Origin of the sequence: Chryseobacterium sp. MDT2-18, assembly GCF_030815285.1 — a bacterium.
Classification (GTDB): Bacteria; Bacteroidota; Bacteroidia; order Flavobacteriales; family Weeksellaceae; genus Kaistella; species Kaistella salivictor.
In genome coordinates this window covers 57,672-115,342 of sequence record NZ_JAUSWQ010000011.1, presented here as the reverse complement: position 1 = coordinate 115,342, position 57,671 = coordinate 57,672, and the positions used below count along the sequence as shown (strand labels likewise).

General features: G+C 38.1%; 60 protein-coding genes (2 of these 60 cut by a window edge). 39 read left to right on the top strand and 21 right to left on the bottom strand.

The genetic code is table 11. The features are described 5' to 3' along the window. The 15 genes from QF004_RS11730 to QF004_RS11660 form a co-directional block, all read left to right on the top strand. On the top strand, window positions 1–127 hold the 3' portion of the coding sequence (locus tag QF004_RS11730; RefSeq protein WP_133438586.1) for a class I fructose-bisphosphate aldolase. The gene continues 896 nt to the left of window position 1, outside the view; 127 of the gene's 1,023 nt are visible here — the last part of the coding sequence; the start codon falls outside the window, past its left edge; the stop codon is at window positions 125–127. A 392-nt stretch (window positions 128–519) separates the two neighbouring features. Beyond that, a complete protein-coding gene (locus QF004_RS11725) occupies window positions 520–1,197 on the top strand; it encodes a PRC-barrel domain-containing protein (RefSeq protein ID WP_307426532.1) in 678 nt (225 codons plus the stop codon). A gap of 75 nt (window positions 1,198–1,272) precedes the next feature. After that, a complete protein-coding gene (locus QF004_RS11720) occupies window positions 1,273–1,749 on the top strand; it encodes a Dps family protein (protein ID WP_307426529.1) in 477 nt (158 codons plus the stop codon). A gap of 912 nt (window positions 1,750–2,661) precedes the next feature. Further along, entirely contained in the window at window positions 2,662–3,963 is a 1,302-nt protein-coding gene (locus tag QF004_RS11715) for an NAD(P)/FAD-dependent oxidoreductase (protein ID WP_307426527.1), read from the top strand. A 3-nt stretch (window positions 3,964–3,966) separates the two neighbouring features. Further along, entirely contained in the window at window positions 3,967–5,976 is a 2,010-nt protein-coding gene (gene tkt, locus QF004_RS11710) for a transketolase (RefSeq protein WP_307426524.1), read from the top strand. Between the two features lie 232 nt (window positions 5,977–6,208). Next, on the top strand, window positions 6,209–6,673 hold the full coding sequence (locus tag QF004_RS11705; RefSeq protein WP_133438581.1) for an RpiB/LacA/LacB family sugar-phosphate isomerase: 465 nt from the start codon (window positions 6,209–6,211) through the stop codon (window positions 6,671–6,673). A 58-nt stretch (window positions 6,674–6,731) separates the two neighbouring features. Continuing rightward, window positions 6,732–7,823: a transaldolase gene (gene tal / locus QF004_RS11700; protein WP_307426522.1), complete on the top strand. Its 1,092-nt coding sequence runs from the start codon at window positions 6,732–6,734 to the stop codon at window positions 7,821–7,823. A 4-nt stretch (window positions 7,824–7,827) separates the two neighbouring features. Next, window positions 7,828–8,451 (top strand): HAD family hydrolase, encoded by a 624-nt coding sequence (locus QF004_RS11695; RefSeq protein ID WP_307426519.1) that lies wholly within the window; start codon window positions 7,828–7,830, stop codon window positions 8,449–8,451. Between the two features lies 1 nt (window position 8,452). Further along, complete coding sequence (gene gndA, locus QF004_RS11690; RefSeq protein ID WP_307426517.1) at window positions 8,453–9,880, top strand: NADP-dependent phosphogluconate dehydrogenase; 1,428 nt, start codon at window positions 8,453–8,455, stop codon at window positions 9,878–9,880. A 42-nt stretch (window positions 9,881–9,922) separates the two neighbouring features. Then, a complete protein-coding gene (zwf, locus tag QF004_RS11685) occupies window positions 9,923–11,437 on the top strand; it encodes a glucose-6-phosphate dehydrogenase (protein ID WP_307426514.1) in 1,515 nt (504 codons plus the stop codon). 11 nt (window positions 11,438–11,448) lie between these two features. Continuing rightward, window positions 11,449–12,171: a 6-phosphogluconolactonase gene (pgl, locus tag QF004_RS11680; protein ID WP_307426510.1), complete on the top strand. Its 723-nt coding sequence runs from the start codon at window positions 11,449–11,451 to the stop codon at window positions 12,169–12,171. 218 nt (window positions 12,172–12,389) lie between these two features. Beyond that, window positions 12,390–12,542 carry a hypothetical protein gene (locus QF004_RS11675; RefSeq protein WP_307426508.1) on the top strand — a complete coding sequence of 51 codons (153 nt, stop codon included), beginning with the start codon at window positions 12,390–12,392 and terminating at the stop codon, window positions 12,540–12,542. Between the two features lie 199 nt (window positions 12,543–12,741). After that, window positions 12,742–13,890, top strand: coding sequence for a DUF6600 domain-containing protein (locus tag QF004_RS11670; protein ID WP_307426504.1), 1,149 nt, complete (start codon window positions 12,742–12,744; stop codon window positions 13,888–13,890). A 244-nt stretch (window positions 13,891–14,134) separates the two neighbouring features. Continuing rightward, window positions 14,135–14,656: a hypothetical protein gene (locus QF004_RS11665; protein ID WP_133438574.1), complete on the top strand. Its 522-nt coding sequence runs from the start codon at window positions 14,135–14,137 to the stop codon at window positions 14,654–14,656. Window positions 14,657–14,747: 91 nt separating this feature from the next. Further along, the gene (locus tag QF004_RS11660) at window positions 14,748–15,323 is read left to right on the top strand and encodes a hypothetical protein (protein ID WP_133438573.1); all 576 of its coding nucleotides are present in this window, start codon (window positions 14,748–14,750) and stop codon (window positions 15,321–15,323) included. Between the two features lie 262 nt (window positions 15,324–15,585). Here QF004_RS11660 and glk read toward each other — a convergent pair whose 3' ends face one another. Genes glk through QF004_RS11635 form a run of 5 tightly spaced genes read right to left on the bottom strand, consistent with a single transcriptional unit; the run spans window position 15,586 to window position 19,564 of the window. After that, window positions 15,586–16,668, bottom strand: coding sequence for a glucokinase (gene glk / locus QF004_RS11655; RefSeq protein WP_307426500.1), 1,083 nt, complete (start codon window positions 16,666–16,668; stop codon window positions 15,586–15,588). 56 nt (window positions 16,669–16,724) lie between these two features. Continuing rightward, complete coding sequence (locus tag QF004_RS11650) at window positions 16,725–17,804, bottom strand: glycosidase (protein WP_133438571.1); 1,080 nt, start codon at window positions 17,802–17,804, stop codon at window positions 16,725–16,727. 6 nt (window positions 17,805–17,810) lie between these two features. Then, window positions 17,811–18,368, bottom strand: a complete 558-nt coding sequence (locus QF004_RS11645; RefSeq protein ID WP_307426497.1) for an HAD-IIB family hydrolase — start codon at window positions 18,366–18,368, stop codon at window positions 17,811–17,813. Then, window positions 18,369–18,563, bottom strand: a complete 195-nt coding sequence (locus QF004_RS11640) for a hypothetical protein (protein WP_307426494.1) — start codon at window positions 18,561–18,563, stop codon at window positions 18,369–18,371. It lies immediately after the preceding gene. Window positions 18,564–18,574: 11 nt separating this feature from the next. Continuing rightward, window positions 18,575–19,564: a type I phosphomannose isomerase catalytic subunit gene (locus tag QF004_RS11635; protein WP_307426491.1), complete on the bottom strand. Its 990-nt coding sequence runs from the start codon at window positions 19,562–19,564 to the stop codon at window positions 18,575–18,577. Window positions 19,565–20,054: 490 nt separating this feature from the next. On the opposite strand from QF004_RS11635, the gene QF004_RS11630 reads away from it, so the two are divergent. After that, complete coding sequence (locus QF004_RS11630) at window positions 20,055–20,198, top strand: hypothetical protein (protein WP_307426488.1); 144 nt, start codon at window positions 20,055–20,057, stop codon at window positions 20,196–20,198. 241 nt (window positions 20,199–20,439) lie between these two features. On the opposite strand, the gene QF004_RS11625 is transcribed toward QF004_RS11630, so the two are convergent. The 8 genes from QF004_RS11625 to QF004_RS11590 all read right to left on the bottom strand — a co-directional run bounded on the left by QF004_RS11625 (window position 20,440) and on the right by QF004_RS11590 (window position 28,659). Next, the gene (locus QF004_RS11625) at window positions 20,440–20,643 is read right to left on the bottom strand and encodes a DUF2892 domain-containing protein (protein ID WP_133438568.1); all 204 of its coding nucleotides are present in this window, start codon (window positions 20,641–20,643) and stop codon (window positions 20,440–20,442) included. Window positions 20,644–20,660: 17 nt separating this feature from the next. Beyond that, a complete protein-coding gene (locus tag QF004_RS11620; protein WP_133438567.1) occupies window positions 20,661–20,966 on the bottom strand; it encodes a hypothetical protein in 306 nt (101 codons plus the stop codon). Window positions 20,967–21,022: 56 nt separating this feature from the next. Continuing rightward, window positions 21,023–24,268, bottom strand: a complete 3,246-nt coding sequence (locus QF004_RS11615) for an efflux RND transporter permease subunit (protein ID WP_307426485.1) — start codon at window positions 24,266–24,268, stop codon at window positions 21,023–21,025. A gap of 80 nt (window positions 24,269–24,348) precedes the next feature. After that, entirely contained in the window at window positions 24,349–25,425 is a 1,077-nt protein-coding gene (locus tag QF004_RS11610; RefSeq protein WP_307426482.1) for an efflux RND transporter periplasmic adaptor subunit, read from the bottom strand. A 172-nt stretch (window positions 25,426–25,597) separates the two neighbouring features. Further along, complete coding sequence (locus tag QF004_RS11605; protein WP_307426478.1) at window positions 25,598–26,893, bottom strand: TolC family protein; 1,296 nt, start codon at window positions 26,891–26,893, stop codon at window positions 25,598–25,600. A gap of 161 nt (window positions 26,894–27,054) precedes the next feature. Further along, window positions 27,055–27,489 (bottom strand): OsmC family protein, encoded by a 435-nt coding sequence (locus tag QF004_RS11600; protein WP_307426475.1) that lies wholly within the window; start codon window positions 27,487–27,489, stop codon window positions 27,055–27,057. 4 nt (window positions 27,490–27,493) lie between these two features. Next, window positions 27,494–27,805 (bottom strand): rhodanese-like domain-containing protein, encoded by a 312-nt coding sequence (locus tag QF004_RS11595; RefSeq protein WP_133438563.1) that lies wholly within the window; start codon window positions 27,803–27,805, stop codon window positions 27,494–27,496. A gap of 245 nt (window positions 27,806–28,050) precedes the next feature. Further along, the gene (locus QF004_RS11590; protein ID WP_307426472.1) at window positions 28,051–28,659 is read right to left on the bottom strand and encodes a Crp/Fnr family transcriptional regulator; all 609 of its coding nucleotides are present in this window, start codon (window positions 28,657–28,659) and stop codon (window positions 28,051–28,053) included. Between the two features lie 236 nt (window positions 28,660–28,895). Between QF004_RS11590 and QF004_RS11585 the strand changes: the two genes are divergently transcribed. From QF004_RS11585 to gcvP, 19 genes are all read left to right on the top strand, one after another. Further along, window positions 28,896–30,581, top strand: a complete 1,686-nt coding sequence (locus QF004_RS11585; protein ID WP_133438561.1) for an amino acid permease — start codon at window positions 28,896–28,898, stop codon at window positions 30,579–30,581. Between the two features lie 230 nt (window positions 30,582–30,811). Beyond that, window positions 30,812–31,840 carry a glycosyl hydrolase gene (locus QF004_RS11580; RefSeq protein ID WP_307426467.1) on the top strand — a complete coding sequence of 343 codons (1,029 nt, stop codon included), beginning with the start codon at window positions 30,812–30,814 and terminating at the stop codon, window positions 31,838–31,840. Between the two features lie 151 nt (window positions 31,841–31,991). After that, the gene (hemN, locus tag QF004_RS11575; RefSeq protein WP_307426464.1) at window positions 31,992–33,350 is read left to right on the top strand and encodes an oxygen-independent coproporphyrinogen III oxidase; all 1,359 of its coding nucleotides are present in this window, start codon (window positions 31,992–31,994) and stop codon (window positions 33,348–33,350) included. A 170-nt stretch (window positions 33,351–33,520) separates the two neighbouring features. Further along, window positions 33,521–34,030, top strand: coding sequence for a GNAT family N-acetyltransferase (locus tag QF004_RS11570; RefSeq protein ID WP_307426461.1), 510 nt, complete (start codon window positions 33,521–33,523; stop codon window positions 34,028–34,030). A 142-nt stretch (window positions 34,031–34,172) separates the two neighbouring features. Beyond that, window positions 34,173–34,610 (top strand): carboxymuconolactone decarboxylase family protein, encoded by a 438-nt coding sequence (locus QF004_RS11565; protein ID WP_307426459.1) that lies wholly within the window; start codon window positions 34,173–34,175, stop codon window positions 34,608–34,610. A 219-nt stretch (window positions 34,611–34,829) separates the two neighbouring features. Beyond that, a complete protein-coding gene (gene rlmF, locus QF004_RS11560; protein ID WP_307426456.1) occupies window positions 34,830–35,804 on the top strand; it encodes a 23S rRNA (adenine(1618)-N(6))-methyltransferase RlmF in 975 nt (324 codons plus the stop codon). Window positions 35,805–35,872: 68 nt separating this feature from the next. Continuing rightward, a complete protein-coding gene (locus tag QF004_RS11555; RefSeq protein ID WP_307426453.1) occupies window positions 35,873–36,445 on the top strand; it encodes a pentapeptide repeat-containing protein in 573 nt (190 codons plus the stop codon). Window positions 36,446–36,642: 197 nt separating this feature from the next. Then, entirely contained in the window at window positions 36,643–37,080 is a 438-nt protein-coding gene (locus QF004_RS11550; RefSeq protein ID WP_307426450.1) for an META domain-containing protein, read from the top strand. A gap of 152 nt (window positions 37,081–37,232) precedes the next feature. After that, complete coding sequence (locus tag QF004_RS11545) at window positions 37,233–39,518, top strand: TonB-dependent receptor (protein WP_307426447.1); 2,286 nt, start codon at window positions 37,233–37,235, stop codon at window positions 39,516–39,518. A 4-nt stretch (window positions 39,519–39,522) separates the two neighbouring features. Next, window positions 39,523–40,008, top strand: coding sequence for a thioredoxin family protein (locus tag QF004_RS11540; protein ID WP_307426445.1), 486 nt, complete (start codon window positions 39,523–39,525; stop codon window positions 40,006–40,008). Between the two features lie 103 nt (window positions 40,009–40,111). Next, window positions 40,112–40,609, top strand: a complete 498-nt coding sequence (tpx, locus tag QF004_RS11535; protein WP_307426442.1) for a thiol peroxidase — start codon at window positions 40,112–40,114, stop codon at window positions 40,607–40,609. Between the two features lie 90 nt (window positions 40,610–40,699). After that, the gene (locus QF004_RS11530) at window positions 40,700–41,113 is read left to right on the top strand and encodes an SRPBCC domain-containing protein (protein WP_307426439.1); all 414 of its coding nucleotides are present in this window, start codon (window positions 40,700–40,702) and stop codon (window positions 41,111–41,113) included. A gap of 62 nt (window positions 41,114–41,175) precedes the next feature. Next, window positions 41,176–41,589: an SRPBCC domain-containing protein gene (locus tag QF004_RS11525; protein ID WP_307426436.1), complete on the top strand. Its 414-nt coding sequence runs from the start codon at window positions 41,176–41,178 to the stop codon at window positions 41,587–41,589. 32 nt (window positions 41,590–41,621) lie between these two features. Continuing rightward, entirely contained in the window at window positions 41,622–42,488 is an 867-nt protein-coding gene (locus QF004_RS11520) for a VOC family protein (protein WP_307426434.1), read from the top strand. A 17-nt stretch (window positions 42,489–42,505) separates the two neighbouring features. Beyond that, on the top strand, window positions 42,506–42,931 hold the full coding sequence (locus tag QF004_RS11515; protein ID WP_133438547.1) for an SRPBCC domain-containing protein: 426 nt from the start codon (window positions 42,506–42,508) through the stop codon (window positions 42,929–42,931). 17 nt (window positions 42,932–42,948) lie between these two features. Next, window positions 42,949–43,392 (top strand): SRPBCC domain-containing protein, encoded by a 444-nt coding sequence (locus QF004_RS11510; protein WP_133438546.1) that lies wholly within the window; start codon window positions 42,949–42,951, stop codon window positions 43,390–43,392. Window positions 43,393–43,616: 224 nt separating this feature from the next. Next, window positions 43,617–43,856, top strand: coding sequence for a hypothetical protein (locus tag QF004_RS11505; RefSeq protein ID WP_133438545.1), 240 nt, complete (start codon window positions 43,617–43,619; stop codon window positions 43,854–43,856). 208 nt (window positions 43,857–44,064) lie between these two features. After that, window positions 44,065–44,715 (top strand): DnaJ domain-containing protein, encoded by a 651-nt coding sequence (locus QF004_RS11500; protein WP_133438544.1) that lies wholly within the window; start codon window positions 44,065–44,067, stop codon window positions 44,713–44,715. 400 nt (window positions 44,716–45,115) lie between these two features. Beyond that, the gene (gcvP, locus tag QF004_RS11495; RefSeq protein WP_307426431.1) at window positions 45,116–47,974 is read left to right on the top strand and encodes an aminomethyl-transferring glycine dehydrogenase; all 2,859 of its coding nucleotides are present in this window, start codon (window positions 45,116–45,118) and stop codon (window positions 47,972–47,974) included. Window positions 47,975–48,105: 131 nt separating this feature from the next. On the opposite strand, the gene QF004_RS11490 is transcribed toward gcvP, so the two are convergent. Together QF004_RS11490 and QF004_RS11485 are read right to left on the bottom strand one after the other, a co-directional pair. Beyond that, window positions 48,106–48,582, bottom strand: a complete 477-nt coding sequence (locus QF004_RS11490; protein WP_133438542.1) for a histidine phosphatase family protein — start codon at window positions 48,580–48,582, stop codon at window positions 48,106–48,108. A gap of 95 nt (window positions 48,583–48,677) precedes the next feature. Then, window positions 48,678–49,718 carry a zinc-dependent alcohol dehydrogenase family protein gene (locus tag QF004_RS11485; RefSeq protein ID WP_133438541.1) on the bottom strand — a complete coding sequence of 347 codons (1,041 nt, stop codon included), beginning with the start codon at window positions 49,716–49,718 and terminating at the stop codon, window positions 48,678–48,680. A 144-nt stretch (window positions 49,719–49,862) separates the two neighbouring features. Between QF004_RS11485 and ruvX the strand changes: the two genes are divergently transcribed. From ruvX to mazG, 4 genes are all read left to right on the top strand, one after another. Next, window positions 49,863–50,279, top strand: coding sequence for a Holliday junction resolvase RuvX (gene ruvX, locus QF004_RS11480; RefSeq protein WP_133438540.1), 417 nt, complete (start codon window positions 49,863–49,865; stop codon window positions 50,277–50,279). Further along, window positions 50,276–50,848, top strand: a complete 573-nt coding sequence (gene def / locus QF004_RS11475; protein WP_133438539.1) for a peptide deformylase — start codon at window positions 50,276–50,278, stop codon at window positions 50,846–50,848. The genes ruvX and def overlap by 4 nt, the downstream gene beginning before the upstream one ends. Before the next feature lie 58 nt (window positions 50,849–50,906). Next, window positions 50,907–51,458 carry a DUF5606 domain-containing protein gene (locus QF004_RS11470; protein WP_133438538.1) on the top strand — a complete coding sequence of 184 codons (552 nt, stop codon included), beginning with the start codon at window positions 50,907–50,909 and terminating at the stop codon, window positions 51,456–51,458. Window positions 51,459–51,631: 173 nt separating this feature from the next. Then, on the top strand, window positions 51,632–52,402 hold the full coding sequence (gene mazG, locus QF004_RS11465) for a nucleoside triphosphate pyrophosphohydrolase (RefSeq protein WP_307426425.1): 771 nt from the start codon (window positions 51,632–51,634) through the stop codon (window positions 52,400–52,402). Between the two features lie 72 nt (window positions 52,403–52,474). Here the strand turns inward: mazG and QF004_RS11460 are convergent, their stop codons facing one another. The 6 genes from QF004_RS11460 to QF004_RS11435 all read right to left on the bottom strand — a co-directional run. Continuing rightward, window positions 52,475–52,966 (bottom strand): hypothetical protein, encoded by a 492-nt coding sequence (locus QF004_RS11460; protein WP_307426421.1) that lies wholly within the window; start codon window positions 52,964–52,966, stop codon window positions 52,475–52,477. Continuing rightward, window positions 52,963–53,334, bottom strand: a complete 372-nt coding sequence (locus QF004_RS11455; RefSeq protein WP_133438533.1) for a hypothetical protein — start codon at window positions 53,332–53,334, stop codon at window positions 52,963–52,965. The genes QF004_RS11460 and QF004_RS11455 overlap by 4 nt, the downstream gene beginning before the upstream one ends. Window positions 53,335–53,543: 209 nt before the next feature. Next, window positions 53,544–54,668, bottom strand: a complete 1,125-nt coding sequence (locus QF004_RS11450) for an ABC transporter permease (RefSeq protein WP_307426418.1) — start codon at window positions 54,666–54,668, stop codon at window positions 53,544–53,546. A 218-nt stretch (window positions 54,669–54,886) separates the two neighbouring features. Continuing rightward, window positions 54,887–55,987 carry an ABC transporter permease gene (locus QF004_RS11445; protein WP_307426415.1) on the bottom strand — a complete coding sequence of 367 codons (1,101 nt, stop codon included), beginning with the start codon at window positions 55,985–55,987 and terminating at the stop codon, window positions 54,887–54,889. Window positions 55,988–56,002: 15 nt separating this feature from the next. Beyond that, entirely contained in the window at window positions 56,003–56,755 is a 753-nt protein-coding gene (locus tag QF004_RS11440) for an ABC transporter ATP-binding protein (protein ID WP_307426412.1), read from the bottom strand. Between the two features lies 1 nt (window position 56,756). After that, on the bottom strand, window positions 56,757–57,671 hold the 3' portion of the coding sequence (locus tag QF004_RS11435) for an ABC transporter ATP-binding protein (RefSeq protein ID WP_307426409.1). 18 nt of this gene lie beyond the right edge of the window; the window shows 915 of its 933 coding nt (coding positions 19–933); its start codon lies off the right edge, out of view — the gene reads right to left on this strand; the stop codon is at window positions 56,757–56,759.

Sequence of the window (57,671 nt, the reverse complement as noted above, 5' to 3'; positions counted from 1 at the left end):
CGTATTGGATGCCTGGAAAGGAGAACAGTCCAATGTCGGAGAAGCACAGAAATTATTGAGTCACCGTGCGAAAATTGCTGCTGCAGCGCGCCGTGGTGAATATAGTTGCTCAATGGAAAGCCGATAAATGAGTAAATGATTAACTCTTTACTTTAAAAAAAGCCCGATAAGAAAAGCAGGCGAACGCACATCTTCAGGCCTATTCTTGCGGAACAGATAGAATGTATTGTAAAGGTGGGAATGGTATAATTTCTTTACGAAATTGTGTAATGGTTGATCTGTTTGATTATTAGAACTTTAATGTTATGAAATAAATGAACCTGAATAATAGCGACAAAAATTTATTAAAATGAAAAAAAACCGCGCACCAACTTTTTTTACAGAGTTGGCGAAGTTGCAAAAGGACATTTAAAAGAAACATCGTTCACTACTTTATATTTTTTTTAAAAAACCTTTTGCCTGGAGAAATAACCGAAGAACCAAGCAGTTTCACAATCAGAAATTTTAAAAAAAATAGCGATGCAGCACAATATTAAAAGTTTAATTGGCTTCCGGATGGAAGCTGCAGATGGCGATATTGGAAGAGTAGAAGAGTTTTACTTTGAGGAAACTTCTTGGCTGATCCGGTATCTTATCATAGAAACAGGAAACTGGCTGCTTAACCGGAAGGTGCTTATTGTTCCGCAAGCCATTAAACAGTGCGATGCAAAGGCAGAAGTGTTTCGGACAAATCTTACGACGGAACAAATAAGAACCAGCCCGGATGTCGGTACGGATCAGCTTGTTTCCCGGCAGCAAACGGTGCCGCTATATGGGCATTACGACTGGGAATGGTATGGCAGTGGATTTTATGCCGGCGGTTTGGAAGCGGTAATGGATAATGATCCTGTCATCGATGCTCAGGATGAAAAAGGTGATCTTCATTTAAGAAGTACCGAGGAAATAAAAGGTTATCAGATTCATACGGCTGATGGCGATTTTGGACACGTGAGCGATTTTATTCTCGATGATACAACATGGCAAATTATTTACCTCGTTGTAGATACTCACAAGTGGTTTGGCGGAACAAAACTTTTGATTAAAACCAGCGCCATTAATGAGATTCAGTGGGGAAATGCCAAGGTTATGGTTAATATTATAACTGAAACAATAAAAGACTGTCCCGTTTTTGATGAGTCTGAATTTAATCATTCTTAATCCAATGATAAGCCTGTATCTACTTTAATTAAAATAAAAACACCTACAAATAATATTAATTTAAAAACCAATAAAATGAAAAATGCAAACATCGGAATTTCCGAAGAAAACAAGCAGATAATTACCGATCAGTTATCAAAAATACTGGCAGATGAATTTCTACTTTATTCCAAAACACTGAATGCGCACTGGAATATCGAAGGTCCTGATTTTCATACCGTGCATGTGTATCTTGAAAAATTATATAATGACCAGCAGGGAATCGTGGATACGGTGGCCGAAAAAATCCGCGGTATGGGACATTATGTGCCGGCACAACTTCATAAATATCTTCAGCTCACCCATCTTTCGGAGCAGCCTCTCGACAAGAATGACAGCCAGTCGCTTTTTGCTGAATTATTGCGGGATCACGAAAGTATCATCATCTTTTTAAGAGAAAATATAAAACCGATGGCAGATAAACTGAAAGCAGAAGGAATCAGCGACTACGTTACCGGCTTGATGGAGTATCACGAAAAAACCGCCTGGATGCTTCGGGCTCATCTAAATTAAGAACGGGTTAATTATAACTTCAGACAGATTTTCTTTTCAACAGAAATTGCTTTTAAAAGTTTTTATCTGTTTTTAAAAGATAACTGTTTTGTTGTTAGTTTTTTGTGGGTTTTAAGAGGGGTCTGGGTCCATTCAATTAACCTCAGGAAAAAGAGCCAGCAGGAAGGATTTTAAAATCAAATGGAATAAACGCTACCAGAACTGTAGAACGTTTAACAGCCTTATGGGCTTTAAATGGATGCGGATTGGGAGGGGTAATACATGCTTTTAAACTGCCGTTCACCGGAATTTGGGGGGTGGATTATCGGTATTGATCATTGCATTAATTGCATTGTCTGCAAATGAGATCAATATTATTAAAAGCATTAACAGTTGTTTTAATGATTAAAGTTGGTGTTAGTCCGTACCCCTCTTTTAGCGTATTTTACCCGTTCATTTCAGGCTTTTGTAGTCATCCTTTTTAGGGGTTTTTTCTGTAAACAGAGCAACCGTTATTTTTTTGTTCGCTGTTACTTTCCTGAATCTGCACCTTAAAAACTCCTCACTTTAACGATTCCAGTAGCAAGAAAAATAAATTCAGAAAGCTATAAAAACAAGTAAACTGCTTTAAAAATAAATAGCATAACTGCTCTTAGGTTGTAATTAATTACTAATTAATATTCATTATTTTTTGTAGAAAAACACCTAAAATAGCATTTACGTGTGAATGTTGTAAATCAGGTATTGGGTTTTGTAAATCGATCTGTAAATAAAATACTACCTTTATTATGCTCAATTTTATTTTAAAAAACCGATAATGTTCTAAATAAAAGACCGTAAATAAGTCGGCGCACCTCTTTACCAATACTTCTGTTTTTTGAAAATACGAAAACGAATTGATATTTAATTTAAAAATAATATTTAAAATTTCCAATGTCAAAAAAAGCGAACATAGTAATTGTCGGTGCAGGCTTTGGTGGTATAGAATTCGTGAAAGCATTGCACAGAAAACCTGTTGAAGTACTTTTGATTGATCGCAACAACTACCATAATTTTCAGCCTTTAATGTATCAGGTGGCTACAGGTGGGCTCGAGCCCAGCAGTATTGCTTATCCGGTAAGACGTATTTTTATCGATTACAAAAATTTCAGTTTTCGAATGGCTGAAGTAACCGAAGTCGATATTGCTAAAAATAAAGTATTGACTTCCATTGGAACAATTGATTATGATTTTCTTGTAATCGCTTCAGGAAGTGAAAATAATTTTTTCAATTTTGAATCGGTTAAAGACGAATTATTGCCTTTGAAATCGGTCCCAGACTCTTTGAAGTTACGAAATCATATTTTCCGGAATTTAGAAAGGGCGATGGCCAGCGATCAAAAAGATTCTGTAGAAAAATACATGAATATCGCTATTGTAGGTGGCGGACCAGCTGGTCTCGAACTGGCAGGAGCTTTGGCAGAAATGAAAAAATACATCATTCCCAGAGAATTTCCTGGGTTGGATCTTTCAAAAATGAGTATCAATATTTACGAATCAGGTTCTGAATTACTCGGAAATATGTCCGAAGAAGCTTCTGTGAAGAGTCTGGAATATCTAAAAGCACTCGGGGTAAATGTATTTCTTAATACAAGGGTAAAAAGTTATGACGGCAGTACAATCGAGCTTAATGATGGTACTCATTTCATAACCGATTCTGTAATCTGGTCAGCAGGCGTTCGGGGTTCGCCTATAAAAGGATTTCCGGAAAGTACAATCGTTGATGGAAACCGTATCGCCGTCAATGAATTCAATCAGGTCTTAGAAACTGAAAATGTTTTTGCTATTGGCGATGTTGCCGCATGTATTACATCCGAATATCCGAAGGGGTTGCCTATGTTGGCGCCTGTAGCACAAAGGCAGGGAGCGTTTTTGGCGAAAAACATTGTAAGGAAAATAGAAAACAAACCGATGGAACCATTCCAATATCATAACAAAGGAGTGATGGCGACCATTGGAAGAAATAAAGCCGTGGTCGATTTGCCGCATTACAAATTTCAGGGCGTATTTGCATGGTTTATATGGATGTTTGTTCATATACTGTCCCTGGCAGGATACCGCAATAAAATCATCACATTTATCGATTGGGTCATCAACTATTTTAGTTACGCGAGACCTCTGGGAGTCATCTTAATTTCTACAAAAGCCAAAGAAACGAAACAACACCAGGAAAAAAAGGAAGAAGTAAAAGTATAAAAAATGGAAAAGGAAAATTTAATTCAGAAAAGTATTGATACCGTTAGGGTTTTATCAGCTGACGCCGTTCAGAAAGCAGATTCCGGGCATCCCGGAACACCCATGGCGCTCGCGCCGCTAGGGCATGTTTTGTGGTCGGAAGCCATGCGTTATAATCCCAAAAATCCGGAGTGGGCAAACCGCGACCGGTTTGTGCTTTCCTGTGGCCATGCCTGCATGTTGCAGTACAGTTATTTGTACCTGACCGGATATCAAATTACGATTCAGGATATCAAAAAATTCAGACAATTACACAGCATTACTGCTGGTCATCCCGAATATGGACTCACTCCCGGAATCGAAGTCACAACCGGTCCTTTGGGACAGGGATTTGCCAATGGCGTCGGAATGGCAATTGCGCAACAGTATATGGCAGACCGCTACAATCAGCCGGATTTTAATATTTTCGATTATAAAATTTATGCGATTTGCAGTGATGGTGATTTAATGGAAGGGGTCTCCGCGGAAGCAGCCTCTCTTGCCGGTCATCTCGGCCTTGGGAATTTAATTTATTTCTATGACAGCAACCACATTACCATAGAAGGGGATACCGATTTGGCTTTTGATGAAGATGTTTCCAAACGGTTTGAAGCCTACGGATGGCATGTTCAACATATACCTGATATCAATGATCTAGAGGCAATTTCGAAAGCGGTTAAAAATGCAAAAGCAGAAACCGGCCGTCCTTCATTAATAAAAGTAAGAAGTATTATTGGATATGGAAGTCCCAACAAACACAATACTGCAGCGGCTCACGGTTCTCCTTTAGGAAAAGATGAAGTCCGTTTGGTAAAAGAAAATTTCGGATTTGATCCCGATCAAAGTTTTGTTGTTCCCGACGAGGTTTTAGATTTTTACCGGAAAGCCGGCAAGAAATCAGCGAAAAAAGAAGAAGATTGGAACCTCTTGTACAAAGGTTACAAAAAAAGACATCCAAAACTTGCCAAAGAATATGAAAACATTACTTCAGGAAAATTACCTGAAGAATGGGAGAAAAAACTTCCGGTATTCCAGGCAGGTGAGGAACTGGCCACGAGAAAAGCTTCCGGCAAGACTTTGAACGCAATCGCAGAATTTTTTCCACAGATGATTGGAGGTTCCGCAGATCTTGCGCCTTCTACCGATACCAATCTTGATGCATATCAGTCGTTTTCAGTAAAGCACCGGGATGGCCGTAATTTCCATTTTGGAATCCGCGAACATGCGATGGGAGCAGTGTTAAATGGTATGGCACTCAGTAATTATCTGATTCCGTATGGCGCTACATTTTTGATATTTTCCGATTATATGCGACCGCCACTTCGATTGGCGGCAATTATGAAAATCCGGCCCATTATGGTTTTTACCCACGACAGTATCGGTTTGGGCGAAGACGGTACAACGCATCAACCGGTGGAACAATTAATAGGATTGCGGACAGTTCCCAATATGACGGTAATTCGTCCTGCAGATGCCAATGAAACTGCTCAGGCCTGGCGCGTCGCCATCGAACATACAGACGGTCCGGTTTGTCTTGTTTTAACCCGTCAGGGAATTCCGGTCATCGATCAGAGAAAATATGGCAAAGCTAAAAATCTTGAAAAAGGAGCTTATATTCTCTCTGATTCAGAAGGCGAAGCGGATTTAATTCTAATGGCAAGTGGATCAGAAGTCCAACTGATTTTGGCCGCTCAGGAAGAATTAAAAAAAGAAAATATTCAGGCGAGAGTAGTCAGCATGCCTTGTTGGAATTTATTTGACAGGCAAAGTGCAGCCTATAAAGAAAAGGTTTTTCCAAAAAATATCCGAAAAAGATTAGCGGTAGAAGCCGGTTCTCCTGTTGGATGGATGAAATATACAACCGATGACGGCGACGTTATCGGCATCGAAAAGTTTGGTGAATCGGCACCGGGAGATGAAGTGATGACGGAATACGGTTTTACCGTCGAAAACGTATTGAAAAGAGCACGGAATTTGCTTTTGAAAAAAGACTGAGAGGCCGGTAATAGTTAAACCATTAAGCCGCAAAAAATAATTAAAAAAGAGAAATATCAGCAGTGCAAAAAAAACTTTTTGCAGAAGTTCCTTTTCCTGATCTATCGAAAAACTTAAAAAAAGGTATTGCTTTTGTGAATGTTGTGGTTTTAAATAAATTAAAAAAGGCTCTGAGATTTTTCTAATCCTATTATGCACTTTTTATTGACCACACCAAATTAAATGAAAAACGATGTCCAACGAATCATTAAAAATAGGAATTTGCGCCGATCACGGAGGTTTTGAACTCAAAGAAAGTTTAAAAGCTTTTTTAATAAAAAACCAATTTGAACCCATCGATTTTGGAGCAAAAGAACTGGATGACACCGATGATTTTCCAGACTACGTTATTCCTTTGGCAAGAGCAGTTGGGTCAGGAGCAGTTTGCCGTGGGATTGCTATTTGTGGAAGTGGAGTAGGCGCCTGTATTGCTGCCAATAAGGTTTCGGGCGTGAGAGCCGCGCTGATTACAGAATGTTTTTCTGCGCATCAGGGGGTAGAAGATGATGACATGAATTTGATCTGTCTTGGCGGTCGAATTACAGGTTATGCAAGTGCAGAGGAGTTGGTTCTGGCTTTCTTAAATGCCAGATTTATCGGTGCTGAAAGACACCTCCGGCGGTTGAAAAAAATCAGAGACATCGAAAACAAGATATGAAAATGTAAACATTTTCCGCTATACATTTCAAGGATATACAATTTAAAAAACACACAAAATGAACCCATTAAATCAAATACAAAAACAAGGTCAGAGTATCTGGCTCGATTTGCTCGACCGCGAAATCATGGACTCTGGCAAATTGCAGGATCTCATTGATAATGATGATCTTGGTGGCCTGACTTCAAATCCTTCCATTTTTGAAAAAGCCATCAGCGGCAGTGCAGATTATGACGAAGATATTTTAATTCTCTCGAAAAAGGAAGACAATAATCCTGCGATTTTTTTCGATTTGGCTATTGCCGATATTCAGCGGGCGGCCAATATTTTTCAACCGGTTTATGATAAAACCAACGGTACAGATGGCTTTGTAAGTTTAGAAGTTTCGCCCTATCTGGCGCGTGATACAGACGCAACCATCGAGCAGGCAAGGGAACTGTGGAAGCGGGTGAACCGAAAAAATGTCATGATAAAAATTCCCGGAACCAAAGAAGGATTAGTAGCAATTCGGCAATGTTTACGGGAAGGAATCAATATTAATATCACGCTGCTTTTCGGACTTCCGCGCTACCGCGAAATAACCGAAGCGTTTATGGGCGGACTCGAAGACCGCCTCAAAGAAGGGAATTCAATCAAGGAAATATCCTCTGTGGCGAGTTTCTTTCTAAGTCGAATCGATGTAATGGTCGATCCTATGCTCGAAGAAAAAGATGCACAGCATCTAAAAGGTAAAATTGCAATCGCTTCGGCGAAAAAAGCATATCAGATTTATTTAGAAATGATTTCCAGTGAGCGTTTTAAAAAATTAGAAGAACAGGGGGCTAAGAGACAGCGCGTCCTTTGGGCAAGTACGGGGACAAAAGATCCGTCATTCAGCGATGTTCTGTACGTGGAAAGTCTTATCGGAAAAGACACGGTGAATACGTTGCCTATGGAAACCATCGATGCATTTCGTGATCACGGAAAAGTGGCCGAAACTTTGACCAAAGAGCTTGATGAGTCGAATAAAGCAATGGAGGATCTGGTGAAAACGGGAATCGATATTGATAAAATTACCCATAAACTCGAAAACGAAGGAATAGAAAAATTTAATCAGGCCTATGATAAATTGATGAAAAGCATCGAAAGTAAAAAACATAAAGAAAGCTAAAATAATGACCGATTTTGAAGCATCTAAAATAAAAGTTATTTTTATGGACATCGGCGGGGTGATTTTAACCAACGGTTGGGATTATGAATCACGTGAGAAAGCGGCAAACGTTTTTGGTTTTGATTATACCGAAATGAATATCCTGCACAATTTCATCTACAATGTTTTTGAAATTGGCAGTATTTCGTTGGATGAATATCTGGACACTGTAATATTTGAAAATCCCCGCGATTTTACAAAAGAGGAGTTCAAAAAATTTATGTATGCCCAATCACTCGAATTGCCACAGATGTTATCCTGGCTTAAAAGCTGGAAAAAAAGCACCGATTTGCCCGTGTTTGCCATCAGTAATGAAAATAGAGAGCTTAATGAGTATCGAATCCGTACGTTTAATTTGCATGAATTATTTGATGGATTCTTCTCTTCCTGTTATGTCGGCTATCGGAAACCCGATCCGCGGATTTTTAGGACCGCTTTAGAAATTACGCAGGTAAAACCTGATGAATGCGTTTATTTTGACGACCGCCCCATGTTGGTTAATGCGGCCAGGAAGCTGGGGATGAACAGTTTTGTTCATCAGAATTTTGAAACCACTAAAAATATTCTCGAACATTTTACACGAAAATAATATGATGAAACATCAAAATAAAAATCAAAGCTCTTTCGGAATGATCGGTCTGGGCACCATGGGCTCCAACCTTTTGCAAAATATTGCAGATCACGGATACCATTGTTCCGGCTATGATAACGATGCTGAACAAGTCGATACAGTTAATCATCTGAGCCGGGAAAACATTCATGCTTTTTCAGATTTAAAGGAATTTGCACAAAACCTGAAAAGTCCGAAAGTGGTAATGCTTCTGGTCCCGGCCGGGAAAATCGTGGATTCTGTTATTGAAGAACTGCTTCAGGTGCTTGATAAAGGAGACATCATTATCGATGGTGGAAATTCTCATTTCACCGATACCGAGCGACGGTTTGTAGATTTGGAGAAAAAAGGTTTTCATTTCGTGGGAATGGGAGTTTCCGGAGGTGAAGAAGGTGCCAGAAAAGGACCGAGCATGATGCCGGGTGGCGATAAAAAAGCGTATGAAACCCTGAAACCTATTTTAGAAAAAATTGCAGCTCACGTCAATGACGAACCTACAGTGGCTTTTATGGGTGAACGGTCTGCCGGGCATTTCGTAAAAATGGTGCATAATGGAATCGAATATGCGTTGATGCAGTTGATTTCTGAAACCTATGAAGTCATGAAAAAAGGACTTCAAATGGAAGACAAAGAAATTCATTCGGTTTTTGAAAAATGGAATGAAGGCCGTTTAAAATCGTATTTAATCGAAATTACCCGAGATATCTTTGCCTACAAAAAGAAAGGGGCACACCATCTTTTCTTTAATGATATTAAAGACGAAGCGAAAGCAAAAGGAACCGGCAAATGGACCTCTCAGGCGGCAATGGATTTGACTGTTCCGATTCCGATGATTGATATTGCCGTTTCCATGCGTGATCTTTCAAAATACAAAGACCTCCGGTTTAAAGCGTCAAAACTATATCCTGATCCTGAAAAATCGGATTTTAATACAACAGAATATATAGCCAAACTCGAGGAAGCTTTTTATTTCTCGATGGTTTCAGCTTATGCGCAAGGAATGCATCTGCTTGACCGGGCCAATGAAGAATTCAACTATCATCTGAATTTAGATTTAATTGCAAAAATATGGCGTGGCGGCTGTATTATTCGCTCAGAATTTCTGGAAGATATTTATGCAGCCTATAAAAAAGACTCGAAATTGAAACATCTTTTTCTGGACGAATCCATTCAGAAAAGTCTCTTGAAAAGTATTCCCTCTGTCCGTTCTGTTGTTTCAGATGCGGTACTCCAGGGGATTGCCATACCTTCTTTTGCCTCTGCGCTGAGTTATTTTGATAATATAAGGAATGAAGAAATGCCCGCAAATCTCATTCAGGCACAACGGGATTTTTTTGGTTCGCACACTTATGAACTCAAAGGGAAAGAAGGTGTTTTTCATACCGATTGGGAAGTTTCTAACCATTAATAGGTCTGTTCAAAAAATCCAAAGATTAAAAAAATTAAAGCAATGCTAAAGACTTCAAAAAAAAAATCAGATCCCACGATTTTTATCATTTTCGGCGGAACAGGAGATTTGACCAAGCGGAAAATAATGCCCGCGCTTTACAACCTTTTTCTCAATAAATGGTTGCCTGAAAATTTTGCAATTATTGGCACTTCGTCAACCAAAACGAATGTTCAAAAATATATTGATGACTTAAAATCTGCCGTCGACGAGTTTTCCCGAAATGGCAAAACCAATGAAGAAGACTGGAAAAGATTTTCCGCAAATATTACTTTTCAGGATGCTGATGTTACAGATTCTACAGCGTTTAAACCCTTTGCAAAACTGATTGATCAATATAAAAAGGAATGGCAGAAAACGCCTTCTATTATTTATTACTGCGCCGTGGCACCACGCTTTTTCTGCACGATAGCCGAAAATATTTCAAAAGCTAAACTCGAAAATGATCCGAAGACAACACGGATTATTATAGAAAAACCGTTTGGAATCGACCTGGAATCTGCCAGGGAACTCAACAAAAAACTGCTTGGTATTTTTGCAGAAACGCAGATTTACAGAATCGACCATTATTTGGGTAAAGAAGTGGTGCAGAATATCATGGCTTTCCGTTTTGCGAATTCTATTATGGAGCCACTTTGGAACCGAAATCATGTGGAGCACGTTCAGATTTCGGTTACGGAACAGATTGGGATCGAAGGTCGAGGTAATTATTTTGAACATGCGGGCATTTTGCGGGATATGATTCAAAATCATTTGTTGCAGTTGCTCTGTATTATTTCAATGGAACCACCGATAAACTTTAATGCCGATGAGGTTCGGGATAGAAAAGTGGATGTTTTAAAAGCAATGCGTAAAATTGAAACCGGAAAAGTGGAAACCATGTCTGCACGAGGCCAGTACAGTTCCGGATGGATAGAAGGGAAAGAAGTTTTAGGCTATCGCGAAGAGAAAAATGTAGATCCCGATTCGAATACAGAAACCTATGCTGCTCTAAAACTTTATGTGGATAACTGGCGCTGGCAAGGCGTTCCCTTTTATTTGAGAACAGGCAAGCGGCTTTTCAAATCAGCTTCTACAATTACCCTGCAGTTTCGGGAAATTCCGCACAATATTTTTCTGTCGGAAGAATCCGGTGCTCCAAAGCAAAACCGATTGGTGATCAGTATTCAACCCGATATGGCAATCCGTTTTCAACTGCAAAGTAAAGTTCCGGGGCTCGAAATGAATTTAAATACGGTAGATGTTATTTTTGATTATTCGGCAGGAAAAAAAACAGATTCGCCGGAAGCCTACGAAACCCTTTTGCTCGATGCTATTACCGGTGATCAAACGCTGTTTATGCGCGCTGACCAGGTAGAAGCTGCCTGGGAATTGATTATGCCGATCCTCAATTACTGGGAAAAAAATAAGGAACAGAATTTCCCCAACTATTCGGCAGATTCCTGGGGGCCGGAAAATGCCGAAGCCCTGATTGCAAAAGATGGTTATCATTGGTTCAACCTGCCTGATAATAAATAATAAGGTTTAAAATGGACTTAAATATTTACAATACTGTTGATGAAGTGATGAACGCTTTGGCTACGACCATTTGTCATGCTTCGGAATTGGCGATTAAAAAGCGCGGACAGTTTAATTTAGTGCTTTCCGGTGGAAGTTCACCGCGGAAATTATATGAGCTTTTGGCATCAAAAAGCTACCACAATAAAATTGCCTGGAATAAAACCTATTTTTTCTTTGGTGATGAACGGTTTGTTCCCGAAAATGATCCGCAGAGAAATTCGCTCATGGTGAAAGAAGTTTTATTTGATCCTCTGAAGATCAAAAAATCTCATATATTCAATGTCAATACGACCGGTTCTCCGGAAGAAGCTGCCCGGAAATATGAAGAAGCCATTGCAGCACATTTTCAAAACAAAACAGTTGAATTCGACTTTGTTCTGCTGGGTCTGGGCGATAATTCGCATACCGCTTCCCTTTTTCCAAATACATCAGTATTGGACGAAACTGAAGCTGCCATTAAATCCGTTTTTGTGAAAGAAGTGGAGATGTACAGGATTACAATGACTGCACCCCTGATAAATCAGGCCAGAAAAATTGCGTTTTTGGTTTTCGGAGAAGATAAATCCGAGGCGGTATTTCATGTTCTGAAAGATCAATCCGGTTCAGAAAAGCAATATCCAGCTCGTTTAATTATAAAAGAACAAAAGAAAGTGCAGTGGTTTTTAGATAAAAAAGCCGCGTCCCGACTATAGCTGAAAATATTTTCTGTAGTAGTTCGTATTAAATTTTCAAAAAATTCGAAAGCGTTTCCAAAAATAAATCCTACCGAAACTTCAGCTTGGAAAGTATTAACTGTGGACCAAACTCAGATGAAAAAAGTACAGTTGAAAGACCTTTTTAAAATCACTCCCATTTAACTTTTTTACAGAAAATAAACCAACCAATTCTTTTAAATCAAAGAGAAATCTGGGTGCCTTATGAACAGGAAATATTTGTTCAGGAAGTTATCTGGAGTATTTTCAGTTTTAACCCTTGGGATGGGGAACTCCGTAAACAATTGGACCAAAAGGCACTTGCTGAACCGGGCAAAATACCAAATTTAACGCTGCGAATCAGGGTGTGAATGGCGTAAATTATTTTAACAATTATGTAATGGATTTAAGTATAGAATTATTCACCTTTGAATGTCAATAGCGATTACGGTCTAAATAAAGAGGTAATTCTATAAGTTGTAATCACACATGCTTGATCATACAATTTAGAATAATAAAAGTTGATGAATGATATTCTGATAGCGGTTGAAATATAAATAATTTAAAACAATGAAAACAAAGAACACAAGTGCGAGTACATTGAAAAAATTATTTAAAACTGTTTTCACATTCGCATTATTTATAGCGATTTATGCCAATTTTGGCATGACCTGCGTTTCTGCGCAGTCACGAATTTCTGCAACGATTACCTACCAAACTTTTTATGATGAACTTTCCCCCTATGGACACTGGATTGAGTATTCAGGCTATGAGCATGTCTGGAGCCCCAATGTCGATGGAGATTTCCGACCTTATTTAACTAATGGAAGCTGGGAATACACCACCGATGGTTGGGCTTGGGTTTCCAATTATGATTGGGGTTGGGCACCTTTTCATTATGGCCGCTGGTTGTACGATCCTCTATATGGATGGTTATGGATTCCCGGTTATGAGTGGTCTCCGGCTTGGGTAACTTGGGGAGAAGTCGATGATTATTATGCCTGGGCACCTTTGGGACCGCTTGTAAATGTAGGTTTGGCTTATTATAACTGGAGACCTAATGCTTTTTACTGGAATATTGTTCGAAGAAATCATATTTATGACAGAGATGTATCCAGATTCGCTGAAGATCGAAGCAGAGATAATACTTTCGTAAATAGAATCCACACGCTCAATAATTTTAACAGAACATTTATCCATAATCAATATTATTCTCACGGACCGGAATTAAAAAATGTTGAAGAATACACCAGCCGGCGAATCACTCCTGTATCAATTAAATCAGCGGCGAAAATAATACCGGCAAAAAGAGAAGGTAATAATTTACATCTCTATCGTCCAGCCGTAGTTCATCCGCAACCCCCGGTTTTTAGAAGGATGAATATTGACAATGCTCCAATGAGAACAGGAGAAGAAAACTTCAGGCAACAAAACAATAATAATAGAAATTCACAATTAATTGAGAATAATCGGCAAGATCAAAATAGGGAGGCCAGAAAAACACGTTCTTTAGAGAAAGCCCCTCGAAACCAAAATATGGAGGTCCGAACATCACCATTATTAGAAAGAAGACGTCAAATTTATAATACAGAAGAACAGAGAATGCCTCCTGTAGATAGAGCTACCCAGAGACAAAATATAGAGCGTATGCCTGAAATGAGAAGTCCGGCACGTTCTTTCGAAAGCAGAATGCCGCAGGGTTCAGGTAGAAGAAGATAAAATGATTCCAGATCGAGGATATTCTTACTATTTTGAAAAAATACCGCTAAGTTTTTTTTTAACATTTTTCTCATATAGCAGGTTTGCTGTCATTAAAAAATCTCTTTTAATGGTTTAAACACCGAAAATATTAGACTTCATTTTAGCTGGTTTAAAAAAATTAGGTGTTGCGCTTATAAAGTAGCGTTCGGTCTTTCTGATAAAAATAAGTTTTAATAAATCATCATAATTAAATTCTAAAAAAATGAAAAAGTCAATTTTAATTTTAGCGATGATAGGATTGGGTTTTCAGTCCTATGCACAAGATAGAGAAGTTCTTTACAGTGCTGTCCTGAAAAGAGGAGACGTTCCGGAAGTTGTCCTTAAATCAATTGAAACAAATTTTCCGAATTACGTTGTGGAAGGTTATAATGCGGTCCCTATTGATTATGTAGCGGGAAATGTATATGTGAATAACGATGTAGACCTTTCCGATATAGATAGTTATCAGATAACAATTTCTTCAAAGAATAAAAAACTTGTCGCCAATTTGGATGGAGACGGTAAATTGATGAGCACTGTAGAAAATATAAAAAATATTCCTCCGCCATCAGCCGTGTCCCAATCTATCGCATCAGCATATCCCGGCTGGACTATCGGCAAAGATAACTATCATATGATTAATTATGCTAATGGAAAAACTATTGAGCATTACAGATTCCTTCTTTATAAAGACGGAAAAACCAAACGGGTTCATACCGATGCCAACGGTAAAATTCTAAAGTAAAATTGATTCTAAATTGATAAAAATGATAACAGCGAAGTATATTGTACTTGCCGCGATTTTTCTAACCTTAACCAATTGCAAAAAGAGGAAGATGGGTGATCAAGTAATGAATAATAAAGTCCAAACTACACCCTATGAATCTGATATTAAATTTGCTGAAGCTTTAAAATTTATTGGAAAAGAGCAATTTCCAAAAGCTTCAAAAAGAATTAAAGAAGGAATTGCTGCTTTCAATAAAGAAGCGAAAAACCTTAATAAAATAGAAAAACAAAAACTAGATTCTCTTAACTCTCACTTAATTAAGGTTTCAAATGATCTCGAAAACGGGAAGGCTTTTCAGATCAGTCAAATAAGAAATCTTATCGCCAATGCCGAGATTATCGTGAATCACAGTTACTTAAGCAGTATTGACCTGTTGATTTGGGAAGATCCAGACGCTGCAGAAATAAACACAACCTCCAAAAGATTAGATGTTACTTTTGCTAACCTTAAAAATACAGAAGGGACAGTAAAAGAAGATGCGCAAAAAGATCATCAGGATTTGGTTACCGAAGGGGAAAAATTGAAGGACGAACATGAAGTTTTGGAGAAAAGAACTATAGATTTCAACAAAAAAGTTAATGATCACTTTAAGAAGAATTTTCCGGAATTATCTTATTTAAATTAGAGGACTAAAATGTTTTTATATAAATTTTTAAAATTAATCTAAAGGAAAAGTGATGTTCCATAGCATCCGCAAAATGAATACCATTTTTTTATCTCCCAATTATTTCGATTGGGAGATTTTTTCCTCTTAAAATAAATGTCAATTTTAAAAAGAGAAGGCTGGTTTTTTCAGCAGTTGCTTTAATTAAAGAATGAATAATGACCAAAATAATCAATGTTATTAATTATTTTTAACAGCAGTATATATTTAATTTACGGTGTTTCTAAACGGTTTCAATAATTCCCATCGCCGCATAATACGCAGCCCCGATCAAAGCCGTCTGATCGTTCAGCACTATTTTCACGGGAACTGTTTTTAGCAGATGTTCCATACGCCCGAAGCTTATAAAGTTTTTATAAAATTCTTCTTTATTAATGAGACCCAGAATTTTAGGAGCAATCCCGCCACCGATATACAGGCCACCGGTTGCCTTCGTTTTTAAGGCAAGCTGTGCCGATTCCACACTGAGGTATCTTATGAAGAGATGCAGAGTTTCAGTACATATCGGATCTTTTTTTTCCAGAGCGGCGCTAGAAATTACAATAGGCGGATCTTCATTTTGAAATTGTTTCGTGAGCCACTCGGGTTCTTTTTCATTTCTGAAGTTTCGTAAAAATTGATAGATATTATGAATCCCCTGGCCTGAAATAACCCTTTCACAGCTAATGTGATCAAATTTTGTTTTTAGAAATTTCCAAAATTCTACATCAAGGGGAGTGCTGGGTGCAAAATTACAATGTCCACCCTCGGTCGCATACGGATGATAATGTGAACCGTCCCAATACATTCCGGCCTCGCCAAGACCCGTGCCCGGCGAAATTACTGCTGCATTGCCTTCTGATTTCTCACCTTGTGTCAAAACTTCAAAGTCGGTTTCTTCAAGTGCGGTTAATCCGTAAGCGTTGGCTTCCAGATCATTAATCAGAAATACCCGTTTAATGTTTAAATCAGATTCTAATTTTTTAGCATCGATTTCCCATGCAAAATTTACGCCGCGAACTTTGTCTCCATCCACGGTACCGGCGACACCCAAACAGGCACAATCAATCGGGGAGGATTTATCTTCGTGAAAATGAAGAATTGCCTTTACAAAAGAATCGTGATCAGTAGTAGGATAGCGCTTATTTTTAATTGAAACTAATTTCCCTTTTTGAATTTCAAAAAGTGCCACATTCGTTTTCGTTCCCCCTACATCTGCCGCCAAAACCATCCCAGAATCGGGTAATTTATTTTTGCGGGAAGGATAGGCCATGGGTAAAATGGCATCTGAAATATCGGGTAATGAAATTGATTTAAAATTCTCCATTTTTGATTGCTTTTAATAGTTGTGCGATTGCGCTGGAATTTTGTTTTATATGGCTTTTAATTTTCCGGCAGGCTTTCCGGGACTGTCATTTTTGCTACACCTATTCTGTCATCGGCCATTCCGTAATACACATCAATTCTGTTGGGTTGGCCGATGTCGTCACGGCGGTCTGTGCCGGTAGGAAATACGACATTACCAACGGTTCCGATTTTTTCTTCCGGTAAATCTGGAAATAAAACAGGTTTCGTGGAGCGGTATAATATTTTTTGGGGCTCTTTTTCAGATAAAATCATCACGCCTGCAGAATAAGAATATTTAGGATAATCTTTAGTGCAGTTTTCATGTTTTTGTACGCCATGATAAATGATTAACCAACCATGTTTTGTCAGGATTGGAGGGGCACCGCCGCCAATTTTTAAATTTTCCCAGGAGTAAACAGGATTGGCTAAACAATGATGGGACGTGAATTTTGCATTTCGTAAAGAAGTGTCTTTTCCTGCTTTCAGGTTGAAATAAGAAATCCATATACTTTCCTTATTTTTATCGATATTTCGGTATTCGCCCCTTTTAACTGTTTCTTCCGGAATACTTTCAGGAAAAAGAGGCCGGTGCAACATGGCAATAGAAGTGTGGTGGTGCGGACTGGGCAGAGCAATGGGAAAAAAACTGGCATCTTTATCATCTACATTATTAAAATCAAGTGGATGATAAAGAGTGTAACCAATCAAACCCATTCTTTCCCAGGTGAAAAGATCTTTCGATCTTGCCATGGCGATGCGCGGCCCGTGTGGGCCATAAGCCGTATAAGTCATAATATAATGTTCCACAGGCTTTACGTAGGTTATCCGCGGATCCTCGCAACCGCCACCGCCATTCGGACGTTTCTCATAGTCTGCTTCAGGTTCCAGCACAACTCCCAAACGTTCTACGCCGACGGGATCACCAGCTTCATTAAACTGTACTTTTGCAATACCGATCCGTGAGTAATTATTCCTGGCTACCAAACGCGGGAAAAGATAAAGATTTCCGTCCGGACCGCGGGTTACTGCAGGGTTCAGTACGCCTTCGACTTCCAATTCATTTCCTTCCTCCGGTTTCATGATGGTGCAAAGTCGATGTAATTTGAAAGGTATCATTGTTTTTTAATTTTTGGAGGTTAAGCAGGCAATGATTGTTTCAATAATTCTTTTGGTTTCATCTGGATCTCTTACCTGAATACAGTCTGCGCCGGTATTTCGGGCAGGATAATCGTTGCCGCCTTCAAATAATGCATCGCCGATAAAGAGCATTTCAGGAATTTTTATTTCTAAAATTTCATTAAGTTTTCTTATTCCATACGCCTTATCAATCCCCGGCTTTACAATATCGATGGAGGTTGTTCCGCCCATACCGATCGAAAATTCGCTTAACGTTTCTTTCAGTGGTTCGACAATTTTTTTACGTTTTTCAAAATCCGGATCCCACACTTTTTTCTGATCCAGTGGTGCCTGTTGTCCTAATGCCGAAAAGGTAATCTGACTTCCCCGGTCTTCAATTTGCGCGCCCCAGGTTTTTTTGATGTCCAGATGGGCTGCTTCTATTGCGGTATGCAGATTGTTCAGAATTTTTTCTCTTTCTTCCGCAGTGAAATTTTCTTCGTACAATTTTTTCCAATCTTTCCTGTAGCGGTAAAACTTTGTTCCACAAGTCGGAAGAATCATTTATTTTTTAAGCATCGCTTTCGTTGGTAAATACTTCAATACCTGTGTTTCGAACTGAGGCCAGTCACCACCGGATATAATAGCGACCTGGGCAACTTCGAGTAAATTATTTAAGAGGTCAGCCATTTCCCTGTCAATAGCTGATTTGCTCTTTGTCAAAGTACCGTCTAAATCAAAAACAATGAGTTTTTTCATCTTTTTTTAATTCAGTTTTTATCGGATATAGCGATTTGCAGCAGCGTGATTTCTTGCGCCGGATGAAGATCGAGCAGTCCGATAAGTGCCGGCAGAAGCATCACTTCACCTTTATCGATGGGGTAATCTTTACCGTTGTAATTCATTGAGCCCCCGCCATCAATGCAGACTAAAATTGCCGGTTCATCTTTAAAGCCCACCATACAATCTGATTCGGTCTTAATTCGCCAGACTTTAAAGTGTTCATTATCGAAAAGTTTTTCGGTATCTTTAAGATCTGGGGTTTTTAAAGGGATCACCGGTCCAATATCCACTTGATTAAAATCAATACAGGCCACGGCTTCGTGCACCTGAAGCTCGCGGGGTTTTCCCGTTTTCTGATCGGTTCGATCCCAGTCGTAGAGGCGGAAAGTGACATCACTGTTTTCCTGAACTTCAAAAACGACCGTCCCGCCAAGGGTGTGAACCGCTCCGGAATGAATAAATACGGCGTCGTCTTTTTTGGGCACAAAACTGTGGAGACAATCGGATACGGAATTGTTTTTAATGGATTCCAGCAGTTTCTCTTTCGTTATTCCTTTTTTTAAACCCGCATAGATTCGGCTGTCTTCACTGGTTTCCAAAACGACCCAGGCTTCCGTTTTTCCTGAATCGCCGTCGGGAATATATTCTTTTTGATGATCCGAAGGATGCACCTGTACCGACAGTACTTCTTTGCAGTCTAGAAATTTTAACAAAAGCGGAAAATGATCGAAATGGCCGCCCAATTTACCCATAATTTCGTACCGGAAATCCTGCATTAACTTTGTCAAAGTTGTTCCTTTCAGTGCTCCTTCGGACACCTCGTTTGCATAATCTTTCCGGTCGCTTAACAGCCATGCTTCGCCCACGGGCTCGTCTTCAGGAAGTGGTTTTGAAAGTAAATTTTCTAATCTCCTGCCGCCCCATAACCGATATTGATAAATAGGATCGAATTTTAAAGGATACATTTGATTGCTCATCTTGATAAGTTTAGAATAATGAACAGCTGTTTATTTTAATAGGTCAAATCCCGCGTAAAAACTTCCGGTTTTCATATTACTTTAAAATTGAAAGATTTAGTCAGTTTTTGAATATAGATCAAACGTAAATATGAGTTATAATTACCTGAAAAGTGTTACATATTTGCCGTAAGAATTACATATATGACAGATTTTAATGAAGCGGAATAAAGGATGAAATTAATTATTACTAAATTCGTTTTTTTTATTTTCATTGGTGTTTACGACAATGATTTTTTTAAATACGGAAAGGCAAGACTATGAGATCATTAACATCATTTCTGCCAGAGATTTAAATTTTCAATAAAAAAGAAATCCGACCAAGATTCGAAATAGTGGAAAAATAATAATATTTTATTATTTGAAGGGGACAGGAATATACCACCTCTATGCTGATAGCGCTGTAAAAATTTATCAGATCCAGGTTAATGAAGCAAATATAATCACTACAATGGGATCAAATACTTTGGTAACTGCTGAACCTTCTGTAAGCAAGATCCCTACCGTTGTTTTTTCTGAAGGCAATAAGGTATATGTTTCTAAAGTTGCAGGCGATAGCAAAGTAAATATTTACAATACCAATGGCGGACTGTAAAATCTGCAGATACAAAAAATGATATCAGTCTTGAATTAAAAACAGGAGTGTATATCGTAAACGTATAGACTGATAAAGGCGTAAAATCCTAAAAAGTTTTAGTCAAATAAACTTATTTGAAATGTCATTTTTCAAATTATATTTAGAAAGGCAGCGATAATTTATTGCTGCCTTTTTTGTTTCAGTTATGGAACGTGACTTAGAGAAGGTTGAAATGTAACTTTCCTGCGAAAGTGAAATATCACAAATCATTCCTATCCTCATTGGAATATCCCATTTTTGTTAATATTTTATCCAGCAGACACCAGTTCGTTACTGAAGACTGCAGTAAATTAATGCCCACAAATCCTGTTAACCACAACCAGTTTTGGCTCACATAAATTGATAAAAGAATGCTCACCAAAATCATGGTTCCGGCAAATGCGTGGATTATTCTATTTCTCATAATTTTTTATTTAATTTTTAAAATTGCTGTTCTAAAGCGACAAGCGCAATGTGGATCTTGGAAAGTGTTTCTTGTTTTCCATTGAATTCTCTGATTTTTTCCAGAATTTGAACGGAATTTTCCGCCGATACAAAAACCGTGAATAACAAAGATTCTGTTTCTGAATAGGAAGATGCGAACCAATTTTCTAATGCATTGCTGGTTTTTTCATTCTTAAAACCTTGAACAGTGTGATAAGTGAAAGATTTTGCCCCGGATTTCACCAGTATATTTTTCATGTCATTTTCAAATTCCGTGATGGCCGTGATGAGTAATAATTTCATAGTTTGATGTTTTAAATTTCTCTGCTGAAATAGTTTCCAGCAGAGAAATGAGTTAATTAATCCTTAAGATTTTCTTCAATGGAATCGGGTTCTGCTTTTATAACTACAGGCTCATTCTGAAGCCATTTGTCCTTTTCAGACATGTAATAAATCAGCGGAATGACAATCAGCGTGAGTAAAGTGGAAATAATAGCTCCAAATACCAGCGAAATTGCCAATCCCTGGAAAATTGGATCGAAGAGAATGACTACCGCACCGATTACAACTGCTCCAGTAGTTAATAAAATTGGTGTTGTTCTTACCGCTCCGGCTTCAATGATTGCTTGTTTAATGGGTGTTCCTTCCTTCAGGCGGATTTCAATAAAATCAATGAGAAGAATTGAGTTTCTCACCATTATTCCGGCCAAAGCAATCATTCCGATAAACGAAGTTGCCGTAAAGAAAGCGCCTAATAACCAGTGTCCAAGCACGATTCCGATTAATGAAAGTGGAATTGGAATCATCATCAGAACCGGAGTTTTGAAGTTTTGAAACCAACCCACAATCAACATATAAATAATGAGGATGACCACTAAAAACGCCGCTCCCAAATCCCGGAAAACCTCCAAAGTGATTTGCCATTCTCCGTCCCATTTCACGGTGTAATCGGATTCATCTTTCGGAGCATTCATGTACAGTTCATTCAAAGAATATCCTGCCGGAAGTTGAATGTTTTTCAGTTTTTTATCCATTCCGAGAATCGCATAAGCCGGACTTTCTAATCCTCCAGCCATATCTGCAAGGATATAAACCACGCGTTTCTGGTCTTTTCGGTAAATTGATTTTTCTAACGTTTCCCGTTGAACTTTCACCAAATCACTAACAGGAACCATTCCGCTTTGACCTTTTACTTTCAGATCGGTAATGTCTGAAATACTGGTTTTATAGCCATCTTTTAATTTCATCACAATATTAACGGCGTCATTGGATTTTGGATCATATAAATTCCCGATGGAATGTTCGCCAATCAGATAAGTGAGGTTTCCTACAATTTGTTGTGGAACAATGCCGTTCAACATTGTTTTTTCTTTATCAGCCACAATTTTGAATTCCGTTTGTGGCGATTCTACCATCCAGTCCACATCCACAACATCATCCGTATTGATGAGGATTTTCTGAACTTCATCTGCAATTCTCACCTGCTCATTATAATCAGGACCGTAAACTTCCGCAACAATGGTGGATAAAACCGGTGGTCCTGGCGGAACTTCTACAATTTTTACATTCGCACCGTATTTTTTCGCAATCCTGTGAATTTCTGGGCGAATGACTTTTGCAATATCGTGACTTTGCAGATTCCGGTCTTCTTTATGCAAAAGATTCACCTGAATATCCGCTGTATTGCTGCTTCCACGCATGTCGTAATGACGAACCAATCCATTAAAAGTAATGGGAGATGCCGACCCAATATAAGATTGATAATCCACCACTTCCGGCACGGTTTTCAGATATTGCGCGATGTCTTGTGTAGCGGCCGCAGTTCTTTCTAAAGTCGTTCCTTCGGGCATATCGATGACCACTTGAACTTCATTTTTGTTGTCAAACGGAAGCATTTTTACCGCCACCCATTTTGCACCAAAAGCCAACATGGAAATCATTAATAATATAAAAGTAACTCCGAGCATCGTCCATCTTTTTTTACCATTATCCAGCAATGGTTGCTCAATATTTTTGTAAATTTTGTAGATGAAACCTGTTTCCAGACCCTGTTCTTCTTTATGTTCTTCAGAATCTTTTACTTTTAATAAATGGAATCCTAAATAAGGGGTAATCGTCAATGCCACGAAAAGGGAAAGTAACATCGCAATCGACGCTCCAATAGGCATTGGCGACATATAAGGCCCCATCATTCCGGAGACAAATGCCATCGGTAAAATCGCTGCAATTACCGTAAATGTTGCCAAAATTGTCGGATTTCCTACTTCGTTGATGGCGAAAATAGCGGCTTGCCTGAACGGTAATTTCTTCATGTGGAAATGCCGGTGCATATTTTCTGCAATGATAATACTGTCATCAACAACGATTCCCACTACGAAAACCAGGGCGAAAAGCGTAATTCTATTGAGCGTATAACCCAACATATAATAGGAAAAAAGCGTTAAAGCAAAAGTTAAAGGAACCGATAGAAACACGACTAGTCCGCCTCTCCATCCCATGGCAAGCATCACCAAAATGGTTACGGCAACAATGGCGATTCCCAAGTGTCCCATTAATTCTGAAACTTTATGAGACGCAGTTTCCCCGTAATTCCGGGTGACTTCTACATGAACATCATTGGGAATTAGAGTTTTCTTTAAAGTTTCTACTTTTGCTAAAATTTCCTCGGAAATATGCATTGCATCTGCACCTTTAACTTTCGAAACAGAAAGCGTTACCGCAGGATATTCTGATAAGAAACTCTTGCCTTTTTCGGTTGCGTTTCCATATCCGAAATTTACATAATTCGTGGAAGAGGAAGCACCGTCTTCAATTTTTGCTACCTGTTTCAAATAAACCGGCATATTTTGCGAAGTTCCGATCACGAGATTTCCGACCTCTTCGGCAGAACTTAAAAATTCACCTGTTGTGAGTAAATATTCCTGATCGTTACTGGAGAAACTTCCGGATTGGGAACTTCCGTTATTCGCCTGAATCATCTGCATAATTCCCAATGCATCTACATTGGATTCTGCCATTTTATCTTTATCAACAATTACTTTTAACTGTCGGCTTCTTCCTCCAATCACGTTAGTTAAAGAAACATCTTTCACCTTTTTTATTTCAGATGAAAGTTCTTCTGTAATTTGTCTTAACTGAAAATCGTTATATTTTTCGCTCCAAAGCGTTAAACCCAACATAGGAACATCGTCGATGGAACGCGTTTTTATCAAAGGTTCATACACTCCTTTTGGGAAGATGTTTTTGTTCTTCATCATCTCATCGTAGAGTTTCACGTAAGAACGTTCGGTGTCTTCGCCCACGTAAAATTGTACGATAATCATGGCTTTTCCGTTCATCGCCATGCTGTGAACATGCTCTACACCTTTGATGTTGGAAATTATTTTTTCCAAAGGTTTCACCACGCGGTTTTCTACTTCTGTGGGATTTGCACCGGGATAACCGACCATTACATCTGCCATCGGAACAATGATCTGCGGCTCTTCTTCTCTCGGTATTAAAGTGGAACTGTATGCGCCAATTACCATCAAAGCAACCATTAATAGAATGGTGAGTTTTGAATTGATAAAGACTTTGGCAATCTTCCCTGCTATTCCTTCTTGCATAATTTTAAATTTTAGTTTACCAATAAAACAATTTAATGCTGTACCAATTTGGTAAACTGTTACATTGATATATTGTTACATTATTTAGTGACTTTGGCTCCGTTAAACAATTTTCCTTCTGCAGAAACGATGTACGGTTCTTTCGCATTCAGACCGGATAAAATCTCCACTTGATCGCCGAAATGTTTTCCGGTTTTCACCCAACGAAGAATTGCAGTATTGTTTGAACTTACGGTATAAACTCCGGTTAACTGTCCGTTTTCTACCAAAGCAGATTTGGGAATCATCACACCTTCCTGGAAATCCAGATTCGTTTTTCCATTATTTTTAAAGGGGAATTGAACGTTCACAAACATTCCTGAGAGGAGATTGGCACTGTCGGAGACATTCACCTTAACCAAGTATTGTCCACCTGTGTTTGTGGACGATCTGCTGATTTCCGCAACTGTTCCGCCGACTTCCTGATTGGTTGATTTCAAGATGATTTTCACAGGCATTCCCTGTTTTATTAAAGTGATATTTTGCTCAGAAACCAATACCTGTGCCTGTAAGGCAGATGGAGATTCGATCGTCAGTAAAGGCATTCCCGGACTTGCCATATCGCCTTGTTCGGCATATTTTGCAGTAATGACTCCGGAAATGGGCGCGGTAATATTGGTGTATCTGTATTGTGCATTCACTTCACTTTTCATTGCTTGAGCCGCGTCTAATCCTGCTTTTGCCATTTCGTACCGCGCTCGCATATCATCCAATTCTTTTTGAGAAGCACTTTGGCTTTTATATAAATTAGAAAAACGGTCATAATCTTTTTTAGCACTGTTAAAATTTGCCTGTGCCTGTGAAATCTGCGCGTTGGCTTGTCCGCCTTTTGCCTGAATATCAGTGGAGTTAATGCTTACCAACAATTGTCCTGCACGCACATTTTGCCCAACTTCTGCGCGCAGTCCGGTGATATAGCCCATCATTCTGGTGCTTACATTTACAGAATTTTTGGAAACTAATTTTCCGCTTGCGGTTGCAAAAGCACCTTCAGAATTGGATTCCGGTTGATTGACGGTTACCTGAACCGGTTTTTGTGAAAGCGCTGCACCTTTTTCGTCAGCGGAACAACTCATCGATAATCCTAAAAGAAGGACGGAGTAAACTAATATTTTCATAGGTATTTTTTTTTAAAAGATGATAGATAATAGACTGATAGATAATAGATGTGAGAATTTGGATAGAAGTTGGATTTCGTCTCAATCTCATGTCTCTTAATCTCATTTCTTAGATAATAGAGATTAGTCTATTCTCTATTCGTCTTTCATCTATTCTCTATTTGTCTGATTGCTATTTTAAAAATTTATAATATTCCAAAGCCGAATTATATTCGAAAATGGCCTGCTGATATTCCAGTTCTTTTTGGGACATTTGGGTTTCGGCGGAAAGTAAATCTGATGATTTTTCTAAACCTTGACCGTATCTGTTTTTTCGGATTCTATATGCTTCACCGCTTTGTTCCCAAGATAATTTGGTGAGGGAAACTTTTCGGTCTGCATCTAAAACCTGTCGGTAAGATTTGTTGAGTTCCAACTGATTTTGTTTTTGGTATTGCTGAATTTCAGTTTGTGCTTTGGATAAATCTGCGCGGTATTTTTCCTGTTCGCTTTTCGCTTTTAAACCGTCGAAAATATTCCAGGATAATTGCAGTCCGACCAAATATCCGTTGGCATTAAACTGATAGGGCTTGTTGTCATGTAATTCAAAACTGCCGAATGCATTTAATTTGGGTAAGAATTTCGCTTCCGATGATTTGATGAGATAATGGTATGCTTCCAAAGATTTCTCATACGCCTGCAAATCTTTTCTGTTCACATTCAGTTGCGGATTTTCTTCTACAATATTTTCCTGATAAGAGAATTCGTCCTGAGGTTTAAGAACTTTATTGTTAGAATCTTCGTTCAACAAAAAATAGAGATAATCAGATGTATTTCTCACATTGGATTTCGCATATTGAATTTGGCTTTCGATTTCGGAAACTCTTACCTCCATGTACAGAACTTCTGATTTTTGTATCATGCCGTTTTTGTAATAATTGTCGATGACTTTTTTATTGGCAAGTGTGGTTTGTCTGGCTTTTTCCAAAACATTAACCACTTTATAAGCCATTTGCAGTTGCAGATAGGCTTTATTCAAATCGAACTGAAGATATTCTTTGGTTCGTTCTGCTTTTATTTTTAAAACATCTACCTGAACTTCGCCCGCTTTTTTCCGATAAACGGCATCTTTATTAAAAATCGGTTGCTGAACTTCCAGTTTCGTGGCGAAATTGAAAATATTATCTGGATTGTTGAGTTTTGCCGGATCAAAATCCATCATCGTAATGCGCTCCTGATTCAGTTTTGAACCAAATGCCATCAATGGATTATTGGTGGAAATTCCCGTGTAAGAAGCGGTTACATTAGGCAAATACATCGCTCTGGTTTCCAGTAAACTTGCTTTTGCAGCATTCACTTCATCGTTGGCTAATTTTACCGATAAATTTTGTCCTTCAATTCGGGCTTCCAAATCTTTTTTAGAAATCTGAAGAGTATCCTGACCAAAAATTTGGGTAGAAATAAAGAGTAAAAACAATAATTTTTTCATAAATCTTAATTTGATGACAAAAGTAAGACTGTGAAAAATCCTGTACAGTGATGTTTATCACAAAGCCCATTAATAAAGAAATTTTGCTGGTTTCATATTGGATGAAAAAACAAAACCCCGACTTCTCGAGGTTTTATTTCTATCATTGATAAGATGTGTTTTTAAAGAGTGACGATTGTAGTTTTCATTGTGACTTTCGACTTTATTGAATTGGAGATCAAGCAATGCTGCTCAGATTTTTGTAAAACACGTTCTGCTTTTTCACGTTCGCTTTCATTCGCAATAGTAACAGTTGGTTCCAAAATAACTTCTGTCATTAGGAATTTTCCTTCTATTTGCTCCAGTTTTCCGTGTGATTTGCACGTGAAACCTGTGAACTCTAATTTGGAATTTTCCGCGATAGATAAAAATGTGGTCATCAGGCAACTTGCAACTGCAGAAGTGAACAAATGTTCGGGAGACCAAATTCCTTCCACGCCTTTTGGGAATTGCGGTGGAGTAGCGATTTCTACGGTTGTGGAAAGTTCCGGTGAAGACATTTCTCCCTGCCGGTCTTTCGACCAGGTAATATCTACGTTATATAAATGAGGTTCCATTTTTTTAAATTTTACTGTTTAAACTTGCCCAACCGCCGCCGTTATGAACATCGGTATAGCCATTTTTTACAAGCAGCGTTTTTGCAGAAGCACTTCTCATTCCAGAAGCGCAACACGTGATGATGGTTTTGTTTTTGTCTTTCAATCTCGATAGATTTTTCAGAAGTTGATCTACAGGAATGTTGATGGAATTCTTGATATGACCGCCGGCAAATTCTTCTTTACTGCGCACATCTACAATGACAGCCCCGTTCTTTATAAGGTCTGCGTAATCTGTTTTATTGAATCCGAAAAGTTGATTAATGGTGTCTAACATAATTTTGTGTTTTTGATTGATTTAATAATGCAAATTTAAGTCAGAGAAATTGAGGCTACAGTAATCTACATCACAGAAGCTTAAATTTTTTACCGCAAAAGAAACAAAAGTTCAGGTTGAAAATTTAGTTATTCAAAAGTCTGCAAAAGCGAAATAAAGATCTACACTACCTTTTCTTTCTTTTGGAGTGCTTAAAATCCAATGTTTTCTTTTGCCTCTTTTGCGGTAGAAAATTTGTCGTCCAATCAAAGAAGTTCAATTTTATTTCTGGAAAGGATAAGGAGATGTTCCTTTTCCATCTGTTTCAGCACGCGGCTTGTTGTTTCGCGCGTAATTCCCAATTCATCAGCAAGTTGTTGATGGGTGACAGAAATTTCTTTAGACTTATATAACTGCACTTTTTGTTTGATAAGGTGTAAAAGACGGGTATCTATTTTCTGGAAAGCCACTGAATTGACCACATCCAAAAGTTCTTCAAAACGTTTTTGGTAAAGATCAAAAATAAATTCGGTCCAGTCCGGATATTTTTTCACCCATTCTTTGGCTTTATCTGCAGGAATCAGCATGATATCCGCATCTTCTTCTACGACGGCTTTTATTTTAGAAGTTTCATTTTTCATCCCTGAAAGAATGGAAACGATGCAGCTTTCGCCCGGTGTTAAATAATAGAGCAGGATTTCACGGCCGTCTTCTTCAGTTCTGATGACTTTAATGCTTCCGGAAAGCACCACCGGAATATTTTTGATGTACGAATCCATATTCACTATCGTTTCACCTGCTTTGAAATGTTTGAGGTTACCGGATTCTTCAATTTCTCTTACTAAATCTGACTGGAAAATATCTTTTAAAACCATGGTATAAAGTTAACTAAATTTCTGATTTTAAATTTTGGTATAAAATTCACCGGTTCTTATGATTTTAAACTGAAAAGTATTTGTTTAATATCTATTATATGCCTATGTGATTTTGCGTTTTCGCTATGGAATTCAGGTTTTTAGCGATTTTTAAAGAGTTTTTCAAAAAGAAATTGACTAAAAAGAGGTGATAATTAGTTAATTTTTATATTTTTGAAAATCTTAAAAAATATAAAATGTCAAATCTTTGGAGAACCAAACCGCTGAGCCAGCTTTTGTCAGAATCTGACGAGACTTCAGACGGATTGAAAAAAACATTGTCTTCCGCTTCTTTGGTGGCGCTGGGAATCGGTGCCATTATTGGTGCCGGATTATTCTCAATCACCGGGCTTGCGGCAGCTAATTACGCCGGACCCGGAATCATGATTTCCTTTATTATCGCAGCTATTGGTTGTGCTTTTGCCGGATTGTGTTACGCAGAATTTGCCTCAATGATCCCTGTTGCAGGAAGCGCTTATACCTATTCGTATGCCACGATGGGTGAATTTATTGCCTGGATTATCGGCTGGGATTTAGTCCTCGAATATGCGGTAGGAGCAGCAACTGTAGCCTCGAGCTGGTCGGGATATCTCGGGAAATTCTTTTCCAGTTTTGGAGTTTCGCTTCCCAATAATTTAATGATGACACCCTTTGACAGTTACATTGTCGATGGCGTAGCTCACACAGGTTTAATCAATCTGCCGGCTGTTTTCATTGTAAGCATTATGTCCTTGATTTTAATTAAGGGAACGAGTGAATCTGCATTCGTAAATACTTTAATAGTAATTCTTAAAGTTTCTATTGTAATTATCTTTATTGTAGTAGGATGGAAATACGTAAAGGCAGAAAACCTAACTCCGCTAATTCCTGAAAACACCGGGAAATTTGGTGAATATGGCTGGTCTGGAATCATTCGGGCCGCAGCAGTCGTATTCTTTGCCTATATTGGTTTTGATGCAGTTTCAACCGCTGCACAGGAAACCAAAGATCCGAAAAAATCGATGCCGATCGGGATTATGGGATCCCTCCTTATCTGTACCGTGCTGTATATTATTTTCGCGTACGTAATGGTAGGGGTTGTGAACTATAAAGCATTTACTGCCGGTGGTGGTGGCGATCATTTAGCGCCGGTTGCAATTGCCATCGAAGCAATGGGAAGTGTAGTGAACGGAACAATGGTTCCTGCATACCCATGGTTGAACACCACGATTATCTTAGCGATTTTGTTGGGGTATTCATCGGTGATTTTAGTAATGTTGATGGGGCAAAGCCGTGTCTTCTACTCGATGAGTAAAGATGGTTTGTTGCCAAAAGTTTTCAGTGAAGTTCATGCAAAATTCAGAACTCCTTATAAATCCAATCTTTTCTTCTTGGTTTTCGTAAGTTTATTTGCAGCTTTCGTACCCGGCAGAGTAGTGGGTGAAATGACCAGTATCGGAACTTTATTTGCCTTTATTCTGGTTTGTGTAGGAGTATTGGTTTTAAGAAAAACTCAGCCAGATGCGCCGCGTGCCTTCAGAACGCCGCTGGTTCCTTTGATTCCGGTTTTAGGTGTCTTGGTGTGTCTTGGTATGATGGTTTTCTTACCGTTTGATACCTGGATTCGTTTGGTATGTTGGATGATGATCGGTTTGGATGTTTATCTCTATCGTGGAATTAAGAACTCTATTTTAGGAAAACAAAATAACACGACTGACGATCCGAAAAATTATTCTGTAACTGCTATTTCGGGTATTTTCTTAGTTGTACTTCTGGCAGTATTGGCTTATCTGCATCACCAGAATGCAGAGGTTGATGACAGTGGTCTTATCATGTTCTCTATAGGAATGCTTATTGTTCACACTATTTTATATGGATATTATTTCTTTAAATACAAAAAGTAATATCAAGATATAAAATATAATAAAAGATTTCCCGTCATTTTTTGGCGGGATTTTTTTTGGTTAAAACTTAAATTCGTAACTGTTTTCCCCATCAGATTTTTTTTCAGAGCTAAATCCCAGTCAGATTCAATTTAATTATAATTCTCGATGAAAATCTTAATTTCCCTTAATCTCTTAACGTTAAAAAAATACTCGGCATTTTTTACTATTTTTGATTAAATTAAATATCCATGAAAAAAGCTTTCGGTTTCCTGCTGTTTCTTTTATGTTTAAACTTCCACTTTGCTCAAAAAGTAAAATTTGAAACCTTGTTAAAAGATAATATCTCCATTCGCGCCTTGCAGATTTACGATGGAAAAGTTTGGTATTCCGGAACGTATTCTAAATTTGGATATGTCAGTTTAAAGGATTCTGCGGATAAAAAGCAAATAAGACTGTCTGGTGAGAATTTGCAGTTTCGCACCTTAGCGCAGAATCATGCTTACTTTTACTGCATCAATATTGAAAGTCCTGCTTACTTTTTTAGAATTGATAAGTCGACGATGAAACCGGAAGTGGTGCATACCGATAGCGCGAAAAACGCTTTTTATGACGCTCTGCATTTTCACGGTAATTATTTTTATACTTTCAGCGATCCTGAAGAGAATTTAAAATTGAAGTTTGCAAGATTCACCGGCAATGTAAATTTTAATATTAATTATCTTAATAAAGAGCTTTTGGATTTGAAAAAAGGAGAAGCTGCTTTTGCTGCAAGCAATACCAATATAGCCTCTTCTAAGAAAAATATTTGGATAGCCACAGGCGGAATGGCGTCTCGAATAATAAAGATGAATTTGAAAACAGGGAAAATTCAGTTATACGAAACCCCTTTCATTCAGGGAACTTCTTCCCAAGGAATCTATTCTATCGATTTTTATGATCAAAATTTCGGAATCGCTGTTGGAGGAGATTATACCAAACAAGCAGAAAATATTAATAATATCGCTACGACAAACGATGGCGGAAGAACCTGGCAGATTCAAGCTTCCGGAAAAAATGGAGGCTATAAAACCTGCGTAAAATTCCGACCGAAATCGAAAGGAAAAGATATGCTCGCTGTTGGTGATCAAAATATCGAATTTTCTGATGATTACGGTAAAACCTGGAAAACCATTTCAGAGGAAAAAGGACTGTATGTTTGCGAGTGGACCGATGAGAATACGGCTGTTTTTGCAGGAAAAAACAGGATTGTGAAGATGAAGTTCAGTGAGAGTCTTTAGTGATTATCCTACTTTTTAAAACTGTCAAAACTCATCTGTAATATTCACAAGTTCTATTTCATAATTCGACCACTCTTAACTTATTTCGTATTTTTGCAAAATGAAATTTCAAAATGAATTTCATAAATATTTGTAAAAAACATACTTTCAAATGAATTCTTTAATTGATAAATATAATATTCCCGGACCGCGTTATACTTCTTATCCAACCGTTCCTTTTTGGGATGATGCCAGTTTTACCAGCGATCTTTGGCAACAGTCTGTCCTGAGAACTTTTAATGAAACCAACGATTCCGAAGGGATTTCCATTTATATTCACTTGCCGTTTTGTGAGCAGTTGTGTACGTTCTGTGCCTGTCACAAAAGAATTACCAAGCAACATTCTGTCGAAACTCCTTATCTGGAAACGGTTCTGAAAGAGTGGGATTTATATGTGAAATTATTTGGTAGAACGCCAAAAATTAAGGAACTCCATTTAGGTGGCGGAACACCCACTTTTTTTTCTCCCGAAAATTTAAGAATTCTACTGGAAGGAATTTTTGCTAAAGCAGAAATTGCCGAGCATCCGGAATTCTCTTTTGAAGGACATCCGAATAATACGACACGTGAGCATTTGCAGACTTTATATGATTTAGGTTTCCGAAGAGCCAGTTTCGGGGTGCAGGATTATGATCTTCAGGTTCAGAAAGCGATCAACAGAATTCAGCCTTTTGAAAATGTGAAAAAGGTAACCGAAATGGCGCGTGAAATAGGCTATAAAGGAGTTTCCCACGATTTGGTTTTCGGTCTGCCATTTCATACCTGGGAGAAAATGGAATATACGATCCGCAAAACTTTGGAATTAAAACCGGACCGTTTAGCGTTCTATTCTTACGCCCATGTTCCCTGGATTAAAGGCGTTGGACAAAGAGGTTTCGACGAAAACGACTTGCCAAGCGGTGAAGAAAAAAGAAAATTATACACCAACGGAAAAAAGCTGTTGGAAGAATTAGGCTATATCGAAGTCGGAATGGATCACTTCGCTTTGGAACACGATGACCTTTATCAATCTATGGTTTCCGGCGATATTCACCGAAATTTTATGGGATATTCTTCAAGTAAAACCCAGTTAATGGTTGGGTTGGGAATGTCTGCAATTTCAGATTCCTGGTATGCTTTCGCCCAGAATAATAAAAGTGTAGAGGAATATCAGAAAATCGTAGAAGAAGGAATTATTCCTGTGGTAAAAGGACACGTTTTGAATCAGGAAGATTTGATTATCAGGAAACATATTCTGAATTTAATGTGCCGGTTAGAAACTTCCTGGGATTTGCAGACTTCTTTCCCCGAAATCGAAAATGCGCTGGAAGCCTTAAAAGAAATGGAAACCGATGGCTTGGTAGAAATATCTGACAACACCATTAAAATCACCGAAAAAGGCCGCGCTTTTACCCGAAATGTGGCGATGACTTTTGATTTAAGAATGATGCGGAACAAACCCGAAACAAGGATTTTTTCGATGACGATATAATTTGATATTAAAATTTAAACCTAAAGCGACCTTAAAAGTCGCTTTTTTCATTACCTGAAAATTAAAAGTTTTGATTTTTGTTTTTTAAAGCTTTATTATGGGCGCATCTGTGGTTTTTCGACGAAATATTAATTATCTTTACGAAAAGAAGTTAAATTTCACCTTAAATAATGATCATAACAAACAGCGTTTTAGACGATATCCCCGAAATTTTCAGACTTTATAAATTCGCAACCGATTATCAAAAAATCACCTTTCCCGGAAATGTCTGGCCGGAATTTGATAAAGATTTTATTGCGACTGAAGTACTGGAAAACCGGCAGTTCAAGTTAATCATTGATAATAAAATTGCCTGCATTTGGGCGATTACTTATAATGATCCGCAGATTTGGGAGGAGCGGGAAAACAATGATGCCATCTACCTGCACCGGATCGCGACGAATCCTGATTTCAGAGGAAATAATTTTGTGAAGATCATCGCCGACTGGTCAAAAGAATTTGCCGAAAAAGAAAATAAAAAATTTGTAAGAATGGATACCTGTGGACAAAACGATCGCTTAATCAGTCATTATAAAAATTGCGGATTCAATTTTTTAGGAATGAAAAAGTTAAAAGATTCTTCTGACCTGCAGGAACATTATCAAAATGCCGACGTGTGTTATTTTGAGATCAAACTGTAATAATCAATCGATTTGCTTGAGGAGATTTTTAATTATTTAGTTTCATTTACAAGGTATTGAATCCGAAATCTTCAGCTTCTTTCTACCTTTTTAAGTAAAACAGTAGTTTTTTTTGAGATGAAAACATATAAAATATTCAATAATGGAAACCAGAATAAATATCTCAAAAGTAGATCCCAAGGCGTACGCAGCCATGATCGGACTTGAAAAATATCTTGCCCAAAGTGGTTTGGATAAGATGCTTTACGAACTTATTAAAACCAGAGCCTCGCAAATAAATGGCTGCGCATTCTGCATTAATATGCATACGCGTGACGCTATGAAATTGGGTGAAACCTCACAAAGATTATTTTTATTGGATGCCTGGCGGGAAACCGACCTTTTTACAGAGAAAGAAAGGGCAGTTTTGGCGTTAACAGAAGCGATGACCTTGATTACAGAAGGTCATGTTCCAGATCCGGTTTATAAAAATGCCGAAGAACATTTAACACCCAATGAATTGGCTGCGGTCATCATGGCAGTTGTCGCCATCAATGGTTGGAACAGAATAGCGATTACTACAAGAACACCTTTAGATTAATCGCTTTTTTAAATACATATCAGTCGCATTGGTTTCGAATAGTTTCAAGAAACGGAATTGCACATTCGCAGGAAAATTATAAATTTTCCGAAATAAACGAGTGAAGAGAAAAGTACTGACTAAGATTGTTAGGTTTCCAACCTGCTTTTTTCGTTCTTTGCAAATTAAGAATTAAGAGGTGAGTTCCACTGAATCTCAGCCAAGAAATCAACATCAATTATGTCAACAGAAAAAAATACACAAGAAAAAATAAGACTTCATATCCGAAATAAAAATCGCGAAAGATATGATTTAGATGCCCTGAAAATAGCGGTTCCTGAATTGGCAGAACACATTACGGTTAATAAATATGGTACGGAATCGGTTGATTTTGCAAATCCTGTAGCGGTAAAATTGCTCAATAAAGCTTTACTGAATTATTATTACGGAATAAAAAACTGGGATTTCCCGGATGAAAATTTATGTCCGCCCATTCCCGGTAGAGCCGATTATCTGCATTATATGGCGGATTTGTTAGGTCAAAGTAATTTTGGTGATTTGCCGGAAGGTGATAATATCAAAGTTTTAGATATTGGTGTTGGCGCGAGTTGTATTTATCCGGTCATCGGGGTTTCAGAATATGGCTGGGATTTTATTGGGTCAGATATTGATCCGCAGTCTGCTGAATCCTCAAATAATATTGTCACTTCAAATCCATCGTTGGAAGGGAAAATCGAAGTCCGTTTACAGGAAAATCCGAAAGCTTTTTTTGAAGGAATTTTAAGTAACGGGGAGAAAATAGACTTCTCGATGTGCAATCCTCCCTTTCATTCTTCCACTGAGGAAGCCCAAAAAGGAAGTCATCGAAAAGTGAAAAATCTAAAAGGTAAAAAAATAGAAAGACCTGCACTTAATTTTGGCGGCATCAGCAGTGAATTGATTTGTGAAGGAGGCGAATCCAGGTTCATTCACGATATGATTACCGAAAGTCAGAAATTTGCAGAGAACTGTTTTTGGTTTTCGACTTTGGTGTCAAAACAATCGAATCTGAAAGGGATTTATAAAGCCTTAAATGAAATGGAAGTTGCCCAAATTAAAACCATTCCCATCGGAACAGGCAATAAATCGAGTCGAATTATCGCGTGGTCTTTCCTGTCGAAAGAAGAGCAAAAAGAGTGGCGGGAAATGAGATGGAGAAAAACAGAAGATAGATAGGATATTAGCTTTTTTTCGTTTCATCTGTTTGATAATTAGCAGTGATTTAAGCATTAACAAAAAGATTCATGTCTTATAACTTACACGACCAAACTTTTCACAAAATAGATTTCACACAAAAACCTTTAATTAAAGGTGAATATGAAAACTGCCTTTTCACGAACTGCAATTTTGAGGAGGTAAATCTTACTGAATTTAAATTTGTTGACTGTGAATTCCGGGATTGCAACTGGAGCATGGCGCTGCTGCACGGAACGGTTTTGCGGGAGGTGAAGTTCAAAGGCTGTAAAATGCTCGGCCTTCAGTTTGAAATGTGTAATGATTTTGGACTTTCTTTTTCTTTTGAAAACTGCCAATTGAATCACTCTACTTTTTTTCAGATGAATATCAAAAAAACCATCTTTAGAAATTGTCAGTTACGGGAAATCGATTTTTCAGAATCCAACTTAACCGGTGTTATTTTTGACAACTGCGATCTTGCACAGGCTATTTTTGTACACAGTATTTTAGAAAAAGCAGATTTTCGAACTGCTTACAATTATTCCATGGATCCTGAAAATAACCGTCTCAAAAAGGCGAAATTTTCAGTCCTGGGAATTTCCGGACTGCTGGACAAATATGATATTGTCATTCAGGAATAATTTTTTTTAAAAATTAAACAATCGTTTAATATGTTTGTTTTCAATTCATTATTGATTATATAGGAAAAACTTTCTGGGTTTTTCTTTTTTTTCTTTTTTACTAGCATAGTTATTGCAAGCTACCGTTTACAGAATCATCATTTTATTTTAGAAAAAAGAATGATTCTGTAATTTAACTTAAATCAAATACTATCATTATGAAAAAGCACACTCTGTTTTTAATCGCATTAATTTCCTTATTCGTAGTTTCATGTTCTACCAATACGTTTGGCGACAGTTCAAAATTGTATAATAACGCATGGGAACTGGAATATATCACCGGACCCAGAATTGCTTTCCAGGGATTATTTCCGGATGAAAAACCTGCGGTTACTTTCAATAAATCAACAAACACGGTTAACGGAACAACAGGTTGCAATGGTTATAACACCGACTTTAAGTTGAATGGGAATAAGATTTCGTTTGCTGATCCCGGTATCACTACCCTGAGATATTGTGGTGACGGCGAAGTGTTTTTCTTAAAAGGGATGAAAGGGATTACCAGTTACAGAATTACTGACGAAGGTAAATTGGAACTTTTGATGAACGACGTTGTCATGATGAGATTTAAAAAATCAATGATAAAAAAACAATAATGATATTTTCTTTAAAGATCATTCAAACCAAAAAAAAGCAAGATTAATTTCTTGCTTTTTTTGGTTTAAAAATAGGGGATAATTTCTCCTATTTTAATTGTTAGATTAGACTAACTTTTGTAGTTTTGCCATTATAACTTAAATATATTTTAATGAAAAGAAGATTATTATCTTTTGGATGTTTGATAGCAACAGGTTTTTACTTTGCGCAACATTCATCCATTACAGGGCAAATTACAGGAGGAGGAATTCTAAAACCTGCCGTCGGTGTTGATCTGGAAGGAACAGATTATTCTACATTTTCGGACAGTTCGGGCGTTTTTAGATTTAGCGAAATTCCATCGGGCCACTATAAAGTAAGAGTGAAATTAAATGATTTTCAGCCTTTTTACAAAGAGGTGGTCATCAAAGAAAATGACAGTTTAACTTTAGATATTAATTTAAAACCCACCGACAGAGGTTCTGATATTGAAGATGTCGTAATCACCGGAACGCTGAAATCGGTAAGAAGATCGGACAGTCCGGTCACGATAGAAGTTTATTCTCCGGCTTATTTTAAGAAAAACCCAACACCCAATATTTTCGATGCTTTACAAAATGTAAATGGCGTAAGACCACAGCTGAATTGTAATATCTGTTCCACCGGAGATATTCACATCAATGGTTTGGAAGGTCCATATACCATGGTTTTGATTGATGGGATGCCGATCGTCAGTTCTCTCGGAACTGTTTACGGAATGTCTGGGATTCCTAATTCTTTGGTAGAAAGAATTGAAATTGTAAAAGGCCCTGCGTCTTCTCTTTACGGAAGCGAAGCGGTTGGTGGCTTGATCAATGTGATCACGAAAAACCCGCACACTGCGCCGTTGTTTAGTGCCGATCTTTTTTCGACCACTTGGGGCGAATACAATTTGGATGTCGGTTTTAAATTCAATGCAGGTAAAAAAGCAAAAGTCCTCACCGGAATTAATTACTTTAATTATCAAAATAAAATCGATAATAACAACGACAATTTTACCGATGTCACTTTACAGGATCGAATTTCCCTTTTCCAGAAATGGAATTTCCAACGGAAAGAAAACCGGCTGTTTTCCATAGCTACAAGATATATGTATGAAGAACGTTGGGGCGGCGATATGCGCTGGAATAAATCCTATCGTGGAGGTGATGAGATTTATGGTGAAAGTATTTACACCAGCCGTACCGAATTTTTTGGAAGCTACCAGTTGCCTGTCAATGAGAAAATTTTTTTGGGATTTTCTTTTGTAAATCATGATCAGGACAGCCGTTACGGGGAAACATTTTATATCGCGAACCAAAAAATTGCCTTCAGTCAGCTGAATTGGGATAAAAAAGCAGGAAATCATGATCTGCTTTTTGGTGCAGCGATGCGATATACTTATTATGACGACAATACGGCCGGAACTTCAACGATTCTGGGCGAAAACAAACCCGAAAAAACTTATCTTCCCGGAGTTTTTATTCAGGATGAAATCCGTTTAGCAGAAAATCATCAGTTGCTTTTAGGTTTCAGATACGATTATAATAATATCCACAGAAATATTTTTACACCGCGAATGGCTTATAAATGGTCTGTCGATCAGAATAATATTTTAAGACTTAATGCGGGAACGGGATTTCGTGTGGTGAACCTTTTTACCGAAGATCATGCTGCTTTAACCGGGGCGAGAAATGTTGTGGTTTTAAACGATTTGAAACCTGAAAAATCTTATAACATCAACCTTAATTACACTAAAAAAATGTATTTCGGTTCAGGCTCTCATATTGCTTTGGATGCGAGTGCTTTTTACACTTATTTTACCAACAGAATCGTTCCCGATTACGAAACCAACACGTCTCAAATCATCTATGATAATATTGGTGGAAATGCAGTCAGCAAAGGATTTAGTTTAAATGCCAATCTTAATTTTGCGAATGGTTTAAAGTTTATTATGGGTGGAACAGCAATGGAAAATACCATCACCGACAACGGAATCACAGAACATCAGATTTTAACAGAGAAATTCATGGGGATCTGGGCGGTTTCCTATAAAATAAGAGCATGGAAAACGGCCATCGATTATACGGGAAATATCTCTAGTCCCATGCGTTTACCTTTGTTAGGGCAATTAGATCCCAGAAAACGGTATTCACCGTGGTGGAGTATTCAGAATATTCAGTTTACTTATGAGGGTTTTCAGAAATTTGAAATCTATGCTGGTGTTAAAAATATTTTAAACTGGACGCCGAATAAGGGAACCCCGTTTATTATTTCCAGAGCCAACGATCCTTTTAACAAACAGGTAAAATTTGATTCCAGTGGCCAAGTGGTCGCAACACCCGATAATCCTTATGCCTTAACGTTTGATCCCAATTATGTGTACGCGCCCAATCAGGGAATCCGTTCTTTTCTCGGAGTTAGATTTACGTTTAAATAAAATCATGAAACCACTATCAACTTTTCAAAAATCAAGTTCTGTTGTCTTAATTTTTTGGGGCTTAATGATGACGTTTTCACAAACGAAAAAGCATCCGTTGGAACGTGCAGAAGAATTGCAGAAAACCGAACAGAAAACCGTAGTGGTTTTTGTTCATACCGACTGGTGCAACTACTGTCAAGCGATGCAAAACGCTACTTTTAAAGATGAAGAAGTACAGAAAATCTTAAATGAAAACTTCTATTTTGTGGATATTAATGGTGAAGAAAAAGCAGAAATTTACTTTGCAGGAACTGTTTTTAAATACCAGCCAACAGGGATAAATACAGGTCATCACCAATTGGCTGACTCGTTAGGTAATATTGATGGACAGCTTTCTTATCCGACTTTGGTGATTTTAAATCCAAAGAATGAAATTGTATTGCAATACACTGGTTTTTTAACTGCCGCAGAAATACTTAAATTATTAAAAAAAATAAATGATGACTAAATATTTATGGAAACAGAAGGTTAATTAAGATTAATTTAACTTTCATTGTTCGGATCTTGGTTAAATTTTCCCTAATTTTGAATGAATATAAATAATTGAAATTATGGCAGATATTACATTACAGGGCAATCCGGTTCACACAGTCGGTAACTTGCCAGAAATAGGAACCACGTTGAAAAATTTTAAACTGATCAATGTGGATTTAAAAGAAAAGACCAATGATGATTTTTCCGGCAAAAAGAAGATTTTCAATATCTTTCCAAGTATTGATACCGGTGTTTGTGCAGCTTCTGCGAGAAAATTTAATGAAGAAGCAGGAGGATTAGAAAATACTGTGGTGATCAATGTTTCCAAAGATTTGCCTTTTGCACTGAACCGCTTCTGTGCAGCAGAAGGTCTGGATCACGTGGTAAGTTTATCAGATTACCGGGGCTCTTTTGGAGATGATTTCGGAGTGAAAATTTCCGATTCCCCAATGCAAGATCTTTTGAGCCGTGCCGTAATTGTGGCTGATGAAAACGGAAAAGTAATATATACCGAACAGGTTCCCGAAATTGCACAGGAACCTAATTACGAAGCAGCTTTGAATGCTTTAAAGTAAATTGTAAAAACCAATCATAAAACTTGTCAGTAATAAACTGGCAAGTTTTTTTATTTATACCGAAAATTTTTAACTTTAAATATTTAAATAATGGATTCAATAAAAATTGAAATAACTATTCTAAAACCCGTTTCAACCGTTTGGGAACTTTTCACCCAACCCGAACATATCACCCAGTGGAATTTCGCAAGTGATGAATGGACTTGCTCCAAAGCCGAAAATGATTTACAGATCGGTGGCGAATTCAACTATAGAATGGAAGCAAAAGACCAGAGTTTCGGTTTTGATTTTAAAGGAATCTACGATGAGGTTGCTCCTTTGGAAAATATAAAATACCATTTGGAAGATGGCAGAAAAGTAGAGGTGCTATTTGAAATTGTTGATCAAAATACGACCACAGTGACCGAAATATTTGAACCGGATCCGGGCCAGCCAGAGCCCATGCAAAGGGAAGGTTGGTATGCCATTCTGGATAATTTTCATAAATATGTAGAGAATTATTAACCGCAAAGACTGCTCTGGATGAAATTTTAAAAATTATTCCGTATTTTTATAAAAAATAATCTATGGAGCCTATAACGATAAACATTACCATTCTAAAACCCATTCAAAAAGTATGGGATTATTTTTACAATGCAAAGCATATTATGAAATGGAACTTTACCACACCGAACTGGCATTGCCCCAAAGCGGTGATCGATTTTCGCGAAGGCGGATCCTTTGATTATCGCCTGGAATATAAAGATAAAAGTTTCGGTTATGATTTTTCCGGCCAAATCGTTGAAATCAGAGATTTGGAATATGTGAAAAGTATTTTAAGGGATGGCAGAACAATCGAAGTTTATTTTAATAAAATTGATGAAACCACCACTGAAGTTGTCGAAGTTTTCGAACCGGAAGAGCAATATTCCACTGAAATGCAAAGAGTAGGTTATTACGCAATTTTAGACCGTTTTCATAAATACGTTGAAAATAATTAATAAATTTTATAGCGTTTTTTTAATTCAAGAATATGAACAATACTATATTTCCCTGTCTTTGGTTCAACGGTGATGGAAAAGAAGCCGCTGATTTTTACTGTGAAACCTTTGGTGGAAAAATTACCGCTGATACTCCGGTTGTTTTAAATATCGAACTGTTCGGGCAGAAATTAATGTTTCTCAACGGCGGATCGCAATTCGAAAAAAACGCTTCTATCTCTTTCATGGTTCTTTCTGAAACCGTAGAGGAAGTTCAGAAATACTGGGAAAATATTTCTCAAGACGGCATCATTTTGATGGATTTGGGCGAATATCCGTGGTCTAAAAAATACGGTTGGGTCCGTGACCGGTTTGGCGTAACCTGGCAGATCAATCTGACGGACAAAAAAAGTGGTCAGAAAATAATTCCTACCTTGATGTTCATTCATCAGAATAATGGAAAAGCGATGAAAGCGATGGAGTTTTACACCGGAATTTTCCCCAATTCCAGAATAGAAAGTGTACTGAAATATGGGGAAGGAATCGGCGGGAAAAGTCAGGAAAATCCAGAAAATATACAGCATGGTCATTTTGTAATTGATGATTACTCGCTCTTCTGTATGGATAATTCTTACGATCATCAGTTTGATTTTAATGAAGGAATTTCAATTGTTGTGATGACTGCCAATCAAGTGGAGACCGATCATTTGTGGAATTCACTTATTGCAGACGGTGGCCGGGAATCAATGTGTGGTTGGTTAAAAGATCAGTTCGGCGTCAGCTGGCAAATTGTCCCTAAAAGATTATTAGAATTGATGAATGATTTCGATGATCCTGTGAAAGCGCAAAAAGTCGTAGAAGCAATGATGGGCATGCAGAAAATTGAAATTTCCAAGTTAGAAGAGGCTTATAATTCTTAAAAATAAAATGAACAGAAGTGAGATTATTAGAGTTCAAAATACAGATTAATGCCACTCCTGAAAAAGTTTGGGAAGTGCTTTTTACTCAGGATGCTTACCAAAAATGGGCTTCTGCGATGAATGAGGGAACCTATTTCGAGGGAACCTGGGAAGAGGGAAGCGTGATGAAATTTCTCGATCCCAAAAATAATGGAATGTATAATAAGGTGATCAAAAACATTCCCAACCGGGAGCTCAGCATGAAACATCTGGGATGGATTTTCGATGGTGAACTCAGTCCTCAGGACTGGGAAGACTCGACCATCAGTTATTTTTTAGAACCCTATGAAAACAAAACCCTTTTAATAGGAAGGGTAAATTCGCTGGATGAATTTGTTGATTTCTTCAATACTAAATATCCGAAAAATTTTGAAAAGATAAAAGAACTTTCGGAAGAGCAATAATTTTAAAACGCAAAACCATGGAAACTTTAGATTACGAAATTCATATCAGTGCGCCGATTCAGAAAGTTTGGGATTTACTCTGGAGCCCGGAAACCTATCCGATATGGACGCAGTTTTTTACGCCAGGTTCGCAGATGAAATCCGACTGGAAAGTCGGTGGCAAAACCTATTTTACCAATCAGAAAGGTGAAGGAATGGTGTCAACCATTGAAAGTTTAGACGAGCCCAATGAAGTTATTTTCAGGCATCTTGGAACAGTCAGAGATGGTGTAGAAGATACGTATACCAGGGAAGTTAAAGACTGGAGTGGTGCCGAAGAAAAATATTTTCTGCGGGCGATTGACGAAAATACCACCCAACTCACGGCGACTGTTCATGTCAGCAATGAAAATGAAGATGCGATGAATAAAGGTTTTAATGAAGGTTTCGCAATGCTTAAAAAGCTGGCTGAAAAAGAATAGAAAAGAATATCAGTTTTATATCTGCTTTGTTTATTGTGGAATAATGATTGCTGCTTTTTGAACATAATAAAAATTACAAAATTTATTTAAAGTGAATTTTCAGTTGATTCTCTGTCAAAAAAAAAATGGTTCCGGTAACTTTAAAAAAGAATAAATATTTAAAGTAAAAAGGAGGTCATTATTTTTTAGAAAATCAGTTCAACGTAAATTTTAAATTTCAAAAAATGAAAAATTCAAATGTAAAAACGGCTCTTGGAGCTTTCGCTGTACTAGGTTTGGTCATGGTAGCAAACAAAATGTATCAAAGAAGAAAAGCCATGAAAGCTATTCTTGAGGAATATGGAATCAAAGAAAAAACGGCTTTTGGTGTTGTTGACAAAATTCGGGAAATGGATGACGAAAAATATTTGGAAATGAAGAATAAAATTAAAAATCAATATGAGTCGGAATGCTGTAAAAAATGAAGTGAATCTTAAATCCCATCTCATTTCACACTAAATTATTGTAAGTGCAGAGAATTATTTCTTCTGCACTTTTTTGATCTTCTCTCTATGTTTTACCTTACGCAGATACTTATTATTACAGCAGATTTGATTTTTTTTGGAATAATTAATTTTTAAAATCCTTACTTTTGCTCACCAAATTACGTTTGGAAAACGTTTTTAAACTGGAATGAAAAATTACTATTATTTTCTCGGTGTTAAAGAAAATGCTTCAGAAGAAGACATCAAAAAAGCGTACCGTAAACTCTCTTTAAAATACCATCCCGATAAAAATCCCGATGATCATTTTTTCGAAACCCGTTTCATGGAAATTAAGGAAGCGTACGAAATGTTAATTGATGCTGAGAAACGCAGAATTTACGATGATAATCTAAGTCATCAGCAAAGAAGTTACCGGCCGAATCTTCCACCATCAATTAAATTTTTTTCGGCGAATAAAGTGAGGGTTCAAAAAGGGGAGGAAGTGATTATTTCGTGGCAGACTCAAAATGCAGATATTGTAAAAGTGTTGCCATTTGGCCTGCAGAAAGGATATGGCGAGAAAGTAATCCGAATCACGGAATTTCAGGACGGGAAATTTCAGTTGTTATTGCACGTGACCAATTCGCTGTTGAATAAAACGGTGGTGCAGGGAATTACAATCACCGAAATCTATGAGAATAAAAGCGAGGAATTTAGAAATGATGTCGAAAATCTATTTAAACCCGAAAACCCGACATCCATTAATCCGCATGGTATTCCGAGGTTGATCCGGATCATCATCGCACTCATTATGATGCTGATTGTCATTATCATATTGTGGGAGAATTTCTTTAATTAAAAAGAAATCCGATGGTTTTTTCTAAACCATTTTAAGCCGGCCGGGACATTTCTTACATCGTTTTCCTTTCTTAAATTTTTTACAGCAATTCTTTTTACCACAGGTTAATTCCTCTTTAATTTCGCTAAAGGGCATCAGTGGTGATACTTTAAAAGGGATAATTTGACCGTTCATGCTGCAAATATAAATCTAATTTAGAATAAATCAAAATAAGGAACGTGGAAATTTAAAAGTATTCTTCAGGCGATTAGAGTTTTTTTTCGCAATTAGAGTATTTTATCTTTTGTCTATCAGCAAAGCGGTCTATGATCTTAATTAAATGAGATTTATCAATTGTGGTAATGCGCAAAAATTTGTATTTTTACGAACCTTTATTTCAGAAAAAATCTAGTAAAAATATATGAATACCACACAATTTGTAAATCGTCACATTTCCTTGAATGAAGCCGATACACAAGCGATGTTAGAGAAAGTAGGCGTTGCAAGTATTGAAGAATTAATTGGTCAGACCATTCCGGATTCGATTCGATTGCAGAAAGAGCTCGATATTTCGGATCCACTTTCGGAGCAGGAAATGTTAGCGCATTCCAAAGAATTGGCTGCAAAAAACTTAATGTTCGATAACTATATCGGTTTCGGATATCACAACACTGTTTTGCCAAGTGTCATCCAACGCAATATTTTGGAAAATCCGTCCTGGTACACTGCTTATACGCCTTACCAGGCAGAAATTGCTCAAGGGAGATTGGAGGCATTATTAAACTTCCAGACGGTGGTTTGTGATTTGACCGGTTTTAAATTAGCGAATGCTTCCCTTTTAGATGAATCTACTGCCGCTGCCGAAGCCATGCACATGTTCTTTGAGAGCAGAACAAAAACACAGAAAAAAGCCGGAGCTCAAAAATTCTTCGTTTCAGATTTAGTATTCCCGCAAACGTTGGCTGTTTTGAAAACAAAAGCAGAAGGTTTAGGAATCGAGGTGATTGTTGGTGATCACCAAACGCATCAGTTCGACGGGTCTTTTTTTGGTGTTATTTTGCAGTATCCGGGGAAAAACGGAATGATTATCGACTATTCAGAAAACATTCAACAGTATAAAGAATTTGAATTACAAGTAGTTGTTGCCTGTGATCCGATGTCTTTGGTGAAACTGAAATCACCGGCAGATATGGGCGCAGATTGCGCAGTTGGAACGACCCAACGTTTCGGAATTCCGATGGGCTATGGTGGTCCTCACGCTGCATTTTTTGCCTGTAAAGACGAATACAAACGTGATCTTCCCGGCCGAATTATCGGAGTTTCTCAGGATGCTTACGGAAAGAGAGCTTTGAGAATGGCGCTTCAAACCAGAGAACAACATATTAAGAGAGAAAAAGCAACTTCTAATATCTGTACCGCACAGGTTCTTTTGGCGGTTATGGCTGGAATGTACGCTGTTTACCACGGCCCGAAAGGTTTGAATTTCATTGCTGACCAAATCCATTTCAAAGCGGTTGCTTTGCGAGACGGACTGGCAACTTTGGGTTATAAAGTGGTAGAAGGACCAATTTTCGATACCGTAAAATTCAGAATTAATGAAGACGATAAAAGTCGTTTAATGAGAATGATGCGTGACCGAAAAATCAACCTTAATTATTTCTCGGAAGGAATTGTAAGTGTTTCTTTAAACGAATCTTCTACGACGGCCAAAGTTCAGTATCTTTTTGATGCTTTTGCAGGATTTTTAGACAAACAAAGTTTCAAATTAACTTTTAAAGAAGAAGTTCAAATTCCACAGGAGTTTTTAAGAGCAGACGAAATTCTTAAAGAAGAAGTTTTCAACAGATACCATACGGAAACCGAATTAATGAGATACATCAAACGCTTGGAAAAAAAAGATCTTTCTTTGACGCAGTCAATGATTTCACTTGGTTCCTGTACGATGAAGCTGAATGCCGCAACCCAAATGTTACCGTTGTCGTGGGCAGAATGGGGAAGTGTTCATCCGTTTGTGCCCGTTGAACAAGCCGGAGGTTATCAAATCTTAATTAAAGAATTAGAAAAAGATTTAGCAGAAATCACAGGTTTTGCAGGAACATCTTTGCAGCCAAATTCTGGTGCGCAAGGCGAATATGCAGGGTTAATGGTGATTCGCGAATATCATAAATCCCGTGGCGAAGGTCACCGGAATATCGCTTTGATTCCACAATCCGCTCACGGAACAAATCCCGCGTCCGCAGTGCTTGCGGGCATGAAAGTAGTGGTGGTGAAAAATCTGGAAAGCGGTGAAATCGATTTCGAAGATTTAAAAGCAAAAGCCGAACTGCACAGTGAAAATCTCGCCGCAGTGATGATTACTTATCCGTCAACCTACGGTTTCTTTGATGATAATATCATTGAAATAACAGATTTAATTCATTCCCACGGTGGACAGATTTATATGGATGGTGCGAATATGAATGCACAGGTTGGTTACACGTCGCCTGGAAATATTGGTGCCGATGTTTGTCACCTGAACTTACACAAAACCTTTGCGATTCCTCACGGTGGCGGTGGTCCCGGAGTTGGCCCAATCTGTGTGGCAGAGCATTTGGTGAAATTTTTACCGAGCAATCCTAATATTAAAATCGGAACCAAAGAGTCTATCGACGCTATTTCCGGTGCGCCTTACGGCTCTTCTTTAGTGCTGAATATTTCTTACGCCTATATCAAAATGCTGGGAACGTTTGGTTTGAAAAAGGCGACCGGTCATGCGATTCTTAACGCCAACTATTTAAAAGAAGTTCTGGGCGAGCATTTCCCGGTACTTTATTCGAATGAGAAAGGCAGAGTTGCCCACGAATGTATCATCGATTTCCGCCAGTTTAAACCACTGGGAATTGAAGTTGCGGATATCGCAAAACGTTTGATGGATTACGGTTACCACGCTCCAACAGTAAGTTTCCCGGTTGCAGGAACTTTAATGATTGAACCAACTGAATCCGAAAGTAAATCAGAATTGGACCGTTTTGCAGAAGCATTAATTTCAATAAAAAGAGAGATTGATGAAATCGCAGAAGGAAAGTATGACACCGCAAACAATGTTTTGAAAAACGCGCCACATACAGAACAGGTCGTGATTTCAGATACGTGGGACCGACCGTACAGCCGCGAAAAAGCTGCTTATCCATTGGATTGGGTTCGTGATCACAAATTCTTCGCGTCGGTTTCCCGTGTTGATGAAGCGTACGGCGACAGAAATCTGGTGTGTACCTGTGCACCGATTGAAAGTTATATGTAATTAAATAGAAATAAAAATAAAATTCCTGAAGATCATCTTCAGGAATTTTTTTATAGGTAAATTTTACAGAAATTGTTTTCACCACCTTAACCGGATCGTTCAATTTTCATTGATGTTTTTCGGTAGATGATTTAAATGTTCTTCGGGTCATAAAAGAAGATCAGTTTTTTATTGGCAGAATGAAAATCAGACCAGGAATCACAGTCTATTTCAAAACCCGCAACACCGCCAGTTGGGAAGATAAGCATATCATCAGACATGGTGTTGGCAAAATTCGAGATGCCGTTATTGTGAGAAAACATTGCGACCTTGTCCAAGTGGTCATCTAATCCCAGCGTGATATTTTCGAAATTAGTGTCGGATGCATTATACAGCTTCTGAATGGTCTCGATTTCAATATTATATTCTTTGTTGAAAATTTCACATGTTGAAAATGCCCGTAAAGCAGGACTGGTGAAGAATTTATCGATTTCAATGTTTTTTTCTTTCAGAAAATGAGACATTTTCTCGGCATCATGTATCCCTTTTTCAGCAAGTGGCCGGTCGAAATCTTCGGTGTTTTCAGGCCAGTCGCTTTTAGCATGGCGGACAAGAATCAGTGTTTTCATTTGGTTTTTTTTCGGAGACTAAAATTAAATAAAAAAAAGGAGAAGTGAGCTTACTTCCCCTTTTTTAAAGTGAAAAATTAAACATTTTTAAAAAATCAGTTAAAATTAATAATGACTTTCAGTGCTTTTTCTTTTGCGGCATTACCGAACACTTCATACGCACGGATCATGTCTTTGAAATCGAAACGGTGGGTAATGAGTTTCTCGGGTTGCAGTCTTTTGCTTTCTACATTTTTCAGAAGCATCGGTGTCGTATTGGTACAAACCAGTCCCATGGTAATGGTTACGTTTCTGATCCATAGTTCTTCGATATGCAGTTCCACAGGTTTTCCGTGTACGCCTACGTTAGCAAGGTGAGCACCGGGTTTCAGGATTTTCTGGCAAATGTCAAAAGTAGCCGGGATGCCCACCGCTTCTATGGCGACATCAACTCCCTGTTCGCCGACGATTTTTTTCACGGCTTCTACGGCATTACCGGCTCCGCTGTTGATAATATCGGTGGCACCAAAACTTTTTGAAAGTTCCAGTCTTTCCTGGTCCACATCAATCATAATGATTTTTGAAGGAGCAAAAAACTGTGCCGTAAGCAGTGCTGCAAATCCGATAGGTCCTGCACCAACGATAGCCACAGTATCGCCGGGACTTACTTTTCCGTTCAGTACACCGATTTCAAAACCGGTGGGTAAGATATCACTCAGCATCACTGCTCCTTCTTCATTTATATCTGGTGGCAGCGGATAAAGCGAATTGTCACCGTGAGGAATGCGTACATATTCCGCCTGGGTACCGTCGATTAAATGTCCTAAAATCCAGCCGCCATCAGAACAATGGGCATAGAGTTGTTTTTTGCAATTCGAGCATTTTCCACAGGAGGTAATGCAGGAAATCAATACTTTATCTCCTTTTTTGAAGCTGATGACGGAACTTCCGACTTCTTCTACAATACCAATTCCTTCATGTCCCAGGATTCTTCCCGGAGTTACTTCTGGAACATCGCCTTTTAAAATATGAAGGTCTGTTCCGCAAATGGTAGATTTTACCATTTTTACAATCACGTCGGTTGATTCTTTTATCACCGGCATCGGACAATCGACGAGGTCTTTTTGTCCGGGTCCTTTAAATACTAAAGCTTTCATAATGAATGTGATTATTAGTGAGGCATTTTTTGCCTTATTAAAGGTAGAAAGATTACCGGTGACTTTTCCTAAAAAAGAAATGATTTTAATCACTACTTTTTTAAATATTGTACGCAAAGACAAATATTTGTAAATTTGCACCCAATGTCACAAATCTTAGCAATTGATTATGGAAAAGCCCGGTGCGGTATTGCGGTCACCGATGATATGCAGATCATTGCCAGTGGTTTGGATACTGTTGCCACCAAAGATGTTTTTTTATTTTTAAAAAAGTATTTTAGTGAAAACAAGGTAGAGCAAATCGTAGTAGGCCTTCCCACTGATTTAAAAGGAAATTTAAACGAAGTGGAAGTTCATATTTTGAAGTTTATAGAAAAATTCAAAACCGAATTTCCGACCGTAGGAGTAGATCGTTTTGATGAACGTTTTACCTCGAAAATGGCTTCTTTTTTTATCTCACAAAGTGGGAAAACCAAGAAGAAAAGAGAAGAAAAAGGATTGATCGATAAAGTAAGTGCAACCCTGATATTGCAAAATTATTTAGAACAGAAACAGAAATGATATTACCGATAAGAGCATTTGGAGATGCTGTATTAAGAAAACATTGCCACGAAATCAACAAAGATTATCCGGAACTGAAATCTTTAGTGGACAATATGTTCGAAACCATGCACAGCGCAAACGGCATAGGTTTGGCAGCACCGCAAGTTGGTCTGGATATACGCCTTTTTGTAGTAGATGTTTCTCCGTTGGCAGAAGACGAGGATTATGCAGATATTGCCGATGAACTGAAGGATTTCAGAAAGGTTTTTATCAACGCAAAAATCCTGGAAGAAAGTGGCGAAGAATGGAAATTCAATGAAGGTTGCCTCTCAATTCCCGATGTGCGTGAGGATGTGAAAAGAAAAGAAACAATCCTGATCGAATATTATGACGAAAATTTCGTTAAACATACCGACACTTTTTCAGACATGAGAGCCCGTGTGATTCAACATGAATATGATCATATCGAAGGAATTCTGTTTACCGATCATTTGAGTTCATTAAAGAAAAAATTAGTAAAAGGGAAACTGATGAAGATTTCCCATGGAGATGTCTCCGTGACTTATAAAATGAGATTTCCGAAATAAATAATCCAGCTAAAAATCGGATCCAGTTAAAAATAAAATTCAAACAAATATTAAAAAAATGAAGTTAGAGAAAATAATATCAATTTCCGGGAAACCAGGACTTTATAAGTTGATTTCGCAGTTGAAAAACGGATTTATCATCGAAGATGTACTGACCAAGAAAAAAGTCAGTATTTCTAATTCTTCACAAGTAAGCTTGCTCGATAATATCGCGATGTTTACTAGTGACAATGAAGTTCCTTTGTTTGAAGTTTTCGAAAACTTGGCAAAAAACGAAGAGTATAAAGAAACGATTTCTCATAAATCTTCCGAAGAGGATTTGCGCGCGCTGATGTCTACATCGCTGCCCAATTATGACAAGGAAAGAGTATATGTTTCCGACATCAAAAAATTGGCTCAGTGGTATAACATCCTTCACAAAGCGGGATATATTACGCCGGAAAGTTTTGTTAAACCAGAGGCAGCGGCCGAAGAAGAACCTGCAATCGCAGAAAAAAAGGAAACTAAAAAAGCAGCTCCAAAAACAGAGAAAGCAACTACTCCGAAAGCAAAAGCTTCTACTTCATCAGCCAAATCAGCGCCGAAAAGTACACACCGAAAAATGGGGTAAAACAGCCGCAATCTGTAATCAGCATATTGCAATAATTTTTTCCATTACAATAAATCTGCTTCGACAAGGAATTAAATTTTTGTCGAAGTTTTTTTATTTAAACTAAATTTGCATCCAACATTCAACATTCAACATCCAACATCCAACATCCATCATCTAACATCCAACACCCCATGAACTCCAGAGCAGAACAATTAGCCGCTTTCGACCGCTTACTCGATATCATGAATGATCTGCGCGAAAAATGTCCGTGGGATCAGAAACAGACTTTGCATACTCTTCGGCACTTGACTTTGGAAGAAGTCTATGAACTTTCTGATGCTTTGCTGGAAGAGGATTTGCCGGAGATCAAAAAGGAGTTGGGAGATGTTTTACTTCACCTGGTTTTTTATGCAAAAATCGGATCTGAGAAAGGAAGTTTTGATATCGCAGATGTCATTAATTCTTTAAATGAAAAACTTATTTTTCGCCATCCTCATATTTATGGTAATCTTGAGGTGAAGGATGAAGAAGAAGTGAAACAAAACTGGGAAAAACTGAAACTGAAAGAAGGCAACAAATCCGTACTTTCTGGCGTGACGAAAGGAACTCCGAGTTTGATAAAAGCGTACCGGATTCAGGATAAAGTAAAAGGAATCGGTTTTGAATTTGCCAACGCCGAAGATGCCTGGAAAAAAGTAGATGAGGAACTCGCGGAATTCCACGCTGAAACCGATCTGGATAAAAAAGAATCAGAGTTGGGTGATGTTTTTTTCTCGCTCATTAATTACGCCAGAATTTTAGGGATCAATCCTGATTCGGCTTTAGAAAGAACCAATAACAAATTCATCGGCAGATTTCAGAAAATGGAGAATCTGGCACTCACAAAAAATATCAGTTTAGCAGATTTAAGTCTGGAGCAAATGGATGAACTTTGGGAAGAAGCTAAACTATTGGGTCAATAGGCTGCACTGAACTGATATTCAGGAAAAATTAAAAAAACCTTCAGAGTTTTCTGAAGGTTTATATGAAATTATTTAATTAAAATACTGATGGTATCTCTCCATCGATTCTTTGAGCTCGCCAACGATGTGATTGGCTTCTTCTCGGTTTTCAGCTTTTTTCAGTTTTTCTATTTCTTTCATGTGAGGAGCAAGCCAGGCGTGGAGCATCTCGTGAGGTCTTCCTGTCATCGTGCAGCTTTTCACAAGATTATCGTTTGTGGCACTCAGGTGAGCCGCCAACATTTTATAGTCACTGTTTTCCGGTTGGTACGCATTAAGCTGGGTTTCCATCTCGGAGATGAAAGGTTTCATTTCTGCATTCGCAGCCCATTTTGCGCCGTTGTTTAATTCCAGTTTTACATGATCGTCATGGTCATCAGATTTTTCCTTATTTTCTGTTGCATGTTCGTCAGCAGCGGATTGCTCTGTCGCTGTTTTCTCCTGGTGTACGCTTTCCTCCTGTTTCTTCTCACAGGAAATTACGATTGCTAATCCGAGGATTGCAGATACAAATAGTTTTTTCATTTTTTTGAAATTTTCGTTATGATGTATAAAAATAGTGCGGATACTAAAATTCTGAAAGCCATCGCTCCCACGGTTTTTGTTTCAAATATTCCCCCATTATTAATGTGAATAAATAAGCCGATATAAGCCAAAACCAGAATTATTAATGAAATGATTAAAGGGACTTTTGCCCAAATTTTATTTTTGAAAATGGCATAGGCAGTAATCAAATAAAGCATTCCACAAAGCCAGTTCGCCCAAACGATGAACGGAACGAAATTGCCTTCTTTTGCTCTGATCCCAAACCAGTCAAATAAGACTGAACTGCTCATGAAAAGTGTCAGAAATCCGAACAGGAGAAGGAAGATGAGGAGTATTGTTTTTTTCATAATTGTAAATACATAAATATACGTTTAATAATTGATGTTCTTTAATTAAAGAATTTATAATCAGTCTGAAACACAAGAAATCAATATTTTATTTTAAGGAATTAAGAGGATTAAGAAAGGTGTTTTTCGCCGCTTTTGTCTGAACACTTTTGTCATAAACTTAATTTTTTTAATACCTTTATTATTCCTAATGCTTAAGTTCTCTATTTCTAATTCGTTTTTCTATACCGCAATACCGCCCACGAAATGACAACGATTGCCAATCCGCTGATAAATCCAAAATGAGGCAGCAAATCTTTGAAACTGCTGTTTTTGAGTATAATCATACGGATCGCTTCTACGCCGTAAGTTACCGGATTGGCGTAGGCGATATATTTTGCCCAGTCGGTCATGCTTTCTACGGGCGTAAATAGTCCACTCATCAGAATGAAAATCATCATAAAGAAAAAGACGACAAACATCGATTGTTGCTGCGTTTCACTGTAAACAGAAACCAAAAGCCCCAGTCCTAAAATGGCGATGAGATAAACCGCAACAAAACCGTACAGCAGCAGAAAACTTCCCTGCATCTGAATTCCGTACACCAAGATGGTCACCAAAAGTCCGATAGTAAACGCCAGCATTGAGAGTAACCAAAAAGGAATGAGCTTGCCCATAATAAAATCTGCTTTCGTAACAGGCGATACATTAATCTGTTCGATCGTTCCGTTTTCTTTTTCCTGAACAATGTTTAGCGCTGTCAGATAGCCGGAAATTAAAGTAATCAGAAACGCTAAGATTCCCGGTACCAAAGACAGTCTGTAATTGTAATTTTCATTAAACCAGAATTGGGGAACGATTTCAAAATCTGATGTTTTTGTGATATTTTCGGTTTCCGGTGCGAGTTCTACCTGGATCTGCCGGTTGTAATTCTGCAGAATCTGCGCAAGATAATTGGCAGAAAGTCCGGCCTTTGTTCCGTTAATCGCATTGATGGCGAGCAGTACTTTTCCGTTGTTTTCACGAACCAGATTTTTTTCGAAATTGTTTGGGATTTCTAAAATTAAATCGACTTTATCTTTTTCAATTTCCTGATAAGCCTGCGGATAACTTTCACCGTAATTGATGATTTCAAAATACCCTGAAGCGGTAATCTTCCGGATAAGTTCTCTGGAGAAAGTGGATTTGTCGTGATCGACGACTGCAATTTTTATATTTTTGATTTCATAGCTCGCTGCCAAAGGAAGAATCACCAACTGAATAACCGGCATCACAAAAATCACGGCCAGGATTGCTTTGTTCCTGAAAATCTGCAGGAATTCTTTTTTGATTAATATGCCTAAAGTTCTGAACATTTTTTGTCTGTTATCTTTTATCTGTCAACGAAGTGGTTCTTAATCTTTTTCTATTTTAATCATACTTTTTAATTTATAACAAATCTGCAGCCCGACTTGAACGGAGCTCTTTTTGCCTGGACCTTTTTTTCTTTTAATAATATTCTTACGAAGGCAAAAAAGCGGGAGTGGAAGGCGGAAATGTCTGCCCAAAAAAACAGGCTTATTTTATTCAACCATTATTCGAGTCTTACCTTAAATTTTTTTACTGCGATGACGAACAAGAGCGCCATCATTGCGAAAAGGATTAGTGTCTGTTTCCAGATGACTTCCAGGCCGGTGCCTTTGATCATCACGTTTTTTACGATTTCATAATACCATTTTGCCGGGATGAGGTTGCTGATGAGTTGCAGCGGAAGCGGCATGTTTTCGATGGGGAACATAAAGCCACTCAGCATTAACGTGGGAAGCATTGTTCCCACGAGGGAAATCAGCATGGCGACCTGTTGCGTATCGGTTAAAATTGAAATTAAAATCCCGAGTAAAAGATTGGTGATAATGAATATCGTGCTGACCAGAAAAAGCAGGATAAGGTTTCCTTTGATGGGTAAATCGAGTAGGGTCACACTTAAAATCATGATGGAAATAAGAATAACCATCGACAATATAAAGTACGGAATCGCCTTGGCCAGAATGATGGTGGATGGCTTCATGGGTGATACCAAAAGAACCTCCATGGTTCCCGATTCTTTTTCGCGTACGATGGCAACGGCAGTCATTAATACGCAAATAATGAGAAGAATTAAAGCCATGACGCCGGGAACGAAATTGGGCGCCCCTTTGAGTTGAGGATTGTAGAGCATGTGTATTTCAGGCTGCACACCGGAAAAGCTTTGTAAAGTTCGCTGTCCGTAATAATCCATTAAAATATTGGACATGAAATTGTAAATCTGATTGGCGAGATTGATGTCGGTTCCGTCGGTAATCAACTGGAGCTGTGTTTTTTTTCCTAAGATTAAATTTTCTGTAAACTGCTGCGGAATCACCAGAATCATTTTTATTTCTCCACCTTTAAAAGAATTTTCGGCCTGATTGATGGATTTCAAATTTTTATCGACATCGAAATATTGGTTGGCATTTATTTTTGAGATCAGCTCGGCGGAGATTTGGGTCTTATCCTGATCGAGAATGCCGATTTTTGTGTTTTTAACCTCCGTACTTAAGGCAAAACCGAAAAGCAGAACCTGCACGACCGGCATCCCGAAAAGAATGAGCAAAGTTCTTTTATCGCGCAAAACATGATAGAATTCCTTTTGTACAAATATAAGGAGTTGTTTCATTTTTAAAGTGCTTTCTTATTCAGTCCTTTTTGCGCCCCGTGCCAGTTCATAAAAAACGTCATCCATCGTTACCGCATTAAACTGTTTTTTCAGATTGGATGGCGTATTCAGTGCGGCAATTTTTCCATCGACCATGATGGAGACGCGGTCGCAATATTCTGCTTCATCCATATAATGGGTGGTGACGAAAATGGTGATTCCACGGTCAGCTGCGTCATAAATCATGCTCCAGAACTGTCTCCGTGTCACAGGATCAACGCCGCCGGTGGGTTCATCTAAAAACACGATTTCTGGTTGGTGAAAGATGGCGACAGAGAATGCCAGTTTCTGTTTCCAACCTAACGGAAGTTGAGAAACCAGTTTGTTTTTCTCTTGTTCTAAGCCCAGTTCTTTGATGAGTTCTGCACTTTTTGTTTTCAGTTCTTTTCTGGGGATTCCATAAATTCCTCCGAAAAACTCCAGATTTTCTTTGACGGTCAGATTGCCGTAGAGTGAAAATTTCTGGCTCATATAGCCGATATTTCTTTTGATCTTTTCTGTTTCGTGATAGACATCAAAACCTGCCACGCTGGCGTTTCCGAAAGTCGGAACAGAAAGCCCGCAGAACATTCTCATCGCCGTTGTTTTTCCGGCACCGTTCGCTCCGAGGAAACCAAAAATCTCTCCTTTTTTCACTTCAAAACTGATGTGGTCAACCGCCACAAAATCGCCAAAAGATTTGGTGACATTTTCTGCAGTGATGGCGATATTTGGATTTTGAGTATTCATTTTAATGATTTTCCTGAGAAAGCAATTGTATGAAACTGTCTTCTGTATTTGCTTTTATGGCTTTGACTTCTATATTTTCAAAACCTTTATTTTTTAAAAATTGATGAACGGAACCGATTTCGAATTTGCTGTTTTGATCTGCGCTTAAATGCACGGATTCACCAAATGCATAGGCGTTTTTTTTCTGTTCGAAATTTTCCAGCGCTTTTAAAACTTTAGAAGTCCGGCCGGCTTTTACTTCAAATAATAAGTCGGGGTAGGAATTGCTGAGGTTTTCAGGCGTTGCAATGGACAGGATTTTTCCGTTTTGCATTAAAGCGATTCGATCGCAGAGTGAAGCTTCGTCCATATAAGGCGTGGCGACAACCATGGTGATTCCCTGCATTTGTAGACGTTTGAGCATTTCCCAGAATTCCTTCCGGGAAACGGGATCTACACCGGTGGTCGGTTCATCGAGAAATAAAACTTTCGGTTTGTGAATTAAAGCACAACATAAGGCGAGTTTCTGTTTCATTCCGCCTGATAATTGTCCGGCTCTCCGGGTTTTAAAAGGTTCAATCTGAATATAAATATCTTTGATTAAACCGTAGTTTTCTTCGATGGTTGAATTGAAAACGCTGGCGAAAAATTTCAGATTTTCTTCGACGGTTAGATCCTGATAAAGCGAAAATTTCCCCGGCATATATCCCAGGATATTCCTTATGTTTTTATAATCTTTGACCATGTCAAAATCCTCAATCGTTGCAGAGCCGGAATTGGGCAAAAGAAGCGTGGTCAGCATTCTGAATATGGAAGTTTTGCCGGCACCATCGGGACCGATCAATCCGAATATTTCGCCGTGGTCAACACCGAAACTCACGCCATCCACCGCAAGGACTTTTTCTTTGTCTTTGCCGTAGGTTTTTACGAGGTTGTG

Bases quoted from the DNA above. Each gene is read 5' to 3' on its own strand.
- QF004_RS11725 (WP_307426532.1), top strand. From the start codon at position 520: ATGCAGCACAATATTAAAAGTTTAATTGGCTTCCGGATGGAAGCTGCA.
- QF004_RS11720 (WP_307426529.1), top strand. From the start codon at position 1,273: ATGAAAAATGCAAACATCGGAATTTCCGAAGAAAACAAGCAGATAATT.
- QF004_RS11715 (WP_307426527.1), top strand. From the start codon at position 2,662: ATGTCAAAAAAAGCGAACATAGTAATTGTCGGTGCAGGCTTTGGTGGT.
- tkt (WP_307426524.1), top strand. From the start codon at position 3,967: ATGGAAAAGGAAAATTTAATTCAGAAAAGTATTGATACCGTTAGGGTT.
- QF004_RS11705 (WP_133438581.1), top strand. From the start codon at position 6,209: ATGTCCAACGAATCATTAAAAATAGGAATTTGCGCCGATCACGGAGGT.
- tal (WP_307426522.1), top strand. From the start codon at position 6,732: ATGAACCCATTAAATCAAATACAAAAACAAGGTCAGAGTATCTGGCTC.
- QF004_RS11695 (WP_307426519.1), top strand. From the start codon at position 7,828: ATGACCGATTTTGAAGCATCTAAAATAAAAGTTATTTTTATGGACATC.
- gndA (WP_307426517.1), top strand. From the start codon at position 8,453: ATGATGAAACATCAAAATAAAAATCAAAGCTCTTTCGGAATGATCGGT.
- zwf (WP_307426514.1), top strand. From the start codon at position 9,923: ATGCTAAAGACTTCAAAAAAAAAATCAGATCCCACGATTTTTATCATT.
- pgl (WP_307426510.1), top strand. From the start codon at position 11,449: ATGGACTTAAATATTTACAATACTGTTGATGAAGTGATGAACGCTTTG.
- QF004_RS11670 (WP_307426504.1), top strand. From the start codon at position 12,742: ATGAAAACAAAGAACACAAGTGCGAGTACATTGAAAAAATTATTTAAA.
- QF004_RS11665 (WP_133438574.1), top strand. From the start codon at position 14,135: ATGAAAAAGTCAATTTTAATTTTAGCGATGATAGGATTGGGTTTTCAG.
- QF004_RS11660 (WP_133438573.1), top strand. From the start codon at position 14,748: ATGGGTGATCAAGTAATGAATAATAAAGTCCAAACTACACCCTATGAA.
- glk (WP_307426500.1), bottom strand. From the start codon at position 16,668: ATGGAGAATTTTAAATCAATTTCATTACCCGATATTTCAGATGCCATT.
- QF004_RS11650 (WP_133438571.1), bottom strand. From the start codon at position 17,804: ATGATACCTTTCAAATTACATCGACTTTGCACCATCATGAAACCGGAG.
- QF004_RS11645 (WP_307426497.1), bottom strand. From the start codon at position 18,368: ATGATTCTTCCGACTTGTGGAACAAAGTTTTACCGCTACAGGAAAGAT.
- QF004_RS11640 (WP_307426494.1), bottom strand. From the start codon at position 18,563: ATGAAAAAACTCATTGTTTTTGATTTAGACGGTACTTTGACAAAGAGC.
- QF004_RS11635 (WP_307426491.1), bottom strand. From the start codon at position 19,564: ATGAGCAATCAAATGTATCCTTTAAAATTCGATCCTATTTATCAATAT.
- QF004_RS11630 (WP_307426488.1), top strand. From the start codon at position 20,055: ATGGGATCAAATACTTTGGTAACTGCTGAACCTTCTGTAAGCAAGATC.
- QF004_RS11625 (WP_133438568.1), bottom strand. From the start codon at position 20,643: ATGAGAAATAGAATAATCCACGCATTTGCCGGAACCATGATTTTGGTG.
- QF004_RS11620 (WP_133438567.1), bottom strand. From the start codon at position 20,966: ATGAAATTATTACTCATCACGGCCATCACGGAATTTGAAAATGACATG.
- QF004_RS11615 (WP_307426485.1), bottom strand. From the start codon at position 24,268: ATGCAAGAAGGAATAGCAGGGAAGATTGCCAAAGTCTTTATCAATTCA.
- QF004_RS11610 (WP_307426482.1), bottom strand. From the start codon at position 25,425: ATGAAAATATTAGTTTACTCCGTCCTTCTTTTAGGATTATCGATGAGT.
- QF004_RS11605 (WP_307426478.1), bottom strand. From the start codon at position 26,893: ATGAAAAAATTATTGTTTTTACTCTTTATTTCTACCCAAATTTTTGGT.
- QF004_RS11600 (WP_307426475.1), bottom strand. From the start codon at position 27,489: ATGGAACCTCATTTATATAACGTAGATATTACCTGGTCGAAAGACCGG.
- QF004_RS11595 (WP_133438563.1), bottom strand. From the start codon at position 27,805: ATGTTAGACACCATTAATCAACTTTTCGGATTCAATAAAACAGATTAC.
- QF004_RS11590 (WP_307426472.1), bottom strand. From the start codon at position 28,659: ATGGTTTTAAAAGATATTTTCCAGTCAGATTTAGTAAGAGAAATTGAA.
- QF004_RS11585 (WP_133438561.1), top strand. From the start codon at position 28,896: ATGTCAAATCTTTGGAGAACCAAACCGCTGAGCCAGCTTTTGTCAGAA.
- QF004_RS11580 (WP_307426467.1), top strand. From the start codon at position 30,812: ATGAAAAAAGCTTTCGGTTTCCTGCTGTTTCTTTTATGTTTAAACTTC.
- hemN (WP_307426464.1), top strand. From the start codon at position 31,992: ATGAATTCTTTAATTGATAAATATAATATTCCCGGACCGCGTTATACT.
- QF004_RS11570 (WP_307426461.1), top strand. From the start codon at position 33,521: ATGATCATAACAAACAGCGTTTTAGACGATATCCCCGAAATTTTCAGA.
- QF004_RS11565 (WP_307426459.1), top strand. From the start codon at position 34,173: ATGGAAACCAGAATAAATATCTCAAAAGTAGATCCCAAGGCGTACGCA.
- rlmF (WP_307426456.1), top strand. From the start codon at position 34,830: ATGTCAACAGAAAAAAATACACAAGAAAAAATAAGACTTCATATCCGA.
- QF004_RS11555 (WP_307426453.1), top strand. From the start codon at position 35,873: ATGTCTTATAACTTACACGACCAAACTTTTCACAAAATAGATTTCACA.
- QF004_RS11550 (WP_307426450.1), top strand. From the start codon at position 36,643: ATGAAAAAGCACACTCTGTTTTTAATCGCATTAATTTCCTTATTCGTA.
- QF004_RS11545 (WP_307426447.1), top strand. From the start codon at position 37,233: ATGAAAAGAAGATTATTATCTTTTGGATGTTTGATAGCAACAGGTTTT.
- QF004_RS11540 (WP_307426445.1), top strand. From the start codon at position 39,523: ATGAAACCACTATCAACTTTTCAAAAATCAAGTTCTGTTGTCTTAATT.
- tpx (WP_307426442.1), top strand. From the start codon at position 40,112: ATGGCAGATATTACATTACAGGGCAATCCGGTTCACACAGTCGGTAAC.
- QF004_RS11530 (WP_307426439.1), top strand. From the start codon at position 40,700: ATGGATTCAATAAAAATTGAAATAACTATTCTAAAACCCGTTTCAACC.
- QF004_RS11525 (WP_307426436.1), top strand. From the start codon at position 41,176: ATGGAGCCTATAACGATAAACATTACCATTCTAAAACCCATTCAAAAA.
- QF004_RS11520 (WP_307426434.1), top strand. From the start codon at position 41,622: ATGAACAATACTATATTTCCCTGTCTTTGGTTCAACGGTGATGGAAAA.
- QF004_RS11510 (WP_133438546.1), top strand. From the start codon at position 42,949: ATGGAAACTTTAGATTACGAAATTCATATCAGTGCGCCGATTCAGAAA.
- QF004_RS11505 (WP_133438545.1), top strand. From the start codon at position 43,617: ATGAAAAATTCAAATGTAAAAACGGCTCTTGGAGCTTTCGCTGTACTA.
- QF004_RS11500 (WP_133438544.1), top strand. From the start codon at position 44,065: ATGAAAAATTACTATTATTTTCTCGGTGTTAAAGAAAATGCTTCAGAA.
- gcvP (WP_307426431.1), top strand. From the start codon at position 45,116: ATGAATACCACACAATTTGTAAATCGTCACATTTCCTTGAATGAAGCC.
- QF004_RS11490 (WP_133438542.1), bottom strand. From the start codon at position 48,582: ATGAAAACACTGATTCTTGTCCGCCATGCTAAAAGCGACTGGCCTGAA.
- QF004_RS11485 (WP_133438541.1), bottom strand. From the start codon at position 49,718: ATGAAAGCTTTAGTATTTAAAGGACCCGGACAAAAAGACCTCGTCGAT.
- ruvX (WP_133438540.1), top strand. From the start codon at position 49,863: ATGTCACAAATCTTAGCAATTGATTATGGAAAAGCCCGGTGCGGTATT.
- def (WP_133438539.1), top strand. From the start codon at position 50,276: ATGATATTACCGATAAGAGCATTTGGAGATGCTGTATTAAGAAAACAT.
- QF004_RS11470 (WP_133438538.1), top strand. From the start codon at position 50,907: ATGAAGTTAGAGAAAATAATATCAATTTCCGGGAAACCAGGACTTTAT.
- mazG (WP_307426425.1), top strand. From the start codon at position 51,632: ATGAACTCCAGAGCAGAACAATTAGCCGCTTTCGACCGCTTACTCGAT.
- QF004_RS11460 (WP_307426421.1), bottom strand. From the start codon at position 52,966: ATGAAAAAACTATTTGTATCTGCAATCCTCGGATTAGCAATCGTAATT.
- QF004_RS11455 (WP_133438533.1), bottom strand. From the start codon at position 53,334: ATGAAAAAAACAATACTCCTCATCTTCCTTCTCCTGTTCGGATTTCTG.
- QF004_RS11450 (WP_307426418.1), bottom strand. From the start codon at position 54,668: ATGTTCAGAACTTTAGGCATATTAATCAAAAAAGAATTCCTGCAGATT.
- QF004_RS11445 (WP_307426415.1), bottom strand. From the start codon at position 55,987: ATGAAACAACTCCTTATATTTGTACAAAAGGAATTCTATCATGTTTTG.
- QF004_RS11440 (WP_307426412.1), bottom strand. From the start codon at position 56,755: ATGAATACTCAAAATCCAAATATCGCCATCACTGCAGAAAATGTCACC.